General features: G+C 72.9%; 46 protein-coding genes and 4 pseudogenes (1 of these 50 only partly in view). 23 read left to right on the forward strand and 27 right to left on the reverse strand.

What is annotated here, in order from left to right; translation table 11 throughout:
* The first annotated feature begins 51 nt into the window (after window positions 1-51).
* From ACIP67_RS19465 to ACIP67_RS19480, 4 genes are all read left to right on the forward strand, one after another.
* Window positions 52-915 (forward strand): Tat pathway signal sequence domain protein, encoded by an 864-nt coding sequence (locus tag ACIP67_RS19465; RefSeq protein WP_401693114.1) that lies wholly within the window; start codon window positions 52-54, stop codon window positions 913-915.
* Between the two features lie 129 nt (window positions 916-1044).
* The gene (locus ACIP67_RS19470) at window positions 1045-2397 is read left to right on the forward strand and encodes a copper amine oxidase (RefSeq protein WP_401693115.1); all 1353 of its coding nucleotides are present in this window, start codon (window positions 1045-1047) and stop codon (window positions 2395-2397) included.
* 102 nt (window positions 2398-2499) lie between these two features.
* A complete protein-coding gene (locus ACIP67_RS19475; RefSeq protein ID WP_401693117.1) occupies window positions 2500-3738 on the forward strand; it encodes an SAV2148 family HEPN domain-containing protein in 1239 nt (412 codons plus the stop codon).
* Between the two features lie 124 nt (window positions 3739-3862).
* A complete protein-coding gene (locus tag ACIP67_RS19480) occupies window positions 3863-4585 on the forward strand; it encodes a 3'-5' exonuclease (RefSeq protein WP_401693118.1) in 723 nt (240 codons plus the stop codon).
* A gap of 84 nt (window positions 4586-4669) precedes the next feature.
* Here ACIP67_RS19480 and ACIP67_RS19485 read toward each other — a convergent pair whose 3' ends face one another.
* The gene (locus tag ACIP67_RS19485) at window positions 4670-5539 is read right to left on the reverse strand and encodes a phosphotransferase enzyme family protein (RefSeq protein WP_401693119.1); all 870 of its coding nucleotides are present in this window, start codon (window positions 5537-5539) and stop codon (window positions 4670-4672) included.
* A 217-nt stretch (window positions 5540-5756) separates the two neighbouring features.
* Between ACIP67_RS19485 and ACIP67_RS19490 the strand changes: the two genes are divergently transcribed.
* From ACIP67_RS19490 to mgt, 4 genes and pseudogenes are all read left to right on the forward strand, one after another.
* A complete protein-coding gene (locus ACIP67_RS19490) occupies window positions 5757-6695 on the forward strand; it encodes a carbohydrate ABC transporter permease (RefSeq protein WP_401693120.1) in 939 nt (312 codons plus the stop codon).
* Window positions 6692-7525, forward strand: coding sequence for a carbohydrate ABC transporter permease (locus tag ACIP67_RS19495; RefSeq protein WP_401693122.1), 834 nt, complete (start codon window positions 6692-6694; stop codon window positions 7523-7525). The genes ACIP67_RS19490 and ACIP67_RS19495 overlap by 4 nt, the downstream gene beginning before the upstream one ends.
* Entirely contained in the window at window positions 7525-8802 is a 1278-nt protein-coding gene (locus ACIP67_RS19500) for an ABC transporter substrate-binding protein (RefSeq protein WP_401693123.1), read from the forward strand. The genes ACIP67_RS19495 and ACIP67_RS19500 overlap by 1 nt, the downstream gene beginning before the upstream one ends.
* Window positions 8803-8923: 121 nt before the next feature.
* Window positions 8924-10157: pseudogene (mgt, locus tag ACIP67_RS19505) on the forward strand (macrolide-inactivating glycosyltransferase).
* A gap of 128 nt (window positions 10158-10285) precedes the next feature.
* Here the strand turns inward: mgt and ACIP67_RS19510 are convergent.
* The gene (locus ACIP67_RS19510; protein ID WP_401693124.1) at window positions 10286-12562 is read right to left on the reverse strand and encodes an MMPL family transporter; all 2277 of its coding nucleotides are present in this window, start codon (window positions 12560-12562) and stop codon (window positions 10286-10288) included.
* Between the two features lie 469 nt (window positions 12563-13031).
* The gene (locus tag ACIP67_RS19515; protein ID WP_401693126.1) at window positions 13032-14231 is read right to left on the reverse strand and encodes a serine hydrolase domain-containing protein; all 1200 of its coding nucleotides are present in this window, start codon (window positions 14229-14231) and stop codon (window positions 13032-13034) included.
* A gap of 120 nt (window positions 14232-14351) precedes the next feature.
* Between ACIP67_RS19515 and ACIP67_RS19520 the strand changes: the two genes are divergently transcribed.
* From ACIP67_RS19520 to ACIP67_RS19530, 3 genes are all read left to right on the forward strand, one after another.
* Complete coding sequence (locus ACIP67_RS19520) at window positions 14352-15008, forward strand: response regulator transcription factor (protein ID WP_401693127.1); 657 nt, start codon at window positions 14352-14354, stop codon at window positions 15006-15008.
* Between the two features lie 4 nt (window positions 15009-15012).
* Complete coding sequence (locus ACIP67_RS19525) at window positions 15013-16182, forward strand: sensor histidine kinase (RefSeq protein ID WP_401693128.1); 1170 nt, start codon at window positions 15013-15015, stop codon at window positions 16180-16182.
* 210 nt (window positions 16183-16392) lie between these two features.
* Entirely contained in the window at window positions 16393-16941 is a 549-nt protein-coding gene (locus ACIP67_RS19530; RefSeq protein WP_401693130.1) for a DUF1697 domain-containing protein, read from the forward strand.
* A gap of 558 nt (window positions 16942-17499) precedes the next feature.
* On the opposite strand, the gene ACIP67_RS19535 is transcribed toward ACIP67_RS19530, so the two are convergent.
* From ACIP67_RS19535 to ACIP67_RS19605, 15 genes are all read right to left on the reverse strand, one after another.
* Window positions 17500-18240 carry a sirohydrochlorin chelatase gene (locus ACIP67_RS19535; RefSeq protein ID WP_401693132.1) on the reverse strand — a complete coding sequence of 247 codons (741 nt, stop codon included), beginning with the start codon at window positions 18238-18240 and terminating at the stop codon, window positions 17500-17502.
* A gap of 6 nt (window positions 18241-18246) precedes the next feature.
* Entirely contained in the window at window positions 18247-19161 is a 915-nt protein-coding gene (locus ACIP67_RS19540) for an ABC transporter permease (protein WP_401693134.1), read from the reverse strand.
* Window positions 19148-19957 (reverse strand): ABC transporter ATP-binding protein, encoded by an 810-nt coding sequence (locus ACIP67_RS19545; RefSeq protein WP_401693136.1) that lies wholly within the window; start codon window positions 19955-19957, stop codon window positions 19148-19150. Before ACIP67_RS19545 ends, ACIP67_RS19540 begins: the two co-directional genes overlap by 14 nt.
* Window positions 19958-19968: 11 nt before the next feature.
* Window positions 19969-21075 carry an aliphatic sulfonate ABC transporter substrate-binding protein gene (locus ACIP67_RS19550; protein WP_401693137.1) on the reverse strand — a complete coding sequence of 369 codons (1107 nt, stop codon included), beginning with the start codon at window positions 21073-21075 and terminating at the stop codon, window positions 19969-19971.
* A 230-nt stretch (window positions 21076-21305) separates the two neighbouring features.
* Complete coding sequence (locus ACIP67_RS19555; protein WP_401693139.1) at window positions 21306-22640, reverse strand: sulfate adenylyltransferase subunit 1; 1335 nt, start codon at window positions 22638-22640, stop codon at window positions 21306-21308.
* Window positions 22641-22642: 2 nt separating this feature from the next.
* A complete protein-coding gene (cysD, locus tag ACIP67_RS19560) occupies window positions 22643-23587 on the reverse strand; it encodes a sulfate adenylyltransferase subunit CysD (protein WP_401693141.1) in 945 nt (314 codons plus the stop codon).
* Window positions 23584-24144, reverse strand: coding sequence for an adenylyl-sulfate kinase (cysC, locus tag ACIP67_RS19565; protein WP_401693284.1), 561 nt, complete (start codon window positions 24142-24144; stop codon window positions 23584-23586). Before cysC ends, cysD begins: the two co-directional genes overlap by 4 nt.
* A 62-nt stretch (window positions 24145-24206) precedes the next feature.
* On the reverse strand, window positions 24207-24917 hold the full coding sequence (locus ACIP67_RS19570) for a phosphoadenylyl-sulfate reductase (RefSeq protein WP_401693143.1): 711 nt from the start codon (window positions 24915-24917) through the stop codon (window positions 24207-24209).
* The gene (locus ACIP67_RS19575; RefSeq protein ID WP_385066436.1) at window positions 24914-25096 is read right to left on the reverse strand and encodes a hypothetical protein; all 183 of its coding nucleotides are present in this window, start codon (window positions 25094-25096) and stop codon (window positions 24914-24916) included. The genes ACIP67_RS19570 and ACIP67_RS19575 overlap by 4 nt, the downstream gene beginning before the upstream one ends.
* Complete coding sequence (locus ACIP67_RS19580; protein ID WP_401693144.1) at window positions 25093-26790, reverse strand: nitrite/sulfite reductase; 1698 nt, start codon at window positions 26788-26790, stop codon at window positions 25093-25095. The genes ACIP67_RS19575 and ACIP67_RS19580 overlap by 4 nt, the downstream gene beginning before the upstream one ends.
* A gap of 129 nt (window positions 26791-26919) precedes the next feature.
* On the reverse strand, window positions 26920-27003 hold the full coding sequence (locus ACIP67_RS19585; protein ID WP_309486338.1) for a putative leader peptide: 84 nt from the start codon (window positions 27001-27003) through the stop codon (window positions 26920-26922).
* Window positions 27004-27130: 127 nt separating this feature from the next.
* Window positions 27131-27703, reverse strand: a complete 573-nt coding sequence (locus tag ACIP67_RS19590) for a GNAT family N-acetyltransferase (RefSeq protein ID WP_401693145.1) — start codon at window positions 27701-27703, stop codon at window positions 27131-27133.
* Window positions 27704-27749: 46 nt separating this feature from the next.
* Window positions 27750-29042, reverse strand: coding sequence for a hypothetical protein (locus tag ACIP67_RS19595; RefSeq protein ID WP_401693146.1), 1293 nt, complete (start codon window positions 29040-29042; stop codon window positions 27750-27752).
* 561 nt (window positions 29043-29603) lie between these two features.
* Window positions 29604-30887: a GAF domain-containing protein gene (locus ACIP67_RS19600; RefSeq protein WP_401693285.1), complete on the reverse strand. Its 1284-nt coding sequence runs from the start codon at window positions 30885-30887 to the stop codon at window positions 29604-29606.
* A 303-nt stretch (window positions 30888-31190) separates the two neighbouring features.
* Complete coding sequence (locus ACIP67_RS19605) at window positions 31191-32825, reverse strand: acyl-CoA dehydrogenase family protein (RefSeq protein ID WP_401693148.1); 1635 nt, start codon at window positions 32823-32825, stop codon at window positions 31191-31193.
* Between the two features lie 646 nt (window positions 32826-33471).
* Between ACIP67_RS19605 and ACIP67_RS19610 the strand changes: the two genes are divergently transcribed.
* Window positions 33472-34638 carry a YihY/virulence factor BrkB family protein gene (locus tag ACIP67_RS19610; protein ID WP_401693150.1) on the forward strand — a complete coding sequence of 389 codons (1167 nt, stop codon included), beginning with the start codon at window positions 33472-33474 and terminating at the stop codon, window positions 34636-34638.
* A 10-nt stretch (window positions 34639-34648) separates the two neighbouring features.
* On the opposite strand, the pseudogene ACIP67_RS19615 reads toward ACIP67_RS19610, so the two are convergent.
* Window positions 34649-34792, reverse strand: a pseudogene (locus tag ACIP67_RS19615) (NmrA family transcriptional regulator); the annotation flags it as partial.
* A 77-nt stretch (window positions 34793-34869) separates the two neighbouring features.
* Between ACIP67_RS19615 and ACIP67_RS19620 the strand changes: the two are divergent.
* The 3 genes and pseudogenes from ACIP67_RS19620 to ACIP67_RS19630 form a co-directional block, all read left to right on the forward strand.
* Window positions 34870-35211: pseudogene (locus ACIP67_RS19620) on the forward strand (AraC family transcriptional regulator); the annotation flags it as partial.
* Between the two features lie 175 nt (window positions 35212-35386).
* Entirely contained in the window at window positions 35387-37495 is a 2109-nt protein-coding gene (locus ACIP67_RS19625) for a condensation domain-containing protein (protein WP_401693152.1), read from the forward strand.
* 80 nt (window positions 37496-37575) lie between these two features.
* Window positions 37576-39225 (forward strand): carbamoyltransferase C-terminal domain-containing protein, encoded by a 1650-nt coding sequence (locus ACIP67_RS19630; RefSeq protein WP_401693153.1) that lies wholly within the window; start codon window positions 37576-37578, stop codon window positions 39223-39225.
* A 68-nt stretch (window positions 39226-39293) separates the two neighbouring features.
* On the opposite strand, the gene ACIP67_RS19635 is transcribed toward ACIP67_RS19630, so the two are convergent.
* Genes ACIP67_RS19635 through ACIP67_RS19650 form a run of 4 tightly spaced genes read right to left on the reverse strand, consistent with a single transcriptional unit; the run spans window position 39294 to window position 43931 of the window.
* A complete protein-coding gene (locus ACIP67_RS19635; protein WP_401693155.1) occupies window positions 39294-41363 on the reverse strand; it encodes a condensation domain-containing protein in 2070 nt (689 codons plus the stop codon).
* 35 nt (window positions 41364-41398) lie between these two features.
* Entirely contained in the window at window positions 41399-42181 is a 783-nt protein-coding gene (locus ACIP67_RS19640) for an ABC transporter permease (RefSeq protein ID WP_401693157.1), read from the reverse strand.
* Window positions 42182-42213: 32 nt separating this feature from the next.
* A complete protein-coding gene (locus ACIP67_RS19645) occupies window positions 42214-42990 on the reverse strand; it encodes an ABC transporter permease (protein ID WP_401693159.1) in 777 nt (258 codons plus the stop codon).
* A gap of 5 nt (window positions 42991-42995) precedes the next feature.
* Window positions 42996-43931, reverse strand: coding sequence for an ABC transporter ATP-binding protein (locus ACIP67_RS19650; protein WP_401693160.1), 936 nt, complete (start codon window positions 43929-43931; stop codon window positions 42996-42998).
* Between the two features lie 176 nt (window positions 43932-44107).
* Between ACIP67_RS19650 and ACIP67_RS19655 the strand changes: the two genes are divergently transcribed.
* The 3 genes and pseudogenes from ACIP67_RS19655 to ACIP67_RS19665 all read left to right on the forward strand — a co-directional run.
* Window positions 44108-45274 (forward strand): macrolide family glycosyltransferase, encoded by a 1167-nt coding sequence (locus ACIP67_RS19655; RefSeq protein ID WP_401693162.1) that lies wholly within the window; start codon window positions 44108-44110, stop codon window positions 45272-45274.
* Window positions 45275-45302: 28 nt separating this feature from the next.
* Window positions 45303-46037, forward strand: coding sequence for a hypothetical protein (locus tag ACIP67_RS19660; protein ID WP_401693163.1), 735 nt, complete (start codon window positions 45303-45305; stop codon window positions 46035-46037).
* 44 nt (window positions 46038-46081) lie between these two features.
* Window positions 46082-46768: pseudogene (locus ACIP67_RS19665) on the forward strand (helix-turn-helix domain-containing protein); the annotation flags it as partial.
* Here the strand turns inward: ACIP67_RS19665 and ACIP67_RS19670 are convergent.
* The 3 genes from ACIP67_RS19670 to ACIP67_RS19680 form a co-directional block, all read right to left on the reverse strand.
* Window positions 46757-47152, reverse strand: a complete 396-nt coding sequence (locus ACIP67_RS19670) for a VOC family protein (RefSeq protein WP_401693164.1) — start codon at window positions 47150-47152, stop codon at window positions 46757-46759. The pseudogene ACIP67_RS19665 and the gene ACIP67_RS19670 sit on opposite strands and share 12 nt — an antisense overlap.
* Window positions 47153-47238: 86 nt before the next feature.
* Window positions 47239-47871 (reverse strand): VOC family protein, encoded by a 633-nt coding sequence (locus ACIP67_RS19675; protein WP_401693165.1) that lies wholly within the window; start codon window positions 47869-47871, stop codon window positions 47239-47241.
* A 322-nt stretch (window positions 47872-48193) separates the two neighbouring features.
* Window positions 48194-49237 (reverse strand): LacI family DNA-binding transcriptional regulator, encoded by a 1044-nt coding sequence (locus ACIP67_RS19680; protein ID WP_401693167.1) that lies wholly within the window; start codon window positions 49235-49237, stop codon window positions 48194-48196.
* A 543-nt stretch (window positions 49238-49780) separates the two neighbouring features.
* On the opposite strand from ACIP67_RS19680, the gene ACIP67_RS19685 reads away from it, so the two are divergent.
* Complete coding sequence (locus ACIP67_RS19685; RefSeq protein WP_401693168.1) at window positions 49781-51436, forward strand: carboxylesterase/lipase family protein; 1656 nt, start codon at window positions 49781-49783, stop codon at window positions 51434-51436.
* A 294-nt stretch (window positions 51437-51730) separates the two neighbouring features.
* Here the strand turns inward: ACIP67_RS19685 and mmuM are convergent, their stop codons facing one another.
* Window positions 51731-52666, reverse strand: coding sequence for a homocysteine S-methyltransferase (gene mmuM, locus ACIP67_RS19690; protein WP_401693169.1), 936 nt, complete (start codon window positions 52664-52666; stop codon window positions 51731-51733).
* 500 nt (window positions 52667-53166) lie between these two features.
* Here mmuM and ACIP67_RS19695 point away from each other — a divergent pair, with 500 nt between their 5' ends.
* The 4 genes from ACIP67_RS19695 to ACIP67_RS19710 form a co-directional block, all read left to right on the forward strand.
* Complete coding sequence (locus tag ACIP67_RS19695; RefSeq protein ID WP_401693171.1) at window positions 53167-54159, forward strand: helix-turn-helix domain-containing protein; 993 nt, start codon at window positions 53167-53169, stop codon at window positions 54157-54159.
* 218 nt (window positions 54160-54377) lie between these two features.
* Window positions 54378-54809, forward strand: coding sequence for a hypothetical protein (locus ACIP67_RS19700; protein ID WP_401693173.1), 432 nt, complete (start codon window positions 54378-54380; stop codon window positions 54807-54809).
* Between the two features lie 442 nt (window positions 54810-55251).
* Window positions 55252-56259, forward strand: coding sequence for a family 43 glycosylhydrolase (locus ACIP67_RS19705; protein ID WP_401693174.1), 1008 nt, complete (start codon window positions 55252-55254; stop codon window positions 56257-56259).
* Between the two features lies 1 nt (window position 56260).
* Window positions 56261-57671, forward strand: partial view of an RICIN domain-containing protein gene (locus tag ACIP67_RS19710; protein WP_401693176.1) — the 5' portion only. It continues 5 nt past the right edge of the window; 1411 of the gene's 1416 nt are visible here — the first part of the coding sequence; it begins with the start codon at window positions 56261-56263; its stop codon lies off the right edge, out of view.

The following is a 57671-nucleotide window of genomic DNA, read 5'->3' on the forward strand; positions in this document are numbered from 1 at the left end:
GTGGGGCAGAAATCACGTACTCCCGGGGCCATGGGGGAGTAGGGGGAAGATGTGCGCACGACAGTGCGCCGCCACCTGGGCAAGGTGGTGGCAGGCGCGGGCCTCGCGCTGACCGCGACGGCCGCGATGATCGCGATCACCCTGCCGGGACCGGCGGGGGCGGACGGGACCGCAGGGAGCACCGGGCAGGCCGCCGGACAGGCGGCCGCGGAACAGGAGACCGGACAGGGCGCTGGACAGGGTACGGGGCAGGGCGCCGGGCAGCAGGGCGGCTCGGCCGCGGTGGAACCCGGCGTCGTCGAGGCGGCGCCGGCCGAGGGCACCCGGGGGGAGGGCCGCGATCCGCTGACCGACGACGAGAGCGCGCGTGCCGAACGGATCGCGCTCAACCGGCAGTTCCTCGAGGCCGGTGAGGACGTCGACGGCGACCGCGGCCCGCAGCGGCTGGGCGTCGACCTCGCCGAGCCGGCCGCGGCCGAGGCCGACGACCCGGACGCGCCCCGGCGCGCCGAGGTGACGTTCTACGACTACAAGGACGACACCCTCGTCACCCGGACCGTCAACCTCGACACCGGCACCGTCGAGAGCACCGGCACCCAGCAGGGCGTCCAGCCGCCGCTCAACGCGGCCGAGGAGGCCGAGGCGGTCCGGCTGCTCCTCGCCGACCCGCTGGGCGCGGGCCTGAAGGCCGACTACAAGGACGCCACCGGAAGGGAACTCGCCTCCCCGGACCAGCTGGTGCCGTTCGGCATGGTGTACCACGCCTCGCCGGGCGCCCAGCCCGCCGCCTTCGACAGCTGTGGTGTCCACCGCTGCGTACGGCTGCTGCCCAAGGTCAGGAACGGACCGTGGATCGACGCCCGGTCCCTGCTGATCGACCTGAGCGACCGCAAGGTCGGCAGGCTCACCGGCTGAGGCCGCCCGCGGGGCCGCTCGCGAGGCCGGTCGGCAGGCGCACCGGCCGAGCCGCCCGTCCGCCGCTCGGCCGTCGAGTTCCGACACCTTCACAGTCCGCCGCAGGAACGCACAGGAAGTCATCTCCTCATGCGCGTCAAGTCCGTGAACAGCGGCCTCCGGCCGCGGGGCGCCGGCCGTGCCCGCCAGGCCGCGGCCCTCGGCCTGTCCGTGGCCGCGCTGGCCGCCGCCGCGTCGGCCGGCGGCACCGGCCCGGCCGCCGCCCGGCCCGAGGCCGCCCCGGCGGCCGCCGCCGCCGAGTGCAGCGCCGCCTACCGCATCCAGCAGAAGCTCACCTCCGGCACCACCTGGCGCATGTGCTGGCGCCACGAGGCGAAGTCCGGCATCGTCCTGGAGAAGATCTCCTACCAGCCGCCCGGTGAGTCCCGCCCGATCCGCGTCCTCAACAGCGCCCGGATCGCCCAGATCCACGTGCCGTACGACGACGGCAAGAACGAGTACAACGACATCACCGACTTCAACTTCGGCAACGGCATGGTGAACCTCGCCCCCGCCGAGTGCCCCGGCGGCACCGTCAAGACGGTGAAGGTGCCGGAGGCGTACAACTCCGGGACCCCGAACGTCAAAGGCCTGTGCACCACGACCCGCGCGCACGGACACGCCTACCGCATGCAGGCCGACTCGGGCGGGGTCCACCAGGCCCAGGGCAAGGACCTGCTGGTCTACAGCGTCAACAAGGTCGGCTGGTACGAGTACATCACCGAGTGGCGCTTCTCCGACGACGGCACCATCGGCATGAACGTCGGCGCCACCGGCAGCCTCTCCCCCTTCGACTACGACGCCGGGGACGGCCGGGGCTGGCCGCTGGGCAAGGGGGCCAAGGCGTACGCCACCAGCCACAGCCACAACGTGTTCTGGCGGCTCGACTTCGGCCTCGACGGCTCCTCCAAGACGAAGGTCGAGCAGTACGACACGAAGGTCAGCCCGCCCGCCTCCGGACGGCCGGGCCCGGCCGGCAGGACCACCCGCACCGCCGTCACCAAGGAACGCGCGGGCGACGCGGCGAACATGCGCTGGTGGCGCGTGGTGAGCACGGCCGGCAAGAACAAGGACGGCCACCCGCGGTCCTACGAGATCGTCACCGGCGCCGGCACCACCTACCCGGGGCGCGCCTTCACCCGGCACGACGTCTACTTCACCCAGTACGACCCGTGCGAGCAGTACGCCAGCAACAACGTGCGCGACTGCGGCAGCCCCCGGCACGGTACCTCGGTGGACACATGGGTGAACGGCCAGACCCTCACCCACCCCGTGGCCTGGGTCAACGTCGGTTTCCACCATGTCGCCCGGGACGAGGACCAGCAGCCCATGCCGGTCCACTGGCAGGGCTTCTCCCTCGCCCCGCGGGACGTCACGGCTATGAATCCGCTCACTCCGCGCGCCCTCGCGAGCCAGAACGGACGGCCCGACAGCGGAGGTTGAGAAACGACCTGTCCATCCGGCTGCACCGCCGACCGCTCCCGGAGTACCCTTCCTTGATCGTTGGGACGGGGAGTGCTCGGGGGAGCGGAAGGCGGTGCTTGGGTGGGCTCGGGAGGGCTGGAGCTGCCCCCTGGTGACGAGGGTCACGAGGGAGGCTCCTCCACAGACGTCCCGCCCGGCACGGTGTCGCTGGCCCGGCCGATGGAGGGCGCCATCGGGCCGGAGCTGGACTGGGACGCCGACGCCTGGCGCGAGGTACGCACCCGCGCCCAGCGGGCCGGCCGGGCCTACATCTGGCTGAACCTCGTCGAACAGCGGCTGCGCGCCGTCGTGGCCGCCGTGCTGCGGCCCATCTACGAACCCGTCCACGGCGACGACTGGGTGGTCGCCGCGGCCGGCCCCGCCGGACAGGAGTGGGTGCAGCGCGCGGTCGCGGTACGCGAGGTCAGCCGGCGCAAGGGCTACCTGCTCGACCCGGCCGACGACAACGTGATCTCCTTCCTGACGCTGCCGCAGCTGCGCGAGCTGATGGTGCAGCACTGGCCGTGCTTCGAGCCGTACTTCGACGACCGCCGGGACGTCGAACTCGCCCTGGACGAGCTGGAGGTCACCCGCAACGTCGTCTCCCGCAACCGGGCGCTGTCCGAGGCCGTGCTGAACCAGGCCGAACGCGCCTCCGCGCGCCTGCTGGAGATGCTCGGCACGGGCGGTGACGTACCCTCCGCGCGCCGGCTGCCCGTCGACGCCGTCGAGGACCTGGTGGGCGACCGGTACGCGGACGTGGTCGCCGTCCACTCCGACCGGGTGCGGCTGCTGCGCCGGTTCCCCGCAGAGGACATTTTCGACGGCGCCCGCCGCCTCGACGCCATCGGCATCGGGCTCAACCTGCTCGTGCAGAACTTCTCCGGCCGCCGGCTGGTCCGCCTCGCCGAGGCCGGCGCCCGGGTGCGGCTGCTCTTCCTCAACCCGGCCTCCAGCGCGGTCAAGCGCCGCGAGCGCGAGCTCGGCATGAAACGCGGCGAGCTGAGCCGCGCCGTGGAGATGAACATCCTGCACATGCGCCGGGTGCGCTCCCGGCTGCGCGATCCGGGCGCCTTCCAGATCCAGGTCTACGACGAGACGCCCCGCTTCACCGCCTACCTCGTAGACGGCGACGGCTCCGACGGCGTCGCGGTCGTCCAGTCCTATCTGCGGCGCATGCGCGGCATGGAGGCGCCGGTGCTGGTGCTGCGCAACGGCAACCGGGTGGTCAAGTCGGACGAGGTCGATGAAGGCGGACTCTTCGCCGCCTACCGCGAGGAGTTCGAGCTGGCCTGGGTGGATTCGCGGCCGGTGTCCTGAAACGTCCCGCCGCCTGTCCAGGGGTGTGCCCGGCCCGAGAAGCGGAATGAGATCCTCTGATTGTCAGTGGCGCATGGGAAGGTGGAGGCCACTGGGGGAAGCACCACCAAGAAGGGGGGCCACCATGGCCTGGCACCGGGAGCTGCTGATCGGCTTCGACCTGGAGACGACCGGAACGGATCCGCGCGAGGCGCGCATCGTCACGGGGGCCGTGATCGAGGTGAGGGGCGCACAGGTCCTGGGGCGCCGGGAGTGGCTGGCGGACCCGGGCGTGGAGATCCCGGCGGAGGCCGTCGCGGTCCACGGGATCAGCACCGCGCGGGCGGCCGCCGAGGGCGACCCCGCCGACCGGGTCGCGGACGCCATCGCGGACGTCCTGGTGACGTACTGGCGGACCGGCGTCCCCGTCGTCGCCTACAACGCCGCCTTCGACCTGACCCTGCTCTCCGCCGAACTGCGGCGGCACGGGCTGCCGTCCCTGCGCGACCGCCTGGGCGGCCTCGACCCGGCCCCGGTGGTCGACCCGTACACCGTCGACCGCCGGGCCGACCGCTACCGTCGCGGCAAGCGCAACCTCGAAGCGGTCTGCGCCGAGTACGGCGTCCCCCTCGACGCGGCGCACGACGCCTCGGCCGACGCCCTCGCCGCAGCCCGGCTCGCCGGCGCGATAGCCGAGCGCCACCCCAAGATCGCGGCCCTCGGCCCGGCGGAGCTGCACCGCCGCCAGATCGAGTGGTACGCCGAGTGGGCGGCGGACTTCCAGGACTTCCTGCGCCGCAAGGGCGACGCCCAGGCGGTGGTCGACGGGACCTGGCCGGTGCGGGAACTCGCGGACGAAAAGGTCTGAACCCCCGAGGGGACAGGGGGGCTGACCGTCCGATGGGGACAGGGTGCTGACCGTCCGATGGGGACAGGGGCCTGACCGCCCGTCTCAGAAGGGGTACCAGCGCACCGCCGCGTCCCCGTCCCGCAGCGACGCCACCCGTCGTCCGAACTCGGCCAGCGCCCCGGGGTCGGTCGGCGCGTGCTGGGCGACCCAGGCGCAGCTCGCCGTCTCCCGGGCCCCGCGCAGGACCGCGCAGCCCTCCCACTCCCGGACATCCCAGCCGTACGCGTCGGTGAAGGAGTCGTAGGCCTCGGCGGGCAGCCCGTAGCGGTCGCGGGAGAGGGCCATCACGACCAGATCGTGCTCGCGCAGGTCGGCGGAGAAGGTCTCCAGGTCGACCAGGACCGGACCGTCCGGGCCGACGTGGACGTTGCGGGGCAGCGCGTCACCGTGGATCGGGCCGGGCGGCAGATGCGGGGTGAGCGCCGCGGCGGACGCGGCGAAACCGTCGCGGCGCCGGCGCAGGAAGGCGGCGTCCGCCGGGTCGATCGCGTCCCCCGCCAGCCGCAGCCAGCGCTCCACACCGGACAGCAGATCGCGCGGGGGCAGGGCGAGGGAGGGCGAGGGGGCGGGCAGGGCGTGCACGGTCCGCAGCAGTCCGGCCAGATCGCGGGGCCCCGCGGGCCGTACCGGGTCGGGCAGCCGGTGCCACACCGTCACCGGATGGCCCTCGACCAGCAGCGCCTCCGGTTCGGCCGCCCGCACCGCGGGGACGCCCGCCTCGGCGAGCCACACCGCGATGCCCAGTTCGCGCCGGGCCCGGTCCAGGAGTTCGGCGTCCCGGCCGACCTTCACCACCAGGTCCCCGGCGGCGAACACCGCGTTCTCGCCCAGGGCGAGGAGCCGCGCGTCCCGCGCCGGGCCCGGCAGTACCCCCGCAGCGGCCAGTACCTCCCGCGCGCGTGCCTCGTCCATCGTCCGCCTCCGTGTCATGTACGGCTGTGCCGTGTACCGCTGTGCCGTGTGCCGCGGGGGCCGTGTCCGGCCCCGGGGACGGCGCCGGAATCCGGCCGTCCGACGGCCAGTCTCGCATTCGTACAGGTGGGGCCGGTGTGCGGTGCCCTTGACGGCGTACCGACCCTTCACGACCATGGCGGAGCCCGCCGCAGCCGCCGGGAAGGGGGATCGCTTCGTGCCGACGACGACCGAGGAGAGCCGCACGGTGCGCCGCGCGCCCGGCACCGGCCCGCCGGCCCGGCGCACCGGGAGACCCGGCGCCTGGTTCCTCGTCCTGCCCGCGCTGATCCCGGTCCTGGTGCTGAGCGCCGGCCCGCTGCTGTACGGGATCCTGCTGGCGTTCACCGACGCCCAGTCGGGCCGGACCACGCCCACGCAGTGGATCGGCGCGCTCAACTTCCGGGACCTGTGGCACGACACGCTGTTCTGGGAGTCGTTCCGCATCGGGCTGGTGTGGGCGGTCGGGGTGACCGTCCCGCAGTTCCTGCTCGCCCTCGGCCTGGCCCTGCTGCTCGACCAGGAGCTGCGGCTGCGCTGGCTCGCCCGCGCCCTCGCGATCGTCCCCTGGGCGATGCCCGAGGTCGTCGTCGGCATCATGTGGCGGCTCGTCTACAGCCCCGACGCCGGTGTCCTCAACGAGACCCTGCGCGACCTCGGCCTCGGCGACGGGCGGGACTGGCTGAGCGGCCTGTCCACCGCCCTGCCCGCGGTGATCGCCGTCGGCGTCTGGGCGGGCATGCCGCAGACCACCGTCGCCCTGCTCGCCGGACTCCAGAACACCCCGCGCGAACTGCACGAGGCCGCCGCGGTCGACGGCGCGGGCGCCTGGCGCCGCTTCCGCACGGTCACCTGGCCCGCGCTGCGCCCCGTCGCCCTCGCCGTCACGGCCCTGAACTTCATCTGGAACGTCAACTCCTTCGCCCTGGTCTACGTCCTGACCAGCGGCGGCCCCGGCGGACGCACCCGGCTTCCGATGCTCTTCGCCTACGAGGAGGCCTTCCGCTACGGGCAGTTCGGCTACGCGGCGGCGATGGGATGCGTGATGGTCGTGGTGATCTCGGTGCTGCTCGCCCTGTTCCTCGTGGGCCGGCTCGGAGGAGGTGACGCGTCATGAGGACGAGCACCGCGGGCCGGGCCGGCCAGTACCTCGCCCTGCTGGCCTATCTCGTCTTCCTGGCCTTCCCCTTCCTGTGGCTGGTCTCCACCGCCTTCAAGTCGCCCAGGGAGCTGGGCAGTCTGCACCCGTCGTGGATCCCGGCGGACCCCACCCTCGCCAACTTCCGGCAGGCCTTCGAGGAGCAGCCGCTGCTGCGCGCCGCGGGCAACTCCCTGCTGGCCGCCGCCGGGGCCGCGCTGATCGCCGTGCTGCTCGCCACCCCTCTGGCCTACACCGTCGCCCGCCGGCGCACCCCGCTCGCGCGCGCCGCGACGGGCTGGGTGGTGGTCAGCCAGGCGTTCCCGCTCGTGCTGGTGATCGTCCCGCTGTTCCTGGTGCTGAAGAACCTGCGGCTGATCGACTCCCTGGCGGGGCTGGTCATGGTGTACGTGGTGTGGGCGCTGCCGTTCGCGCTGTGGATGCTCGTCGGATACGTGCGCGCGGTGCCCGTCGAACTGGAGGAGGCGGCCGCCGTCGACGGGGCCGGACGGCTGCGCACGCTGGTGTCGGTGACGGCGCCGCTGCTCGCGCCGGGGATCGCGGCGACCGCAATGTTCGCCTTCGTCACCGCGTGGAACGAGTTCTTCTTCGCGCTGGTGCTGCTGAAGTCGCCGGAGAAGCAGACCCTGCCGGTCGTCCTCACCCACTTCATCGGTGCCGAGGGCGTCGCCGACCTCGGGCCGCTGGCGGCCGCCGCCTTCCTCGCCACCCTTCCCTCGCTCGTCGTCTTCGCGGTGATCCAGCGGCGGATCACCGGCGGGATGCTCGCCGGGGCGGTGAAGAGCTGATGCGCGCGGCGGCCGCGGGCGTCCTGGCCCTGGTCCTGCTGCTGGCGGGCTGCGCGGGCGGCGGCGACGGCGACGACGGCCGGGTCACCCTCCGGTTCCAGTCCCTGGCCTGGCAGGAGGAGTCCGTCGAGGCCAACAAGGAGCTGGTGGCGGAGTGGAACACGGCCCACCCGGACGTCCGGGTGGAGTACGTCCAGGGAAGCTGGGACAGCGTCCACGACCAGCTCCTGACCTCCTTCGAGGGCGGCGAGGCACCGGACGTCATCCACGACGCCTCCGACGACCTCGCGGACTTCGCCTACGGCGGCTACCTCGCCGACCTCACCGGCCTGCTGTCGAAGCGGCTGGAGGCCGACATCCCGCCGCGCAGTTGGGAGACGACGACCTTCGGGGACGGCGTCTACGGCGTGCCCTTCCTCCAGGAACCGCGGGTCCTCATCGCCAACGCGACCTGGCTGAGGGAGTCGGGGGTGCGCATCCCGACGCCCGAACGGCCGTGGAGCTGGACGGAGTTCCGGGAGATCACCGAGCGGCTCGGCGGCGACGGCCGGTACGGCGTGGCCTGGCCGCTGAAGGACCCCGTCTCCGCCACCCTCAACCTCTCCCTGTCGGCGGGCGGCCGGCTCTTCCACCGGGGCGCCGACGGAAAGGTCACGGTCCGCTTCGAGGAGGGCGACGAGGTCGTGCCGCGCACCGTTCACGACCAGGTCGGCGTGGACGGCAGCGCCCCGGACTCGCTGCTCGGCAGCGGCGGCTCCGACACCCTGCCCGGCTTCTTCGCCGGCAAGTACGCGATGGTCCCGCTGGGCTTCTCCTACCGCCAGCAGATCGTCCAGCAGGCCCCCGAGGGCTTCGACTGGCAGGTGCTGCCCGCCCCGGCCGGCGCCGACGGGCTCACCCAGGGCGTCAGCCCGCAGACCCTGTCCATCGCCGAGGACAGCCCGCACAAGGAGGAGGCCGCCGCGTTCGTCGACTTCCTCCTCCAGCCGCCGAACATGGTGCGGCTGGCCCTGGGCGACTGGATGCTGCCCACCGGCACCCGGGCCCTCGCCGACCCGGCCCTGCGCACGACCGAGGACGACTGGGCGACCGGCACCGCGCTCGCCGGCCATCTGAGCCCGGCACCCGCCCAGTCCGTCCGCGGCTACCCGGAGTGGAAGGACAAGGTCGCCACCCCCGCCTTCCAGGAGTACTACAGCGGCGCGATCGGCCTGGCCGAGCTGCGGCGACGACTGGAGGAGGACGGGAACCTGGTGCTGGCGCGCTACCAGCGCTGAGGCGTGGTCCGCGCCGGCGCGGGGCGGTGGCGCGGGCCACCTGTCCCGGCCGGCCGTGCGGGGCGCCCGTGCCGGGTGCCGCGCAGGCGGCCCGCACCCGGCGAACGGGTGAGGGACGAGAATTCGATTGCACGAGACGTCTCGTCTCGCTTACGGTCGGCGACATGACCGCTCCCGCCCACATCGCCATGTTCTCCATCGCCGCCCACGGCCATGTGAACCCCAGCCTGGAGGTGATCCGGGAACTCGTCGCGCGCGGGCACCGCGTCACCTACGCCATCCCGCCCGCCCTCGCCGACAAGGCCGCCGGGACCGGCGCCGAGGTGAGACCGTGGCACTCCACCCTGCCCTCGCCCGAGGCCGACCCATCGGCCTGGGGGACCACCCTCCTCGACAACGTGGAACCCTTCCTGGACGACGCGATCCAGGCCCTGCCCCAGCTGACCGAGGCCTACGCCGGGGACGAGCCCGACCTCGTCCTGCACGACATCGCCTCCTACCCCGCCCGCGTCCTCGCCCACCGCTGGGGCGTGCCCGCGATCTCCCTCTCGCCCAGCATGGTCGCCTGGGAGGGCTACGAGGAGGAGGTCGCCGAGCCGATGTGGGCCGAGCCGAGGAAGACCGAACGCGGCCGGGCCTACTACGCCCGCTTCAGCGCCTGGCTGGCGGAGCACGGGATCACCGAGCACCCCGACTCCTTCGCCGGCCGGCCCGCCCGCTCCCTGGTGCTCATCCCCAGGGCGCTCCAGCCCCACGCCGACCGGGTCGACGAACGGGTGTACCGCTTCGTCGGCGCCTGCCAGGGCGACCGCGGTGCCGAGGGCACCTGGACGCGGCCCGACGGGGCCGCCAGGGTCGTCCTCGTCTCGCTGGGCTCGGCCTTCACCAAGCAGCCCGACTTCTACCGGGCCTGCGTGGCGGCCTTCGCGGACCTGCCCGGCTGGCACCTGGTGCTCCAGGTCGGCAGACACGTCGACCCGGCCGAACTGGGCGACGTGCCCGCGCACGTGGAGGTGCGCTCCTGGGTCCCGCAATGGGCGATCCTCCAGCAGGCCGACCTGTTCGTCACCCACGCCGGCGCCGGCGGCAGCCAGGAGGGGCTGGCCACGGCGACCCCGATGATCGCCGTACCGCAGGCCGCGGACCAGTTCGGGAACGCGGACATGCTCCAGGCGCTCGGGGTCGCCCGGCAACTGCCGACGCGGGAGGCGAGCGCCGAGACCCTGCGGGCCCTCGCCCTCGCCCTGGTCGACGACCCCGAGGTCGCCCGGCGGCTGAAGGAGATCCAGGCCGGCATGGCGCGGGAGGGCGGCACGCGCAGGGCGGCCGACCTCATCGAGGCCGAACTGCCCTAGCGGCACGCGCGTGTGGAGCGACCCGCACGTGTGGAGCGGCGCGTACCGCTACGGCGGCGCGCACGCGCGGGGGCCCGTCGACTCCCCTGTGGTCGACGGGCCCCCGGGCCGGAGGAAGGCCGTGCGCGTCAGACCCGTACGGGTTCGCCCTTGTCGTCGTGCGTCACCGGCGCGGCGACGGCGTCCGGCGCCTCGTCGTGGGTGAGGTCGGGCAGCCGGTGCAGCCACTTCGGCAGGTACCAGTTGCGCTCGCCCAGCAGCGCCATCACCGCCGGGAGCAGCACGCCCCGGATCACCGTCGCGTCGATCAGGACCGCCGCCGCGAGACCCACGCCCATCTGCTTCATGGACTGCATGGACAGCGTGCCGAAGATCGCGAAGACGGCGACCATGATGACGGCGGCGCTGGTCACGACACCCGCCGTGGTGACGACGCCGTGGGTGATCGCGTCCCTCGTCGTCCGGCCCCGCAGCCGTGCCTCACGGATCCGGGAGACCACGAACACGTGGTAGTCCATCGACAGCCCGAACAGGATCACGAAGAGGAACAGCGGCAGCCAGGTGACGATGGCACCGACGCCCTCCGCGCCCACCAGGGAGGCGCCCCAGCCGTGCTGGAAGACCGCCACGAGGATGCCGTAGGCCGCTCCCACCGACAGCAGGTTCAGCACGATCGAGGTGAGCGCGACCGTCAGCGAGCGGAACGACAGCAGCATCAGTCCGAAGGCGAAGACCACGACGAAGGCGAAGACCGGGACGACGGCTCCGGCGAGCTGGTCGTTGAAGTCCTTCGAACCGGCCACCTGCCCGGTGATCGGCGCCTCGACGCCGTCGACCTCGCCGAGGGTCGCCGGCCGCACCTCGTCCCGCAGCGTGTCCAGGCTCGCGCCCGCCTTGTCCAGGTCGGAGCCGCCGACGAGCGGCACGTACACGAAGGCGACGTTCTGCGCGTCGTGCAGCTTGATCTCGACGGGCCCGCGCGAGGCGCCCGAATCGACCGCCCGCTCACGGAAGTCGGCGAGCGCCGCCTTCACCTCGGGTGCGTTGATGTCCTTCGCCTTCACGACGACCTCGGCCGGCTCGGAGCCGCCGGGGAACGCCTCGTTGAGCCGGTTGTACGTCTGGACGATGGGCAGCGAGTCGCCGAACTCCTGGTCCAGGGTGAGTTGCTGGGTCTTCATGCCGAGCGCGGGCGCCGCGACGGCGAGCAGGGCGCCGGTCGCGACGACCACGGAGACGACCGGCTTGGCGAGCACGCCCTTCAGGACGGCCGTCCAGAACCGGCTCCCGCCGTTGCCGCCGTTACCGCTGTTGCCGCCGTTACCGCTGTTGCCGCGGCGCCGCAGGAAGGGGATCCGGCCCTTCTCGACCCGCTCGCCCAGCAGCGACAGCAGCGCGGGCAGCACCGTCACGGAGCCGACCATCGCCACGGCCACGACCATCAGCGAGGCCAGGCCCATCGCCTCGAACTCGGCGAGCCCGGTGAACAGCATGCCCGCCATCGCCACGCACACCGTCACACCGGAGACGACGATCGCGCGGCCGCTGGTCGCGGCGGCGATCCGCAGCGCGGTCTGCGCGTCCCGGCCGGCGGCCCGCTCCTCCCGTTCCCGGCGCAGGTAGAACAGGCAGTAGTCGACGCCGACGGCCAGGCCCACCAGCAGCATCACGGAGTTCGCGGTGTCGCTCATCGGCATGACGTGGCTGACGACGCCCATCAGGCCCATCGTCGCCACGATCGCGGTGATCGCCAGCAGCACCGGCAGCAGCGCCGCGACCAGCGCGCCGAAGGCGATGAGCAGAATGCCGAGGGCCACCGGCACCGCGGAGTACTCGGCCTTCTGGAAGTCGTCCCCGAAGGCGTCGTCGAACGTCTTCATCATGCTGGCGCCGCCGATCTCCTCGATCCGCAGCGACGCGTGGTCCTCCTGCACGCCCTCCACGGCCTTCAGCACCGGCTCCACCCGCTCGCCCGCGGTGGCGGAGTCGCCCCTGATGTCGAACTGCACCAGCGCGCTGCGGCCGTCCTCGGAGATCGTCCGCGTGTCGTACGGCGAGGTGACGTCGGTGGCCTCGCCGGTGCCCTCGACGGCCGTGACGACCGCCTCGACGGCCGCGCGGAACTCGGCGTCGGTGGCCTTCAGATCGCCGTCCTTCGCCTGGACGAGGACCGTCTCACCGGCCGGCTCCTCGATCCCGGCGTCCTCGACGATCCGGGCGGCGGTGTGCGTCTCGCCCTTGAGCTGGTCACTGTCGTCGACGTCGACCCGGCCCGCCGCCGACCCGAGCCCCATGGCCAGGACGACGAACAGCACCCAGATGCCGACGGCCGCCCAGCGGTGCCGGGCGCTCCAGCCGCCGGCCCGCGCGGCGATGCCCCGCACCCGTGAATCTCCGTTCCCCATGACGGGCTGCCCCCTTGAGGTGCGGTGGCGGCCCCCTGCCGCCACCTTCCGTTTCGACGGTAGGGGCGGCATAAAGCCATCTCGTCGTGCTGCCCGGTGACGTACCGGCCGCACGGCTCCTCCCCTCGGACCCCGGCGCCTCACCGCACGGGAGGAGGCGGGCCCTTACATCTATGCCGGCGGTCTCGGGGGTGGTGATCAGGGGAGCGGCGCGGCTGTCCGCTCCGTCCGGCAGCTGTCCCCTTCGTCATGACGCGACCTCGTCGAACACCTCACAGCCGTCGGCAGGGGGTGATCGACGAGCCGTCGATCGGCCGGAGTCCAGCGCGCCCCGTCCGTTCCGCCGGACCGGGCCCACGGCCGTCGCGCCCACCCCCACGAGGCGCGACGGCCGCCCGACGGCGTCCTCGAACGTCCCCTCCACCGCAGGGCCGCCGACTGCCGGACCCGGGCGGTGCGCGGGTCGAGGTCACCGGCCGGTGGCGATCAGCTCCCGTGCGAGCCCCGAGACCGACTGGACCACGTCACCGGCGTAGTTGGACAGCACCATGACGCCCCAGCCGGTTTCCGGGTACACCTCGAACGAGGTCGAGATGCCGTTGGAGTTGCCCCCGCCGTGGTTGAACGCCCACTGGCCGGCGACGAGCGCCCCCATCGGGCCGTAGCACTGGAAGAGGGCCTGCGCGGGGACGCCGGTGCCGTCGGCCGGCGCCGTGCCGGCCGGGACCATCGGTACTTTCCCGCTCAGCGTTAGAGCCGTCCAGTCCGGGTCGAGCAGTTTCCCCTGCCCCAGCAGACGCCCGAAGCGATCGAGATCGGCGCAGGTGGTGAACGCGTCACCGGCCGGGGTGCCGACGACGTACCCGAACTGCGTGATCCCGTCGGCCCACTGCCCCTGTGCGTCACGGTGGTAGGGATGCGCGATGTTCCGGCCCGCCTGCCACTCCGGCCTGGTGAGGAAGCGCGTGTCGGTCATCCCGGCCGCGGTGAACACGTACTGCCGCACGTAGTCGTAGTACGACATGCCGGTCACCTTTTCCACGATCGCGCCGAGCAGGTGGTATCCGGCATTGCTGTAGAACCAGCCCGTGCCCGGGGCGAAACTCGGCTCGGCCTCGCGGATGAGGTCCGTGATGCCGTTCATGGTCTGCTCCTGCGTGGTCCAGCCGGCCTCGGCGGCCTCGTAGCCGGGCAACGCCCGGGTGTCGCCGAACCCCGAGGTGTGGGTGAGCAGATGGTGCACGGTCACGCCGTCCGCGACGGATGACGGGAAGCCGTCGAGGTAGCTGCCCAGCGAAGCGCCGTAGGTGACCTTCCGCTGCTGCGCCAGCTGCGCGACGGCGACCGCGGTGAACAGCTTCGTCACCGACGCCAGTGCGAAGAGCGTGCCCGGCCCGTTCGCGACGGAGCGCTGCCGGTCGGCCATGCCGTAGGAGCGGGCCAGCACGGTCCGGCCCCTGCGGGTCAGCAGCATCGAACCGGAGAACTCGTCCGCCGCCGCCTTGTCCGCCACGTACCGGTCGAGTTCGCCGCCGGGCAGGAGACCCTCGGGCACCGGCCCGGAGTTGTCGTCCGCCACTGCCGGGACGGCGGTGCCGGCCACGAGCCCGCCGGCCGACGCCGCGCCGAGCAGGCCCAGTACCGCACGCCGTGAGGAACGAGTCGCCATGGGGGATTGCCTTTCGCCGTCGGGAGGTGATCACCGGCAGGTCTACCGGGCCGCGCGTAAGGGCGACCGTTCGCCCGCCCATACGTGATCCATAGGTCACGGTGGGGATAATCGGCGCCCATGAGGGTGCTCTTGGTGGAGGACGAACAGCCTCTGGCCGGATACATCGCGACCGGGCTGCGCAAGCACGGCTTCGCCGTCGACCTCGCGCCGGACGGCGGGGCGGCACTGGAGAAGAGCGAGCTGCACGCGTACGACGTCGTGGTGCTGGACCGCAATCTGCCGGTGGTGCACGGCGACACCGTGTGCCGGCGGCTGGCGGGCCGGGGGACCGCGCGCATCCTGATGCTGACCGCCTTCGGCGCGGTCGAGGACAGGGTCGACGGGCTCCTCCTCGGCGCCGACGACTACCTCGGCAAACCGTTCGCGTTCTCCGAACTGGTGGCCCGGGTACACGCGTTGGCCCGGCGCAGCGCCCCCGCCCGGCCGCCGGTGCTGCGGGCCGCCGACGTGACCCTCGATCCCGCGCGGTTCACCGCCGAACGCTCGGGACGGCTGCTGTCCCTGGCGCCCAAGGAGTTCGGCGTGCTCACGCAGCTCCTGTCCGCCGACGGCGCCGTGGTCAGCGCGGAGACCCTGCTGGAGAAGGTGTGGGACGAGCACGCCGATCCGTTCACCAACGCGGTCCGGATCACCGTCGGCACGTTGCGCCGCAAGCTCGGCGACCCCCCGCTGATCGAGACCGTGACCGGCGCCGGCTACCGGCTCCGGACGTGACGCGGTGAGGCCCGTCCGCCTGACCGCGCGCAGCCGGCTCACCCTGCTCCACACCGCGTTGGTGCTGACCACGGGCATGCTGCTCAGCTCGTTCACCTACCTGCTGACGCGCCGGAGCCTGACCGCGCGCACCGTCGTCGTCCGCTACACCGAAACCGGCACCGGCGATCCCCTCCCGCCGCCGGATCCGTCGGAGCTGGCACGCCAGGTGCGCGACGACACCCTGGCCGCTCTGGTGCGCCAGGGATGGATCGCCCTGGCCGCGGTCGCCCTCCTGGCCGGGCTGCTCGGCTGGCTGGTGGCCGGCCGGGTGCTCCGGCCGATCCGCACGATCTCCGCCACCGCCCGGCGGCTGTCCGCGGAGAACCTGTCCGACCGGATGCCGGTGAGCCCGGCGCGCGACGAACTCGCGGCTCTGGCCGAGACGGTCAACGACATGCTGGACCGGATCCAGCGCGGCGTCGCCGAACGTGACCGGGCGCTGGAGAGCCAACGGCTGTTCACCGCCAACGCCGCGCACGAACTGCGCACCCCGCTCACCACCATGCGTACGGCGATCGACGTGACCCTGGACGGCGCACCGAGCCGGGAAGAGCTGCTGGCCATGGCCGAGGACGTGCGGGACGCGGTCGACCGCAGCCGCCGCACCCTGGACGGACTGTTCGCGCTGGCCCACAGCCAGGCGGGCACGGGCGAGTCCCGCCCGGTGGACCTCGCCGCGGTCACCGCCGGCGCACTGGCCGCCGCCGCGCTGAGCGCGCAGGGCCTCACGGCGCACCGCGATCTGCGCCCCGCGCCGATGCGCGGCGACCCCGTGCTGCTGGAGCGGATGACGGCCAACCTGATCGGCAACGCCGTCCGGCACAACCGTCCGGGCGGCCGGATCACCGTGTCCACGGGCCGCACGGCGGACGGCGGGTTCCTGCGCGTGGTCAACACCGGCCGGATCGTTCCCACGGAGCGGGTGGACCGGCTGCTGCACCCCTTCGTCCGCGGCGACTGCGGCCCGTCGCCCTCCGACGGCGGCGCCGGGCTCGGCCTGTCCATCGTCCGGGCCGTGGTGCTCGCCCACCACGGCGAGATCACCGCGACCGCCAACCCCGACGGCGGACTGGACGTCCTGGTCCGTTTCGAGGAGGGCCGGCCGCGTACGGCAGCGGGGTCCGCCCGGTGATCGCGGCGAGGTCCGCGCGGTCCGCGTCACCTGCCGCCCGTACCGCGCGGATCCGGCTCACCGGGGACGTCATCGCCCTCGACGCGCGGTGGCCCTGACGCCCGGACACGCCCGGCACGCCCGCGGCGAGGCGCCTTCGCGGAATCCGGCCGGTGCCGGTCGCCGGACAGCCCCGCGGCACGATCGTCAAGAGCCTTCTAGGGTGGCCGGATGACGACGACATACGCGGCGCTGCTGCGCGGCATCAACGTGGGCGGGGCGCGGAAGGTCCCGATGGCCGACCTGCGCACCCTCCTGGAGGGCCTCGGACTCGGCGCCGTCCGCACCCATCTGCAGAGCGGCCAGGCCGTGTTCCGCGCCGACCGCGGCGACGAGGACACCCTCGCCGCGGAGATCGCGGGCGCGATCGAGACACGGTTCGGGTTCGGCGTCGACGTGCTCGTCCGCGACCACGCCTATCTGAAGGCCGTCGCCGAGGCCTGCCCGTTCCCGGCCGCCGACCTGGAGGCCAGACAGCTCCACGTCACCTATTTCTCCGGCCCCGTAGGGCCCGACCGCTTCACCGGCATCGACCGGGCCGCCTTCCTGCCCGAGGAGTTCCGCCTCGGCGACCGCGCCCTGTACCTGTACGCCCCCGACGGCCTGGGCCGCTCGAAGCTCGCCGAACACCTCTCCAAGCGCCGTGTGAACAAGGATCTGATCGCCACCACCCGCAACTGGAACACCGTGGTCAAGCTGGTGGAGATGACCGGGGAATGACCCCCGCCGCGGGGCGGAGCCCCTTCCGGCACGCCTTTCCCGCTCCCCCACAACCTTGTGACGGGTCGCCGGCCCGACTGCGCGAGGCTCGCCTTGTGCGCTACGTCGTCATCGGGGGCCGGGGCGGTCGGCGGCCCGGTCGACGGCGAGGAGCCCGTCGCGCCGTACCGGAGGGTGCGGGCCGAGGGCGAGACCGTGCTGCGGACCGCCGGGATCGCGTACGGGGGCGAGGCGGAGCAGGCGGCGGGCACGGACGGCGGGAGCCGGCTGTGGGAGCAGGCGGCGGGCACGGACGGCGGGAGCCGGCTGTGGGAACGGACGGTGGGCACGGACGGCGGGCACGGACAGCGGGAGCCGGCCGTGGGAATGGACGGTGGGGACGGACGGCGGGAGCCGGCTGTGGGAATGGACGGTGGGGACGGACGGCGGGAGCCGGCTGTGGGAACGGACGGCGGGAGCCGGCTGTGGGAAGCGGCCTCCGGAAACGGACGGCGGACACCGTCGACGGGGTAAGGCGGTGGTGACCGGCGGGGGCAGCAGCCCCCGGGCCCGGTAGGCCTACGCGCCGATGGCCGTCAGCCGTGGCACCCGCGCCGCGTCGTAGCGCTCCAGCAGCACTCGCGCCACCTCGGGCGCCGGGCCCAGCACCTCGGCGAGGACGTCCGCTCCGGCCGCGCCCCGCGCGATACGGTCCGGCAGGAAGCCGGGGGCCAGGACGTAGGGGGCGACCGCCACCGTCGAGCAGCCCAGCTCCCGCAGCTCGCGCACCGCGTCCTCGGTGCGTGGCAGGGAGGCGGAGGCGAACGCGGGCCGCACGGCGCACCAACCGGTGTGCCACCACTCCCGCGCGATATCGGCGATCACCGCGATCGCCTCCGGGTCGGTGGACCCCGCCGAGGCCAGCACGACCCCGGTGGAGGACCTGTCGGCGGGCGACAGCCCCGCCTCGTACAGCCGCCGTTCCAGCGCGGACAGCAGCAGCGGCGACGGTCCGAGGACCTCCGCCTGGCGGATCCGCAGCTGCGGCGGCGCGTCCCGCAGGACCGCCGGGATGTCCGCCTTCGCGTGGAAGGCGCGCGTCAGCAGCAGCGGCAGCGCCACCACGTCACGGACGCCCTCCGCCGCCAGGGACTCCAGCACCCCCTGCACGGACGGGACGGCGAAGTCCAGGAAGCCGGTCTCCACGCGCAGCCCGGGCCGCAGCGACCGCACCCGGCGCACCAGGGCGTGGACGGTCGCCGCGTGCCGCGGATCGCGGCTGCCGTGGGCGATGACGAGGAGGACCGGCTCTCTGCGCATGCGATGTCAGCCCTTCACCAGCAGACCCCGGCCGCGCAGCACCCGCCGCTCCAGCGGACTGAAGATCAGCAGGTCGATCGCGATACCGACGAACAGGATCAGGATGATCGCCTCGAAGACCATCGACATGGAGCTGGCGTTGCGGCCGTTCTCCAGCAGCGCGCCCAGGCCGATGCCCAGGTCGGGGGAGGAGGCGATGATCTCCGCCGCCATCAGCGAACGCCAGGAGAAGGCCCAGCCCTGTTTCAGACCGCCCAGGTAGCCGGGGAGCGCGGCCGGCAGGACGATGTGCCAGGCCCCCTTCAGCCCGGTCGCGCCCATCGTGCGGCCCGCCCGCAGGAACAGCGGCGGCACCTGGTCGATGCCGGAGACCAGGCCGTTGGCGATGGACGGGACCGCGCCGAGCAGGATCACCGCGTACATCATCGAGTTGTTCAGGCCCAGCCAGATGACGGCCGGCGGCACCCAGGCCACCGACGGCAGCGACTGGAGCCCGGACAGGATCGGCCCGATGGCCGCGCGCACGAACTTCACGCGGGCCACCAGCAGACCCAGCGGGGTGCCGATGGCGAGCGCCAGCAGGAAGCCCAGCAGACCGCGCGAGACGCTGGTCCAGATGTACCCGAAGAACCTGCCTTCCAGCCAGGCGTCGCGGAACTCGCCGCCGACGTCGGCGGGCGAGGGCAGCTTGGTCGGATCGTCGACGATCTTGAAGGAGACCAGGGCCTGCCAGACCACCAGGACCACCGCGACGGCGACGATCGGCGGCAGGATCTTGCCGACGAAGGTCTGACGGAAGGACGTACGGCCGGTGACACCGGTCTCCAGGGCGTCCAGGCCCGCCTCGACCGAGGCGGTCTGCCGGTCGTCGTCGGCGCTCCCGGTACGCCCGTCCGTCGTCTTCGTGTCAGTGCTGGCCATGACGGCGGATCTCCCCACGCAGGACTTCTGTGATCTCCAGGGACAGTTCGGCCACGGGGGCGTCCTCGATGCGACGGGGCTGCGGAAGGCCGACCGTCCACTCGCGGGCCACCCGGCCGGGCCGGGAGGAGAGCAGGATGACGCGCTGGGCGAGCCGTACCGCCTCCCGCACGTTGTGCGTGACGAACAGGACCGACAGTCCGGTCTCCGACCAGATGCGGGTCAGTTCGTCGTGCAGCACGTCCCGGGTGATGGCGTCGAGGGCCGCGAACGGCTCGTCCATCAGCAGCAGCCGGGCGTCCTGCGCGAGGGCGCGCGCCATCGCGACACGCTGGCGCATACCGCCGGACAGCTCGTGCACCCGTTTGCCGTACGAGCCCTTCAGACGGACCAGTTCGAGCAGTTCCTCGGCCCGGTCGCGCCGTTCGTTCTTCGCGACCCCGCCCAGCTTCAGGGCGAGCTCGATGTTCTTGCCCGCGGTCAGCCACGGGAACAGGGCGTGCTCCTGGAACATCAGAGCGGGACGCCCGTCGGTGCTGATGCTGCCGGCGGTGGGCCTGTCGAGCCCGGCCACCAGGTTCAGCAGGGTGGACTTGCCGCAGCCGGAGGCACCCAGCAGGGTGACGAACTCGCCCGGCGCGACATCGAGGCTGATGTCGTCCAGGACGAGTTGCTGCCCCGCGGGCCCGGCGAAGGACTTCGAGACGTGCTCGATGCGGGCGGCGTACCCCACCGACTCGGCGCTGTCCGCCTTGACGAGGGTCGTGGCCATGGTGGTCACCTCCTGGGAACTCATGCGACTGGGGTCTACTCGGCGCCGAGGCCGGCGTCGTCGGCGGTGCTCTCGCCCTCGGCCGCGAGGACCTTGTTCAGGAGGGTGAGGTCGTAGATGCCGTCCAGCTCCGGGTCCTCCAGCAGACCGGCCTGCACCGCGTGCTCCGCCTCCGTCTTGAGGGTGGAGGCGAGCGGGTCGTCGGTGAACCGGATGGACTCCCACGCCGGGTCCAGGACGTCCGCGGGCAGTGCCGCGCCGGAGTCCGACTCCAACTGCGCGTTGGCGGCGGTCTTCGCCTCGTCGGGGTGGGCGCCGATGTACGCGTTGGCCTCGACGGACGCCTTCAGCACGGCCTCGACGGCCTTCGGGTGCTCCTCGAGGAAGGTCTGCGACACGATGATGTTCGTGATCACGAACTTCTTGTCGGGCCACAGGTCCGCTTCGTCGAGGAGCACCTCGGCGCCCTCGGCGACCAGCTTGGAGGCGGTGGGCTCGGGCACCCAGGCGCCGTCGATGGAGCCGGACCTGTAGGCGTCGGGGGTGATCTTGTTGTCGGTGCGGACGACGGAGACGTCGCCCTTGCCGCTCTCGGCGTCGACCTTCCAGCCCTGCTCCGCGATCCAGTTGAGGAAGGCGACGTCCTGGGTGTTGCCGAGCTGGGGGGTGGCGATCTTCTTGCCCTTGACGTCCTTCACGGACTTGATCTTGTCCGGGTCGACGACGAGCTTGACGCCGCCGGAGGCCGAGCCGCCGATGATGCGGAGGTTCTTGCCCGAGGACTTGGTGTAGCCGTTGATGGCGGGGGAGGGGCCGATCCAGCCGATGTCGATGGAGCCGGAGTTGAGGGCCTCGATCTCGGACGGCCCCGCGTTGAACACCTGGTACGTGGCCTTGGTGGCACCCAGGGCCTTCTGGAAGTAGCCCTTGTTCACCCCGACGAGCGCGGTTCCGTGGGTCAGGTTGCCGAAGTAGCCGATCTTCACGGAGTCGAGTCCGTCGATCTTCTCCGCCCCGGCGGCGATCTGCTGGGCGGACGACGCGTCCTGGGCCTTCGACCCGTAGCCGCAGGCGGCGAGGGCCAGCAGGGGGAGGACGGCCATCACCGCGAAGGCGCGGCGGAGGCTGGGTGTGGCAGGCACGGGAGGTGTTCCTCTCGTTGGCCCGGCGGTCACGGTGTTGCGGGTCGTGGCCGGGAGTTCGGCAAATCTGTTCGTCTCGTCCGGGACGGTGCTCGGCGGGTGAGGGCGCGCCGACTCGGCGCGGACCTCACCGGGCACCTCGCGCCACCGCGCCCGGCCCGACGCGGAGCGGGCCGCTGCCGACGAGGCCGCCCCCCTTCGGGCAGGTCGCGCGGTGGTCGGTGGTCATCTCAGAAGTCCCACCCGTCGTCCTCGGCCTCGTCCTTGACGGGCTCGGGGGCCGCGAACGACTCGCCGACCATGCCCGCCGTGAGCGTGGTGCCGTCGCTGGGGTCGATCAGGATGAACGAGCCCGTGCGGCGCGAGTCGGCGTAGGAGTCCACCGGCAGCGGCTCCGCGGTGCGGATCTTCACCCGGCCGATGTCGTTGGCGACGAGCTGCCCCGGGTGCGGGTGCAGGGAGAGGTCGTCGAGCGTGAGGCGGGACGGGATGTCCTTGACGATCGCCTTGACCGTGCGGGTGCCGTGCTTGAGCAGCACCCGGTGCCCGACGGTCAGCGGCTGGTCGGCGACGTGGCACACGGTGGCCTCGACGTCCTGCGTGGTGGCCGGCGCGTCCTTGCTCGGCACGATCAGGTCGCCGCGCGAGACGTCGATGTCGTCCGCGAGCAGCAGCGTCACCGACTGCGTCGTCCACGCCACGTCGACGGACTCGCCGAGCAGGTCGATCCCGGCGACCGTCGTCGTCCTCCCGGACGGCAGGACGGTGACCTGCTCGCCCACCCGGAACGTGCCGGCGGCGATCTGGCCCGCGTAGCCCCGGTAGTCCGGGTGCTCGGCGGTCTGCGGCCGGATCACGTACTGCACGGGCAGCCGCGCGTGGCAGTGCGCCAGGTCGTGGCTGACCGGGACGGTCTCCAGGTGCTCCAGGACGGTCGGGCCGCCGTACCAGTCCATGTGGGCGGAGGGCTCCACCACGTTGTCCCCGGCGAGCGCCGAGATCGGGATCGCGGTGACCTCCGGGACGCCCAGCTCGGTCGCGTACGCCGTGAACTCCTCGGCGATCGCGGCGAACACGGACTCCCGGTACTCGACCAGGTCCATCTTGTTCACGGCGAGCACGACGTGCGGGACGCGCAGCAGGGCCGCGATCGCCGCGTGCCGACGGGTCTGCTCGACGACGCCGTTGCGCGCGTCGACCAGGATCACCGTCAGCTCGGCCGTGGAGGCACCGGTGACCATGTTGCGGGTGTACTGCACGTGGCCGGGCGTGTCGGCGAGGATGAACCGGCGGCGCGGGGTCGCGAAGTAGCGGTACGCGACGTCGATGGTGATGCCCTGCTCGCGCTCGGCGCGCAGGCCGTCCGTGAGCAGCGCGAGGTCCGGGCCCTCCGCGCCACGGCTCGCCGAGGCGCGCTCCACGGCCTCCAGCTGGTCCGTGAGGATCGACTTGGAGTCGTGCAGCAGCCGGCCGACGAGGGTGGACTTGCCGTCGTCGACGGAGCCGGCGGTGGCGAACCGCAGCAGGGTCGTGGCCGAGAGTTCCTCGGTCGTGGTCGTGCTCATGCTTAGAAGTACCCCTCGCGCTTACGGTCTTCCATCGCGGCCTCGGAGAGCTTGTCGTCGGCGCGGGTGGCGCCGCGCTCCGTCAGCCGCGACGCGGCGATCTCGGCGATGACCTGCTCCAGCGTCACCGCGTCGGAGTCGACGGCGCCCGTGCAGGACATGTCGCCGACGGTCCGGTAGCGGACGAGCCGCTTCTCGACGGTCTCGCCGTCCTTGGGGCCGCCCCACTCGCCGCCGGTCAGCCACATGCCGCCGCGCGCGAACACCTCACGCTCGTGCGCGAAGTAGATCTGGGGCAGCTCGATCTCCTCGCGGGCGATGTACTGCCAGACGTCCAGCTCCGTCCAGTTGGACAGCGGGAACACGCGGACGTGCTCGCCGGGGGCGTGACGCCCGTTGTACAGGTTCCACAGCTCGGGGCGCTGACGGCGGGGGTCCCACTGGGAGAACTCGTCCCGCAGGGAGAACACCCGCTCCTTGGCGCGGGCCTTCTCCTCGTCGCGGCGACCGCCGCCGAAGACCGCGTCGAACTTCTCCGACTGGATCTTCTCCGTCAGCGGCAGGGTCTGCAACGGGTTGCGGGTGCCGTCCGCCCGCTCCTTCAGCACACCCCGGTCGATGTAGTCCTGCACCGAGGCGACGTGCAGCCGCAGGTTGTGCCGGTCGACCGTGCGGTCGCGGTACTCGATGACCTCCGGGAAGTTGTGCCCGGTGTCCACGTGCAGCAGCGAGAACGGCACCGGCGCCGGCGTGAACGCCTTGAGCGCCAGGTGCAGCATGACGATCGAGTCCTTGCCGCCGGAGAACAGGATCACCGGGTTCTCGAACTCGCCCGCCACCTCGCGGAAGATGTGCACCGCCTCCGACTCCAGCGAGTCGAGGTGGCTGAGGGCGTACGGGCTGTCGGTGCCCTCTTCGCCCCCCTTGGTCTTGGTGACGGCGGTCACACCAGTCCCCTCTCGCTGAGCAGCGCGTGGACCGACGCCGCGGACTCCTGCACGGTCTGGTTCTGCGACTCGATCCGCAGATCCGGTGACGCGGGCACCTCGTACGGGTCGTCGACGCCGGTGAGGCCGGACAGCTCGCCCGCCGCCTGCTTGGCGTACAGGCCCTTGACGTCACGCTCGCTGCACACCTCGACCGGCGTCGCCACGTGCACCTCCACGTAGGCCGTGCCGCTCGCCTCGTGCCGCTTGCGGACCGCGTCACGGCTGTCGGCGTACGGCGCGATCACCGGCACCAGCGCCTTGACGCCGTTGCGGGCGAGCAGATCGGCGAGGAAGCCGATGCGCTGCACGTTGGTGTGCCGGTCCTCGCGGCTGAAGCCGAGGCCCGCCGAGATGAACTCGCGGATCTCGTCGCCGTCGAGCACCTCGACGAGGTGGCCTTCCTCGCGCAGCCGGCCGGCCAGCTCGTACGCGATGGTGGTCTTGCCGGCACTCGGCAGACCCGTGAGCCAGACGGTGGCTCCGGTCGTCACGTGATTCTCCTGGGTCGCAGTGATCGCTTCTGTAACAGCAGTAGCAACAGGAGCTGTGGGAGTCGTATGAATGACCTTGGTGCCCGTCATCCGTGCAGCCCGCACTCGGTCTTGGCGCGGCCCGCCCAGCGGCCGGCGCGCGCGTCCTCGCCCTCCAGGACCCGGCGGGTGCAGGGGGCGCAGCCGACGGAGGTGTAGCCGTCCATCAGCAGCGGGTTGGTCAGGACACCGTGTTCGGCGACATAGGCGTCGACGTCGTCCTGGGTCCAGCGGGCGATGGGGGAGATCTTGACCTTGCGGCGCTTGTCGTCCCAGCCGACGACCGGGGTGTTCGCCCGGGTCGGGGACTCGTCGCGGCGCAGCCCGGTCGCCCAGGCCCGGTACCCTCGCAGGCCCTCCTCCAGCGGCTGGACCTTGCGGAGCTTGCAGCACAGGTCCGGGTCGCGGTCGTGGAGCTTGGGACCGTACTCGGCGTCCTGCTCGGCGACCGTCTGCCGCGGGGTGAGGGTGATGACGTTCACGTCCATCACGGCCTCGACCGCGTCCCGGGTGCCGATGGTCTCGGGGAAGTGGTAGCCGGTGTCGAGGAACACCACGTCGACGCCCTTGCGGACGCGGGACGCCAGATGGGCCACCACGGCGTCCTCCATGGAGGACGTCACACAGAACTGCTCGCCGAAGGTGTCCACGGCCCACTGGAGGACCTCCAGTGCGGAGGCGTCCTCCAGGTCGCGTCCCGCCTGCTCGGCCAGTGCCTTCAACTCCTCTTCGACACGGGCTTCCTGAGCCGTCGTCATATCCGGTCATCCCCTCCGTTGTCGGCTCGCTGAACGCCACGGGCGAGGAGCCCGAGGTACTTCAGCTGGAATGCGCGGTTGCACGCCGCGCATTCCCAGGCTCCGTGGCCCTGCTCGCTCGGACGCAGGTCCTCGTCGCCGCAGTAGGGGCAGTAGAAGGGGGCCGCCCGCTCGCTCATGACAGGGCCTCCTCGGAGGCGCGTGCGGCCCAGGTGGCGAACCGCTCGCCGTCCGTACGCTCGGCCTGGTAGCGCGTCAGCACGCGCTCGATGTAGTCCGGCAGTTCCTCGGAGGTCACCTTCAGTCCGCGGACCTTCCGGCCGAAGCCGGCCTCGAGGCCGAGCGCGCCGCCGAGGTGCACCTGGTAGCCCTCGACCTGCTCGCCGCGGTCGTCGAGCATCAGCTGGCCCTTGAGGCCGATGTCCGCCACCTGGATACGGGCGCAGGCGTTCGGGCAGCCGTTGAGGTTGATGGTGAGCGGCTCGTCGAAGTCCGGCAGGCGGCGCTCCAGCTCGTCGATGAGCGCGGAGCCCCGCGCCTTGGTCTCGACGATGGCCAGCTTGCAGAACTCGATGCCGGTGCAGGCCATGGTGCCGCGCCGGAAGGTGGACGGCCTGGCGGTGAGGTCCAGCGCCTCCAGGGACTCGACCAGCGAGTCGACCTGGCCCTCCTCGACGTCGAGGACGATCATCTTCTGCTCGACCGTGGTGCGCACCCGGCCCGAGCCGTGCGCCTCCGCCAGGTCGGCGATCTTCGTCAGGACGGTGCCGTCGACCCGGCCGACGCGGGGGGCGAAGCCGACGTAGTAGCGGCCGTCCTTCTGCCGGTGCACGCCGACGTGGTCCCGCCAGCGGGCCACGGGCTCCTCGGGCGCGGGGCCGTCGGTCAGCTTGCGCTGGAGGTACTCGTCCTCCAGCACCTGGCGGAACTTCTCCGCGCCCCAGTCGGCGACCAGGAACTTCAGCCGGGCGCGGTTGCGCAGCCGGCGGTAGCCGTAGTCGCGGAAGATCGACAGGACGCCCTCGTAGACGTCCGGGACCTCGTCCAGCGGCACCCAGGCGCCCAGCCGCACGCCCAGCTTGGGGTTGGTGGACAGACCGCCGCCGACCCACACGTCGAAGCCGGGGCCGTGCTCGGGGTGGCGGACGCCGACGAACGCCACGTCGTTGATCTCGTGGACCACGTCCAGCACCGGCGAGCCGGAGATGGCGGTCTTGAACTTCCGGGGGAGGTTCGAGTACGCCTGGTTGTTCAGGACGCGGCGCTTCATCTCCTCCAGCGCCGGCGTGCCGTCGATGATCTCGTCCTCGGCGATGCCCGCGACCGGGGAGCCGATCATCACACGGGGCGTGTCACCGCAGGCGGTGACCGTGGACAGACCGACCGCCTCCAGGCGGTTCCAGATCTCCGGCACGTCCTCGATGCGGATCCAGTGGTACTGGACGTTCTGCCGGTCGGTGATGTCCGCGGTGCCGCGCGCGAACTCCTGCGAGATCTCGCCGATCACGCGCAGCTGCTGGGTGGTGAGCCGGCCGCCGTCGATACGGACCCGCAGCATGAAGTACTTGTCGTCCAGCTCCTCCGGCTCCAGGATCGCGGTCTTGCCGCCGTCGATCCCGGGCTTGCGCTGGGTGTAGAGCCCCCACCAGCGCATCCGGCCGCGCAGGTCGTTGGGGTCGATCGAGTCGAAGCCCCGCTTGGAGTAGACCGTCTCAATGCGCGTCCGCACGTTGAGACCGTCGTCGTCCTTCTTGAACTGTTCGTTGCCGTTGAGCGGGGTGAAGTGACCCACGGCCCACTGCCCCTCACCGCGGTGACGGCTCACCTTGCGGCGGGGCGCGGAGGCGGCAGGGTTCTGCGGGGTGGCGGCCATGGTGAATACGTCCTTCGGGACAGGCGGAATGCGACGCTGACCTGCGCGTACGGGCGCATGGGCATACCTGCGCGCCATTGCGCGGGCGGGAAGTGCTGGAAGGGTGCGTGTCGGCGGTGCTGCGGCTCGTCAGCTCGCCGGACAGATGGCGCTGGACATGCGGCCGAGGTCGACGTGCCGCCGACTCACCAAGGCAATTCCAGTTCCAGACATGAAGAAAGCGTGTCACGGCGATCTGGACACAGTCCAGCTTCGTCCGTCATGCGGACACCCTTGTCCCGAAGAGTGAGACAAGGGTGGCATCGGTCACATGTGCTGCACGGTGTCTTGTCCGCGCAGGTCAAGCTGGGTATGCGCCCGGCCAGGGGCCCGGGGAGGCGACCTCGGCCTCCTCCTCGACCTTGGTGTCGAAGAGCCGGAAGCCGCGCCGCAGGTAGTTGTCCATGGCGTACTCGCCGTCCTTGCTGCACGTGTGCAGCCACACCCGCTTGGTCGGCGGCAGCGTGGGCCAGCGGTCCCCCAGGTCCCAGGCGCGGGCCGTGCCGTACGACAGCAGGTGCCCGCCGATCCGCCGGCCGCGGAAGGCGGGGATCAGACCGAAGTAGCCGATCTCCACCACCGCGTCGTCCCCGGGTTCGAGCTCCACGTACCCGGCCGGCGTGCCGCGGTCGTAGGCCACCCAGGTCTCCAGGCCCGGCCGCTCGAGGTGTTCCTGCCAGCGCGCGTGGCTCCAGCCCAGCCGGTCGGTCCAGCGGATGTCGCCGCCGACGGAGGCGTACAGGAAGCGGCTGAACTCGGGCGAGGGGACCTCGGAGCGGACGATCCGGACGTCGCCCTCGGGCGCGGCGGCCGGCAGCAGGTCACTCGACGCGGTCTGCTCCAGGGACCAGGTGGTCACGGGAATGTTGGTCATGCCGGTCAGGGAATCATCCGTTCCGCCGGTCTGTCGATCGCGCCCGTCACTTCGCCGACCGGTCGACGGAGGCCAGGGGCAGCGCGAACAGCACCCGGCCGGACTGCGTCCAGACCTCGCCGGTCTGCGCCGAGTAGGACAGGGACTCGGTCCGGGTGCTCCAGCAGGTGTGGCTGCCGTCGGCGCCGCACGTGGCGCCCCGTGCCCCGTCGGTGTCCTGCCGCCACAGCGTCCCGTGCCTGCGGTCCGCGGCGGCCGCCCGGGTCAGGTACCAGGCCGAGCCGTGCGCCAGCACGCCCCGCACCCCGGTCGCCTTCGTGCGGTACGCCTCGGTCACCCGGACCCGTCCGGCCGCGTCGGAGGCGAGCAGCCCGGTCCGGCCGGGCGCCGGGTCGAGGGCGTACCGCCACAGCCGGGCGCCCCGGTCGCTGTCGTCGAGGGTCCACTCCCCGGCGACCAGGGTGTCGGGGGAGGTGCTGCGGTCGAGGGAGACGGTGGTCGGACGCGGGGCGTCCGCGCCGCCGTCCAGCCGGTAGGAGGCGACGGCGGGCAGGACGTAGCGGTGGCCGTACGCCGACCAGCCGCCGGGTACCCGCCCGATCGCCGCACCGCCGACGGTGGCGCGCTGGACGCGGTTCAGGTCGTAGACGTACAGCGCGGTGCCGTCCTCCTCGTCGGCGGTGACGAGCAGTTTGTCCTCGGACCAGGCCATGCCCGATACATGGGAGACCAGCCCCCGGTAGTCGCGGCCGCCCTCGACCGGTACGGCGAGCAGCGCCCAGGTGTAGGCGAGGCGGTCCGGTTCGCCCGCGTCGACGAAGGCGACCCGGGCCAGGCCCCGGTCGGTGCTCGGGCCGGCGCTGCGCGACCAGCCGGAGAGGATCACCCGGTGCGCGCCCCACAGCCCGTCGTCGTCGGCCTCGCCGGAGGTGGTCACCGCGCCCGGCTGCCAGCCCCGGGTGTCCTCGGCGTCCCAGCAGTAGGCGTGCGTGGCGGAGGGGGAGACGGGCAGCGCCCGCCGCTCCGCGTCCGTACAGCCGGCCGCGTCGCGCAGGGTGCGGTCGGCGTCGTCGAGGACCGCACCGACGCCGACCGGCGGACCCATCTCCGCGGCGAGCCGGTCCAGGGAGGCCTGCGGCACCAGGTTCTCCGTCAGCCGCAGGGCCTCGGTGTCGGTGGAGGCGGTGAGCGGCTCCAGGGCCCCGGGGCCGTCCGTGACCGTCGCCTGGGAGGCGCTGATCATGGTGGCGGCGGCGGTGAGCGCCAGCGCCGTTCCGGTCAGGAACGCACGCAGTGCCCTGCCCCGCCTGTGCCGGCGATGTCGGCCACGATGTTTCATTCGTCCTCCCGAGGCGGGGCCAACTGCGCCTGGTGATCCTTACGTTGACCGAGGAGCAGGTGGGGTGAACCGTAGGGGATGCTACGGCAGTGGGCGCCCGCCCGGGCCCGGACCTCGCACATGTGCGGAAGTCGCCGCGACACACGTGGGCGTACGGCACGAAAAGGGAGGCGTGAGCGCCCCACGGTACGAAATCCGCATCCGCCCCGAACACGACACGAAAGCCGTGGCCAGGGCGGGTGAGGTGCGCCGGGGGCGCCGGGGGCGCCGGGGGCGCCGGGGGCGCCGGGGCCGGGTCGCGGGCGTCGTGGCCGGGATGCGGGCGCCGTGGCCGTCCCGGAACTGACGGCCGACGTGAGGAAGTTCGAGAGGCCGGCGATCCCGGGGAGCGGGATGCCGGGGAACGGGATGTCGGCGAGCGGGATGCCAGGCAACGGGTTGTCGGGGAACGGGAAGTCGGGCAACGGGATGCCGGGGAACGGGAAGTCGGGCAACGCGTTGTCGGGGAACGGGGCGGTCCGGGGACGTCGGGGAGTCGTGGGCGTGACATGGCGGCCGTCGTCAGGACACGGGGTCCGTCGCCCGCGCCTCGGCCACCGCGGGCGCCATGGAGTGCGGCAGGAGGTCCTTCGGGTCGTCCGGCAGGAGCACCGCCACCTCCGCGTCCTCGGAGAACCGGTAGGGCCGGTGCTCCAGGAGTCCCCCGAGATACCGCCGCACCCGGGACAACTCGGCCCGGACGGTCACCGTCCGCCCCGGATCACCGAACACGTCCGCCGCCAGCCCCGCCGCACTGCGCCCGCCCCGGTGCACCGCCAGCAGGTACAGCAACTCGGCGTGCCGGGGACTGAGTTCGTGTGACCACGACCCCGCCCCGCCGGTCACCGCCACCGACCACCGGCGCGGCCGCGTCACATCCAGCTCGATCCGGGTGGTGCCGCGCGGCAGCGGCTCCGCGGCGTCCTCCAGCGCGCGCACCAGCCAGCCCCCCGCCAGCGGCTCCACCGAGCACAGCCCCAGCACCGGCAGCCACCGGCGGCCCGGCGAGACCGACCTGGGCAGGGTGATCCGGGCCGCGTACGGCATCCCGCTCACGGCCGCGGTCCAGCCGCCCCGGTCCACCACCGCCGCCCGGCCGCCGAGCCGGGCCAGCACCGGCGCCGCCACCGCCCGCAGCCGCTCCAGTGCCCCCAGGTGCAGCTCGCGCAGCTTCGCCTCGGCGAGCTTGGCCACCGCGTCGACCCAGGCGAGCGTGGCCGGATGCATCGTCTCCAGCGGCCCGCTCACGTCCACCACGCCCAGCAGCCGGCCGTCCCGGGGATCGGTGATCGGGGCGCCGGCGCAGGTCCACGCCGTGTGCGAGCGCACGAAGTGCTCGGCCGCGAACACCTGGACGGGCCGGCGCACCACCGCGGGCGTTCCGATCCCATTGGTCCCGACGACGTCCTCCCGCCAGTCCGCGCCCACCTCGAAACCCAGCCCGTCGGCCCTGCGCAGCACCGGGGAACAGCCCTCCCGCCACAGCACCCGGCCCTCGTCGTCGGCGACGACCATGATGTGGTGGGCCGCGTCCGCCACCGACAGCAGCCCCTCCCGCAGCACCGGCAGCACCTCCCGCAGCGGTGACTCCTCACGGCGCCGGCGCACCTCCTCCCGACTGAGCAGCCCGGCTCTGAAGTCGTGCTCGGGGTCCACGCCGCTGCGCAGCATCCGCTCCCAGGACTGCTCGATCACCGGCCGGGGCGCGATCCTCGCCCGCCGGCCGGAGAGCTTGGCGTCGCGCACCTCGTTGAGCATCCGCGCCGCTCGTGCGGCATCGACGGCCGCGAGCTGCGGCCCGGTCATCGGCGACTTCGCCACTGGAGCCTCCCGGTGGACACACAGGCACAGGACCGGGTGTCAAGCTCCTGCGCCGACTGTTTCCGGTCTCACTCGGAGTCCCATCTTGCCGTCCGCACATCACGGAGGGGCACAGTCCGGACAGCGAGTCCGACACGTTGCAACCCTCTGCAACCCTGGCCAACATCCACTTGCTGTCCAAAACTTGTGGCGCGCCGTCCCGAGCGGCGTCACCGGCCTCGCAGGGCCGTGCGGCGGGGGTGGTGCCGTGTCGGCGCAGCACCACCCCCGCATCTGCCCCGTCCCAGGTCAGACGAGCGGCCGGGCCCGCTCCACCAGCGCCGCCAGGTCCAGGCTGTGGGGCAGGGTGCCGAAGGCCGACCCGCCGTCCCCGCCGAGCCGCGACGCGCAGAACGCGTCGGCGACCTCCGGCGGCGCGAACCGTACGAGCAGCGCACCCTGGAGCACCCGTGCGAACCGCTCCGCCAGCCGCCGCGCCCGCGCCTCGGCTCCCTCCAGGTCGGCCAGCTCGGTCAGCAGGTCCTTGATCGCCGCGTCCAGCCGGTGGTCGGCACCCCGCGCCCGTCCCACCTCCCGCAGATACGCGTCCAGCGCCTGCGGCTCCCTGCGCAACGCCCGCAGCAGGTCCAGCGCCTGGACGTTGCCCGCGCCCTCCCAGACGGAGTTCAGCGGCGACTCGCGCACCAGCCGCGGCATCCCCGACTCCTCCACGTACCCGTTGCCGCCCAGGCACTCCGCCGCCTCCACCGTCACCGGCGTACAGCGCTTGGTCACCCAGTACTTCGCGGCCGGCACCGCGATCCGCAGCAGCGCCCGCTCCTGCTCACCGCCGTCGTCGTAGGCCGCCGCCAGACGCAGCCCGAGCGTCGTGGCCGCCTCCGACTCCACCGCGAGATCGGCCAGAACATTGCGCATCAGCGGCTTGTCGAGGAGTTTCCCGCCGAACGCCTCGCGGTACGCGCAGTGGTGCACCGCCTGCGCCACGGCCGCCCGCATCAGGCCCGCAGAGCCGAGCACGCAGTCCAGCCGGGTCGCCGCGACCATCCCGATGATGGTCCGCACCCCGTGCCCCTCCTCGCCGACCCGGCGCGCCCACGTCCCGTCGAACTCGACCTCGGCGGACGCGTTCGACCGGTTGCCCAGCTTGTCCTTCAGCCGCTGGAGCAGGAACGGGTTGCGGGTGCCGTCCTCCAGCACCCGGGGGACGAGGAAGCAGGTCAGCCCCTCCGGCGCCCGGGCCAGTACCAGGAAGCCGTCGGACATCGGCGCCGAGCAGAACCACTTGTGCCCGGTCAGCTCGTACGTCCCGTCCTCGGCGAGCGGCCGCGCCGACGTCGTGTTCGCCCGGACGTCGCTGCCGCCCTGCTTCTCCGTCATCCCCATGCCGAACAGGGCGCCCGCCTTCAGACGGGCGGGCCGCAGTTCGCGCTCGTACAGCGTCGACGTCAGCCGCGGCTCCCACTCGGCGGCCAGCTCCGGGTCGGTCCGCAGGGCGGGCACGGCCGCGTGGGTCATCGACAGCGGGCACCCGTTGCCCGCCTCGACCTGCGTCCACACCAGGAATCCTGCCGCCCGCCGTACGTGCCCGCCCGGCCGGGCCCACGCCGACGTGAGCCCGGCGCTCACGCCCTTGCCGAGCAGCCGGTGCCAGGCCGGATGGAACTCGACCTCGTCGATCCGGTGACCGTGACGGTCGTGGGTCCGCAGGGTGGGCGGGTTCTCGTTCGCCTGGATCGCCCACTCGTGAAGCTGCGCCGACCCGGCGGCCCGGCCCAGGGCCGACAGATCTCCCCGGGCCTCGTCGAGCAGCTCCGGATCGAGATGCCGTTCCACGGCGTCCACCAGGGCCCGGTCGGCGCCGTAGACGTCGTACCCGAGCAGCGGCGGGGGCTGGTTGGTCACGGTGTGCGTGCTGCCTGCCATACGGCGAACCTACCCCCGGCCGGACCGCTCATGACCACGGGACACCGACGGCCTCACACGCACGTGCCCGGCACGACGACGGCCGGGCACCACCGCGCGGTGCCATGCCTACGGCGAGGCAGGGACCCAGGTGTGGTGCCATGCCCGCGGTGGGGCTGGGACCCGGGTGCGGTGGCACGCCCGCGGTGGGGCTGGGACCCGGGTGCGGTGGCACGCCCGCGGTGGGGCTGGGACCCGGGTGTGGTGGCACGCCCGCGGTGGGGCTGGGACCCGGGTGTGGTGGCACGCCCGCGGTGGGGCTGGGACCCGGGTGCGGTGGCACGCCCGCGGTGGGGCAGGGACCCGGGTGCGGTGGCACGCCCCGAGGGGGCCGACACCCGCGCGAGGTGCCACCCCCACGGCGAGGACGGGGTGCACACGCGTGCCAAGCCCCCGGCAGGGCCGGCCGCGGGTGCCTGCCGCGGCGGCCACGGTGGGTCCGGGCGCACGTGCGTGTCGCGCCCGTGGCGGGTCCGGGCACCGAACCCGTGCGTGTCGCGCCCGTGGCGGGTCCGGGCACCAGACCCGCGTGCCCCGCGCCGGCGGCGACCGCGGCCGGTTCCCACCGGAGGTGAGCGCAGCCCCGTACGGCGGATACCTTTAAGGCGTGCAGCCAGCAAGTCAGCCTTCCGAGCAGCCCGAGGTCCCCTTCGGGCGTCTCCACCGCGCGCGTGCCCTCTACCGCAACGTCTCCAAGCGCAGGACCGCCTGGCTGCTGCTCAAGGACACCGTCAACTCCTGCATCGAGTACCGCATCCTCGGCCTCGCCGCGGAGGCCGCCTTCTTCACCCTGCTGTCCGTGCCGCCGCTGCTGCTGAGCCTCATCGGCCTGCTCGGTTACGTCGACGACTGGACCGGCACCGACACCATCAGCAGCCTGGAGAGCAACCTCCTCGACGCCTCCCGCACCGTCCTGTCCGACAAGGGCGTCACGCAGATCGCCCAGCCGATCCTCGACGACGTGATGGCGGGCGGCCGGCCCGACGTCATCTCCATCGGGTTCCTGTTCGCCCTGTGGTCGGGTTCCCGCGCGGTGAACGTCTTCATAGACACCATCACCGTCATGTACGGCCTGGACGGCGTCCGCGGCATCGTCAAGACCCGCCTGGTGGCGTTCCTGCTGTTCATCGCCGCCCTGCTGATCGGGTCGGTCGCGCTGCCGCTGATGGTCGCCGGGCCCGACGCCGTCGTCCGGATCGTGCCGTGGTCGACGACGGTCGTGCAGGTCCTGTACTGGCCGGTCGTGATCGTGCTGTCGATCGCCTTCCTGACCACGCTCTACCACGTCTCCGTACCGGTGCGCTCCCCGTGGATCGAGGACGTGCCCGGCGCCCTGGTGGCCCTCGCGATGTGGGTGCTGGGCAGCTTCCTCCTGCGCATCTACCTCCAGAGCACCATCGAGGGCGCCACCATCTACGGCTCTCTCGCCGCCGCCGTCGCCGTCCTGCTGTGGATCGGCGTGTCCGCCTTCGCCGTGCTCGTCGGCGCCGCCGTGAACGCCGCCATCGACCGGGTCTGGCCGGCCGCCGCGACCGCCGCGGCGCGCGCCGCCAACGAGCGGCTGCGCGAGGAGGAGGCCGCGGAGTACGTCGCCCGCATGGCCGCCGCCCGCTCGCACGACGACCCCGACGACCCCGACATGCCGTCCGAGTTCCCCGAGCGGTGGTCGCGGTTCCTGCCGCCGGAGGACGTGACCGGCCGGCTGCGCACGCACGCGAAGACCTTCCCCAAGGGGAACGGGAACGGGGAGGAGCCCCCGCCCCCCGAGAAGTGAACGCCCGGCGTCACGCCCGGGTGCCCGCCGCCGCGGCCTCCTTCGCGAACTCCGCGAAGTCGCGCGGCTCCCGGCCCAGCACCTGCCGCACCCCGTCCGTGAGGTGCGCGTCGTGGCCGTCGGGCATCTCCTCGAACAGCTCGACGAGGAAGTCGGCGCAGCGCCTCCCGGTCGGCCGTGCCCGCTCCTCGCCCCGGGCCGACAGCAGCACCAGATGCCGTACGCCAGTGGCCGCTCACTCCGCTGCTGACGGAGGAGACCGGCCGGGACGAACCCGGCCAGGGGGCTGTCCTGGACCGTCTGCTCGACCTGCTCGACCTGCTTGACCTGCTCGTCATAGCCGCCCTGCGGGCCTGGTTCTCCCGGCCCGAGGCGGCAGCGCCGGCCTGGTACCGGGCGAGGGCCGACCCCGTCGTGGGCCGTGTGCTGCGGCTCGTCCAGAACGACCCGGCCCACCCCTGGACGGTGGCCTCCCTCGCCGTCACGGCGGGCGTCTCCCGGGTCGCCCCGGCCCGCCGCTTCACCGGACTGGTCGGGGAACCGCCGATGACGTACCTCACCGGCCGACGCCTTAGAAAGCGCTTGTGGCCCTTACCTTCGTGTGCCAGGCTACGTGGCGGCCGATCTTGCGGTAGCGCGTCGACCCGCCGGGCACCCGGTCCGCCGGACCGGGCGTCCACCGTTCCCGCGACGAGCCCGCCGCGCCGGCCAGGCGGTACAGGCCGCGCGACCGGGCAGGGAGGCGACGATGACCGACCGGCCCGTCCGGAGCGGACCCCTTCAGTACGGCATCGCCCAGCAGGAGTGGCTCTACCACAGGAAACACGGGCGGCCGCGCCACCCGCGCCAGTGCCTCTGGCTGGACCTGCCCGCCGGTCTGTCCCACGAGGAAGCCGCCGCCGCCGTCGCCGTCATGGTGGAGCGGCACGAGGTGCTGCGGACCACCTTCCCCGCCGACCACAGGGGAGACCCCCGGCAGACGGTCTGGCCCCCGGCCCCCGTCTCCTTGCACCGGTTCGACCTCTCCGGCCCCGACGCCGCGGCCGGCACCGCCTCTCCTGCCGGTACCGCCTCTCCTGCCGGCACCGCCTCTCCCGCCGGTACGGAGGGACTCGCCGGTTCCGAGGAACCCACCGGAACCGAGCAACCCACCGGAACCGAGCAACTCGACTCCTTCTGCGACGCCCCGCTCGACGTGTTCACCACGACACCACTGCGGGCCGCCGTCGTACGGTACGCCGCCGGACACCGCCGGCTCCTGCTGGTGATCGCCCACATAGCGATCGACTACCTGGGACAGCAGGTCCTGCGCGAAGAACTCACCGAGGTCCTCCGAGCGGCGGCAGCGGGCCGCCCGCCGGCGCTCCCGCCCGTCACCTGCCAGCCGCTCGACCACGCCCTCGCGGAGGCGGACGCCGACGACGGCACCCCCCTCGCGCACTGGCGGAGTGTCCTCTCCGCCGCACCGGCCGGCATCTTCCCCACCGCCGTCGTTCCGGAACGCGTCCGCTACACGCGCGTCCGCCTGGACTCACCCGCCCTCGGACCGGCCCTCCGCCTCATCCACCAAAAGCACCGCCTGCCTCTGGGACCGGTCTTCCTCACCGCGCTGGCCACCGCCCTCTCGGTCGTCTGCCGGCAACCCGTCGTCCCGCTCTCCTACACCTGGCCCGCGCGCGAGCCCGATCGGACGAAGAGGCTCGTCGCCTCGGTCATGCGGGACATCATCCTGAACATCGACCTCTCGGACGCGCCCGACTTCGTCACGGCCGTGCACCGCGTCCAGGAGTCCGTGCTCCGCTGCGCCCGCCACAGCCAGTACGACGTCTACGGCCTCCTCCAGGCCGACTCCCTCATCAACCGCGGGCGCGGCGCCTGGCGCCGGTCCGCCGTCTTCGTGAACCTCGGCCCCGACCCGGACACGGAGTGGGGCACGGAGCGCGAGGCCGGGCCCGAGGTCGACACGACCGCACCGGGCCCCCTGCCCGACGGCGGCTCCCTGCCCGACGGCGGCTCGCTGACCGCCGAGACGGGACCCGAGGAGCACTATGACGACTTCAACCTGTACACCTCCCTGGCGCGCGGCGAGCACGGCCGCGCGGAGCTCTTCCTCGCGGCCAACCAGGCGGTCCTGACTCCTGCCGAGGCCACCGGGATCGCCCGTGGCGTCGAGGCGGTCCTCGTCGGACTCGCCTCGGCCGGTGACCTGACCGCCGCCGAGGCACGGCGCCTGAGCGCCCTGACGCCACGGCAGGTCGAGGAGGGCTGGATCTCGGTGCGGGGGGCGTGGTTCCACCTCGGGCTCGCCGAGGAGATCCTGCGCGGGCACGACGGGGTCGTCTCGGCGAGCGCGCGCCGGGAACCGGACGGGACGACGTCCGCCCACGTCGTCGTCCGCCCCGACGGCCCCTCCCCCCTGGAACTGCGCGAACTCCTCCTGGCGCACCTGGACTTCCGGCACGCGCTGCTCGTGCCCGACCACCTCCACGTCACAACGGGCCCCGCCACGGAACCACCCGTGGCCGGGACCGTCACGGAGCCTCGAGCCACCGCGCCCTCCGCCACCTCGTCCCCCGCCCCCGCGCCCGGGGAACCGACGCCGCCGGAAGCGGGTGAGCGGAACGCCCGGCAACGGGTCCTGCGAGCAGCCGTGGAGGCGGCGAACGAACTCGACGACGTGGACATGTCCCTCACCTACGTGGAGGCCGGCGGCCTGCTCAGGCGCGTCCCCGTCGTTCTCGCCCGCCTGCGCGACCAGGGTGTGGACGGCTACGTCGCCGGGGACTTCCTGCGCCCGTGCAGCCTGCGCGCGCTCGCGCTGCACCGCCCGTCCCGCCCGGTGGCCGCCCCACACTGAGCGAGGGCTCCCGCCGCCCGCGATCACCGCCTCCGTCCCACTCCGACGAGCCATGGGAGAACGACATGTGGATCCTTGGCGTGAACGCCCCACCCGCCGGCTGGCACGACGCCTCCGCCTGCCTGGTCGACGGCAGCGGAAACGTCATCGCCTATTCCGAGCAGGAGCGCCACAACAGAGTCCGCCATGCGATCGGGGACGGCTTCAACAAACCCACGGGTGCGGCACGGTTCTGCCTCGAACAGGCCGGCATCACCGTCGACGACCTCGACACGATCGCCATCGGCTGGGACATCGACCAGATGTTCCCCGGGTTCTTCGCCGACGAGCGTGAACTGGCCATGCACGCCACCGGTTTCGACTTCCCCGGACGCCTCCCCGAGATCGTCCTCGTCCCCCACCACCGGGCGCACGCCGCGTCGGCCTTCTACGCCTCACCGTTCTCCGAGGCGGGCGTCCTCGTCGTCGACGGCAACGGCGAGAACGAGTCGACCACGATCTGGTCCTTCTCCTACGACCGCGAGCCCGAACGCAAGTACGCCCGGCCGCGCACCACCTCCCTGGGCTACGCGTACGACGGGGCCTCCGAATGGCTCGGCTTCCACCACCTCGACGCGGGCAGGACCATGGGGCTGGCCGCTCACGGACGGGCCCGCGGGCTCGTCGTGGAGACACTGGTCGACACCGACGGCGACGGCCTCCGGCTGGCGGTACCCCCGCTGCCGGAGAACGACGGGCACGCCACGATCGACGAGATCGGATCCCACTACGGAGCCACGGTGACCGCCTGGCGCGAGCTCTACGCCAAACTCGCCGGCGCCGACCGGCCCTCCGTCCCGGCGGACCGGCTGAACGAGGACCCCGCGGCCGTGCTCGTCGCGTACACGGCACAGCGCCTGATCGAGGACGCGGTGACCTCCCTCGCCGCCACGGCCCGGCGCCTCGCGGGCGTGGCGGAACTCTGTCTGGCCGGCGGCGTGGCACTCAACTGCAGCGCCAACGGACTGCTGCCGGGGCCCCTGTTCGTCCCGCCCGTCCCGCACGACGCCGGAGTGGCGCTGGGGGCCGCGTGGAGCGTACGCCCGCCGCAACGGCCGGGCGGTGCGATCAGCCCCTATCTGGGCGAGGACGTCCGGGCGGACGGCGTCGGACCCACCGCGGTACAGGGGCTGCTGCGCACCGGCTTCGACCCCGACCAGGTGACCGACCTGCTGCTCGACGGGCAGGTGGGAGCGGTCGCCCAGGGCAGGGCCGAGGTCGGCCCACGCGCCCTGTGCCACCGCTCCATCCTCGCGGTGCCGGACACGACGGCGGTGCACGAGCGGGTCAACCGGATCAAGCACCGGGAGCAGTGGCGCCCGTTCGCCGGCGTCACCTCACCGCAGTACGCCGGCACCCTGTGGGAGCGGCAGGAACACCTCAGCCGCTACATGCTCGGCGCGGCCCGTGTCACCGACGAGGCCCGCCGTGTCGCGCCGGGCGTCGTGCACGTCGACGGCACCACCCGCCCGCAGGTCCTGGCTCCCGGTACGGCGCCGGCGGTCGAGGCGGTCCTGGCGGCGCTCGCCGGCCGCGGCGCGCCGCCCGTCCTCCTCAACACGTCCTTCAACGACCGGGGCGAGCCCCTGGTGAACAGCGCCGCGGACGCGCTCGCGGCGTTCCGCTCCATGGACCTCGACTTCCTCGTCCTGGACGACGCGCTGTACCGCAGGACGCCCGGGGGGTGCTGACGGACGGGAAGCCGTGCGGCCGTGCGGTGCCGGGCTCCCGGTCGGAGGGCACGCGCCGAACGCCGCTCCTACTCCCGCGGAGATCCGTCACAAGCGTCCTGGCCGCGCAGACGGGAGGCCAGCGTGGACAGATCGCACGGCAGCCGGAAGTCGTTGAACCGCAGTCCGGTGAGCCCGTCCCGCGCGAGCAGGCGTAACACCTCCGCCACGCGCGTCAGGCGCCCGCCCGCCTCCACATAGCCGTCGTGCAGGGGTACCGACTCCAGCCCGTTGGCCCGGACCACGGCGTCGTGCAGGGCCTGTTCCCGGCCCGAGGCCGGACGGCCGCTGCCGGACCCGCTGCCGGACCCGGTGTCGGACCCGCTGCCGGACCCGGTGTCGGACCCGGTGTCGGACCCGGTGTCGGACCCGGTGTCGGACCCGCTGTCGGACCCGGTGTCGGACCCGCTGCCGGACCCGGTGTCGGACCCTGTGCCGGCCCCGGCTGCCGAGCCCGCCCCGGCTGCCGAGCCCGCCCCGGCCGCCGCATCGGCTCCGGCTCCGGCCCCGGCCCCGGCGCAGGCGTCGCCGGGCTCCCGGTCGATCAGGAAGCGGTCCGGGACGACCAGGGCGGACCGTGGCCCCACCCTGTTGAGCAGGAACCTGCGCAGCGCGACGGCACCGACGTCCGGCCCCGTGACCGTGACCTCCGCACGGAGCTCACCGTCCTCGACGAAGGCCCGCGCGCCGGTGACCCCCGGATGCTCCCGCAAGGCCCGCTGGACCAGACGGAGGTCGGTCCACGACCCGTCGACCGTCACCCACCCGTCGCCCGGCGGCCGCGGCCGCGGCAGGAACTCCGTGCAGACGAGCTCGGGATCCTCGGCGAACCGGGCCAGGACACCCTCGACGCGCATCAGCAGGGCGACGGCGCCCTCCCGGTCCAACACCGCCTCGTTGGCGGACAGGAAGAGCCGCGCACACCCCTCGGGACCGGCGGACACCGCCAGGTACAGCAGATGCGGACCGTCCTCGAACGGCAGCTCGGGAGCGCGCGTGTACGTGGTGGTGCCGTGGGCGAGCAGCGACGACGGACCGGGGGCGGGGGAGCCGCCGGGGTCCGCGGACCCCTCGTCCGCCGTGTAGTGGAAGTTGACGAAGATCCCCGGATGGGTGCGCGCCCCGCGGCGGCGGCCGGCCCGCGCCTCGGCCTCCCACAGGGCCAGGACGTCGACGTCGCTGCGTCGCGCGGCCCGCAGAGCGGCGCGCACGGCGGCCTCGGCCAGTTCGTCGAACCGGCTCTCCCGCCGGACGTCGACGGCCAGGACGACGTCCCTCATGACCGATCCCACCATCCGCCGCGAGGGCGGGCTCTCCCGGGACGACCACGTGGTGGCGAGCGCCACGCGGTCCTGGCCGGACGCCGCGGACACGGCCAGCGCCACCGCCGCGAGGAACACGGAGGCCGCCGGCCACCGCCGCCCGACGAGGGAGAGCGCCGGCCCGAGCGCCGCGGAGTCCCGTACGACGTGATGGCACCCGACGGGTGAGGGGATCTCCGCAACGGCGAACGGACCGCCCGGCAGGTGGCGGAACTCCTCCTCCCAGAAACGCAGGTTGCGGTCCCGGACGGCCCGGCCGCGCTCCGAGTGTTCGAGGCGGGCCCGGTCGACGGGATGGTGGTCCGCGGCGGGCAGTTCCGGCGGCGTACCGCGCGCGGCCGCGTCCAGGAGCACCTCCGTCTCCCGGGTCAGGATGCCCATCGACCAGGCGTCGACGGCGATATGGGCGAACACCAGCGTCAACTGCCGCTGCCCGTCGTCCCGTCGGGTGAGGGCCGCCCGGACGGGCCACTCCTCGCCGATGCGGAACGGCGCCTCGAGCGGCGCGTCCGGCCGGCGCAGCGGCACCCGCTCCGGACGCCACACGTGCTGCACCACCCGGCCCTGCTCGTCCTCGGCGAGGGTGGTGCGCAGCACCTCGTGGCGGGCGACGAGGAGAGCGACGGCGTCCTCGACCTGCCGCTCACCGAGGGAGCCGGGCACGTCCACGTCGACCCGGGGACAGCCGAACGGCTCCCGTCCCTCGCACACGATGTGGATCCACTCCGCCTGGCAGAGCCCCGACTGCAAAGGGCCCGTACGTTCCAGCACACGCATGACGCCTCCCCTGGTTTCCCGGTTCCTCGCGGCGGTCAACGGGTCAGCAGCCGGCTCAGCCGGTGCCGGGCCACCGCGAAGCCCGCCACGGACATGGCCAGCAGATAGCAGACATGGGCCGCCGTTCCTGCGGTGAGACGGCCGACGGACAGGTCCCGCAGCAGTGCCACTCCCTGGTGAAGAGGGGTGAGCCGGACGATCGCCTGCCCCCAGCCCGGATACGCCTCCACGGGGAAGACCGTCCCGGAGCACATGGTCATCAGGAACATCCAGATGCTCACCTGCTCGAAGTCCTCCCACCGGCGCATGAACGTGGTCGCGGCCATGCTGACCGCCGCGAACGCCAGGCTGATCAGCGTGGCACCGGGCAGCGCCAGGAGCATCCACCACGACGGGGCCAGGCCGAGAGCGGCCATGGACACCAGGAACGCGGACGAGTAGATCCCCCCGCACAGCAGCGCCCACGCGGTCTCGCCCACGGCCAGTTCGCCGATGGTCAGGGGAGTCGACAGATAGCCCTCGTACAGGCGCTGGGTGAGCTTGGCGTAGAAGGAGTACGTGGTCTCGTTCACCACCCCGGACACCGCGGCGGTGGCCAGCATCGCCGGGGCGACGAACTCCTCGTAGCTCATGGTCCGGCCCTCGACGGTGATCTCGCCGATCAGGGCGCCCATCCCCAGGCCGAGGGCGACGAGCAGGATCACCGGCTCCAGGAGCGTGGAGACGAAGTTCGGCCAGGCGCGGCGGTTCAGCAGCACCCCCCGGGACACGAACGTGCCGGCGCGGTGCAGCTTCGCGGCTGTCGGGGAGCGGGACATGGAAGGCGACCTCGCGTTCTGGACGGAGTCGGTCAGTCGGACAGGCGGCGCTCGAACACCCGCAGGGTCAGGACGAAACCGGCCGCGGCCCACAACAGAAGAACCCCCAGGTGGCCGGCGAGGGACAGCGGCTCCGGACCGGCGCCGGCCGCGAACCGGCCGGAGACCGCCCGGCACACCTCGACCCCGTGCCACAGGGGGGAGACCCGCACCAGCGGCTGCACGAGCGCCGGGAGGTCCCCCGCCGGGAAGAACACCCCGGAGAACATCGACAGCGGCAGCACCACCAGCCGGGACACGGTCATCAGGTTGGCCGAGCTGGTGAGCCGTCCGGTGAAGGCGAACAGCGGCGCCGCCGCCGACAGCGCCAGCAGCATGGCGACCGGCACCAGCAGCAGGCACCACAGACTGTCGAACACGCCGAGCAGCACGGCCACCGCGCAGAAGGCGACCGCCGACACGGCCGCGCGGACGGCGATGAAGAGCAGGTGACCCGCCAGCACCTGCCCCACGCCGAGGGGCGCCGTGAGCAGCCGCTGGTACCGGCCGGTCAGCCGGAGGGCGGAGTAGAGGGGGAAGCCCGCCTCCTCCGCCGCCGTCTGGAAGGCGACGACGGCCAGCAGGCCCGGCGCCAGGAACGCCACGAAGGCGAGGCCCTCGACGTCGTGCTCCACGTATCCGCCCGCGCCGATGCCGACCACACCCAGGTACAGCAGCGGCATGAGGAACCCGGTGAAGACGCCGGTCCGCCAGGTCCGGCGGTAGAGCGTCAGATGGAAGCGGGTGACGCGCAGTGTCCCGTTCCCCATCGCCGCTACTCCGCGAGCGCGCGCCCGGTCAGGCGCAGGAAGACGTCCTCCAGGGTGCACCGGCGCTCCAGCGTCCCGCTCGGCCGCAGCCCGGCCCGGTGGACCGCGGCCGACGCCTCCGCGGCACTCTTCACATAGAGCAGCACCCGGGCCCCCAGCACCTCCACCCGCTCCGCCAGCGACCGGAGCACGGCCGGCCCGGGGAGGTCACCGCCCTCGTCGAAACGCAGCTCGACGATCTCCGGCGAACCATGGGCGCGCAGCAACTCCGGGGGTGTGCCCGAGGCCACGATCCGCCCTCCGTCCACGATCACGATGCGGTCGCTCAACTGCTCGGCCTCGTCCATGTAATGGGTGGTGAGGACCACGGTCGCGCCGTCCCGCCTCAGCTCCCGCAGCCGGTCCCACAGCAGATGGCGGGCCTGTGGGTCCAGTCCGGTGGTCGGCTCGTCCAGCAGGACGATGTCCGGCTCGTTCACCAGCGCCCGCGCGATGGCCAGCCGGCGCATCATGCCGCCCGACAGGGCGTCGATGAGGTCCCCGGCACGGTCCGAGAGCCGTACGAACTCCAGGAGTTCCACGGAACGCAGCCGGGCGGCTTTCCGGCCCAGCCCGAAGAGCCGGGCGTATGTCGTCAGATTCTCCAGAACCGTCAGCTCGCGGTCCAGATTGTCCTTCTGCGGCACCACCCCCAACCGGGCCCGGACAGCGGGACCGTCCGACACGGGGTCCATGCCGAGGATGCGCAGGCTTCCGCCGCTCGGCGCGGACGTACCACTGAGCATACGCATCGTGGAACTCTTTCCGGCGCCGTTGGGTCCCAACAGCGAGAACACCTCACCGGCCCGCACCTCGAAGTCGATGCCGGCCACCGCCACCGTGTCTCCATAGCGCTTCACCAGGCCCCGAGCGGATATCAGCGCACCCTGGTCGTCGCTCATGCATCGCCCCCGAATCCCGATGTCATTCGGCGATGCTAACAGCAGCCCACCCGGCCCGCCGCTGTCGAATTTATTCGACGATCCGCGACGGCTTTGTGGTCTTGTCACCGTCGCGAACCACTCTTTAGCATGTCGCCATGTTTTTATCGCGGTGGGGAAGGGCGCCTCGCATTGCCATGTTCAATGCGGCGGCACCCGGCCATATTTATACGAGCCTGGAAGTCATCAGGGAGCTCGCCACCCGCGGACACCGGGTCACCTACGCCATACCTGAGAAATACGCGGATGTCGCTGCCTCGGCAGGAGCGGAACCCAGAACCTACAGATGTGAATTGGGGATGGACTCCGGCGACTGGCTGAAAAAGGGACCCGTCGGCTGTATGGAGGCCGGTCTGGCCGACAGCATGCAGGCTCTCCCGCAACTCGCCGCCGCCTACGCGGACGATCCGCCCGACCTCGTCCTCTACGACTGGCTCACCCCCTACGCGCGCATCCTGGCCCGCCGGTGGGGCGTACCCGCCGTGATGCTCGCCCAGATGTCCGACTGGGACCCCACGGAGGAGGAGCGGGCCGAAGCCGCCCGCGACGCCCGGCCCGACCCCCGCCACGAAGCCCACGAACGACGCTACCGGGACTGGCTCGACCGGCACGGCTTCGCCGACATGGACGTCTACACCTTCGCCAACCGGCCGGACCGTTCCCTCGGGCTCATCCCCAGGTTCCTCCAGCCGCACGCCGACCGCATCGATCCCGCCGTCCACACGTTCGTCGGGGCCTGCCTGGGAGACCGCTCCCACCAGGGGCGGTACGAGCGTCCCCCCGGCACGGACCCGGCCGACCGGCTCCTGCTCGTCACCCTCGGCACCTCCTACGCGGACGAACCCGGCTTCTTCGAGAGCTGCGTCGAGGCGTTCGGCGGCCTGCCCGGATGGCACGTGGTGCTGCACGTCTGGCGGGAGGCCGACCGGGCCGCCCTGGGTCCCCTGCCGCCCAACCTCGAGGTCCACGGCAGGATCCCCCAACTGGCCGTACTGCGCCGGGCCGACGCCTTCATCAGCCGCGGCGGCATGGGCGCCGTCCTGGAGGCGCTGAGCTGCGAGGTGCCCATGGTCACCATCCCCCGGGGCGCCGACCAGTTCCTCAACACGCAGACACTGCGCGCACTCGGCGTGGCCCGCGAGGTCCCCGCCGGCGAGATCACGCCCGAGGCGCTGCGCACGGCCGTGACCGCACTGGTCGAGGACCCCGACGTCGCCGGCCGGCTGCGGGACCTCAGGAAGCGGATGGACCAGGACGGCGGACCGTCCGCGGCCGCCGACCTGATCGAGGCCGAACTGCGCTGACACGGCAAGCGGAGCCGGGAGGCCACCAGTGAGCACGCCGAAAGCCGACGTCACCGTCGTCCTGCCCTGCGCGGGCCTCGGCGTGCGCTTCGGCGCCCCGTACTCCAAGGAACTCCACTGCCTGGAGCCGGGCGTCTCCGTGATCGACAAAAGCCTGGAGGCGGTCGTGGAACTCGCCAGGTCCGGGCTCGGAGTCCGCGTGGTGGTCGTCTTCAGGGCCGACAAGCTGGATGTCGTCGCCCACCTCGCGCACTACACCCGGGACATCCAGATGATCTTCGTGTACCAGGACGATTCCTTCGGGGACGACCTCAGCGGGGCCATCCGCACCGCCCTGCCGCTCGCCGAGGGGCCCGTCGTGCTGGTCCTGCCGGACATCACGCTCCAGGGCCCGGGCAGCGAAGGCAGCCTCGTGGAGGCCGTGCGCAGGACACCGGCGTCCGGCTGGTGCGTCGTGGCCGCCAGAACCGGCCCGGACGCCCTGACCGAACTGGGCGCACTGCGGCTGGGCGGACACGGGGACGCCACCAGGGTCCTCGCGGCGGAGGAGAAACCCGCACGCCCCGACGGCTACAACGCCGCGTGGGCCATGGTCGTCGCGAGCCCCGAGGAAGCCCACCGGCTCCCGGACATCGCCCGCAAGGACGCGGACAGCCCCCTGGTCGGCGCGCAGGCCGTCGAGGTGGCCGGATTCACCAACTTCAACTCGGCTCTCGCCGCCGGCCCGCACCTTCCGGCCGGGACCGCCGGCGGCACCGCCTGAGCGGCCGGTTCCCGAGCAGCGCCGGCCGCCGTAGCCTGGGACCCGTGTACGCGGAACGGCCCTCCCGGCTGCCCGGCGCCGTCGTGTGGACGAACACCCCGGCGAGCGGCGGTGCGCACCCCGTCCTGCCCGACGGCTGCATGGACCTGCTCTGGAACGGCGGCGCACTCCTGGTCGCCGGCCCCGACACCGGCGCCCACGTCCCCGACGGCCCGCCCGCGAGCTGGGCCGGCCTGCGGTTCTACCCCGGTACGGCGCCCGGCCTCCTCGGCGTGCCCGCCCACGAGCTGCGCGACCGGCGCGTGGACCTGGCCGACCTGTGGCCGGCCGCCCGGGTACGGCGGCTGCGCGCCCGCGTCGAGGCCGCCGCGCACCCGGCGACGGCACTCGAACGCCTCGCGCTGGAACTGGCGGGACCGGACGGGGCGGCCGGGCCCGACCCCGCACTGCGCCGCCTGGTCACCGGCCTGGCGGCGGGCCGTCCCGTCGCCGCGCTCGCCGACGAACTCGGCCTCGGCGCACGCCGGTTGCACCGCCGTTCACTGACCGCCTTCGGCTACGGGCCCAAGACCCTGGCCCGGGTCCTGCGCCTCCAGCGGGCCCTCGCGCTGGCCCGCGGCGGCCTCCCGTACGCCGCCACCGCCGCCCGCGTCGGCTACGCCGACCAGGCCCATCTGGCCCGCGAGGTACGGCGGTTGACCGGTACGACGCTGACCGGGCTACTGCGGCAGCGGCGCGAACAGGTCGACCCCGTTGCCGTCGGGATCGTGCACGACGGCGTACCGCTGGCCCCAGAAGGCGTCCCACGGCGTGAGCTCCCCGTGGTACCCGGCGTCCACCAGGTCCTCGTAGACGGCGTCCACCTCGGCCGGTCCCTCGCACCGCAGGGCGAGTGAGGACCGGCCGCCGCCGGCCGGCGCCCGCCAGGCGGGGTGGAAGGACCGCACGGTCTCCTCGGTGTCCAGCAGCAACCGCACCCCGCCCGGCGGTCCGGCCTCGGCATGCGGCTCCCGCTCGGCGCCGTCGGGGAACGCGAACCCGAGCCGGCGGTAGAAGGCGACGGAGGCGGCCATGTCGGCGACGACCAGGCCGACGGCATCGAATCGTGGAGTCATGGGGCCACCCTAGGCAGCGGGCGGATGCCCGGTCTTGAACGGAACGGACACCTGCCGGCCGCTCGCGCGGGGATGTGCCCCCTCCGTCAGGTGAAGGTCACCGGCCCGCGCGGTGTGTCCAGCGTGAAGGAGAGCCCCACCGGACCCTCGGCGATCTCGAGGCCGGTGCCGAGCGCGGTCAGCAGGGGGCGGATCCCGTCGGGGTCGGGGGCGGTGGCCGACACCTCCAGCAGCGGGGTCCCGGGCAGGCCCGAGGCGGTGGGGTGGACCGTGGAGCCCCAGTCGATCAGGAAGGGGACCAGGCCGGACGGGTGGGGGTCGCCGCCCTCGGTCAGCCGCCACTCCAGCAGCGTGCCGTCGGGCCGGCGCCGGCTCATCGCCCGTACGTCGCCGGGGTCGTAGCCCCGCGCGCGGGCGGCCTCGACGGTGCCGTCCAGGTCGGGCACGGCGATCGCCCAGGTGACGGTCCGCGGGGTGCCGAGCCCGTCGACGCCGAAGGGGCGGGGGCCGGGCGGATCGGGCTGCCGCGGGTCCGGCCCGATGATCTCCAGGTAGGCGCGACCGCCCAGGCCCACCAGGTGGTTGCGGGTGCCGAGCCCGACGTGCGCGCCACCGGGGGCGGGCGCCACCCCGGTGCGCCGGGTGAACTCGGCGACCGTCGCCGCCAGATCGGGGGTGGCGAGGACGAGGTGGTCGAGCCGCGGAGGAATGGTGTTCATCCCGCCCGAGACTACGCGCCCCACCGCGGCGAGGGGCATGTCCGCGGAACGCCCGTGCGGCAGGACGGCCGCCTGACGCGTACGGTACGGCCCGGCCGACGGCGCGGGCGGCGGCCTCCGTGCGCCCGGCGGCCTCCGTGCTTCCGGCGGCCTCCGTGCTTCCGGCGGCCTCCGCACTTCCGGCGGCTTTCGTGCTCTCGGCGGCCTCCGTGCTCCCGGCGTTCTCCGCGCTGCTGACCGGCTGCGGGGCGGGGGAGGGGGGCGGCCTGCCGCCGGAAGGGGAGGAGCGCCCGGCGGCGACGGCGGCGGGCGGGTCGGCGCCTCACCCGGCCGGGGCCGCCGTGCTCGCCCGCTCCACCAGCCGCGTCGACAGCTCCGTACGGGTCCCTTCCGGGCGCTCCCCGTCCATCATCCGCACCAGCAGCCGCAGGGCGGTCGCCGCCATCTCCGCCAGCGGCTGACGCACGGTGGTCAGCGCCGGTGTGGTCCAGCGGGACTCGGGGAGGTCGTCGAAGCCGACCACGCTGACATCACGCGGCACCCTCGCCCCCCGTTCCGCCAGGGCCTCGTAGACACCGAGCGCCATGTGGTCGGAGCAGACGAAGACGGCCGTCGGCGGCTCGGGCAGATCGAGGAGTTCATGCGTTCGGAGGCGGGCCACGGACTGGTCGAAGCCGCAGTGGCGGAGGTACTCGGGGCGGTGGGCGACGCCCGCCGAGGCCAGCGCGGAGCGGTACCCGGCCACCCGCGCGTTGCTGCACATCCTGCGCCGCGGACCGGCGATCACGGCGATCCGCTCGTGCCCGAGGGCCAGCAGGTGCTCGGTCGCGGTCACCCCGCCGTGCCAGTTCGCCGCGCCCACCGACACCACGCCCGGCGGAGGCTCGACCAGCGGATCGATCATCACGTACGGGATGCGGTGCTGCTCCAGCCACAGGTACTGGGAGTCCGTCAGCTCGGCGAGGTTGAACAGCACCCCCGCCGAGCCGCGCGCGGCGAGCTTGTCCAGCCAGCCGCGCTGCGGACGGCCCGCCCGGGTGCGGGAGAGCGCGGCGGAGACGACGACGTCCAGACCGGCGTCGTGCGCCGCCTCCTCCACGCCGTGCAGCACCGCGCCGGACAGGGAACTCTCCAGCGAGTCCACGACCAGGTCCACCAGCCGGGGCGGCTTCGTGGCGTCGAAGCGCGGTCGGCGCACGTAACCGAGCCGGTCCAGGGCCTCGGTGACGCGGCGTCGGGTCTCCGGTGCCACGTCCTCGCGGCCGTTGACCACCTTGGAGGCCGTCGGCACGGAGACGCCCGCCTCCCGGGCCACGACCGCCAGCGTCGGTCCGGCCGTCATGCTCGCACTGCCCGTGCGGACCATCGGGAACCACCTCTCCGGCCCGCCCGAGGGCCAGCGAAAGATCGACCACCGCCCTTTCGGAGCCGCGATCCTGTCCGGCGGCTCGCAGAAAGCGCTTGCTATCCTAGGTGCGCCTCAGCGTGTCGGGAAGACACCGGGAACCGGAACGGTTCGGATCGGGTTCGGTATCGAAAACGGGAACGGGCCTGCCGCCGGTCGGCAGGCACCCGGGGGGAACGGGCCGGAAACCCGTCGCTGACCGGGCGGCGGCAGCCGGGACGGTGCCGACGCCCGGGTCCCGGTGGCGCGCCGTCGGCTCCCGCCTGGCTCCCGCCTGGCTCCCGCGTGGCTCCCGCGGGGCGGGCGCGTCGCCCGGACGGCCCATGGCGCGTGCTCCCGGCCGGCGCGGGGCGACGGCGCCGTCGGCAGCGGCCGCCCAGGCCGGTTCCGACGCCCCCGGGCACGCCGGACGGCCTCCGGGAGGCTCACGCACCGGAATACCGGGCGTTGCTGTGGTGCTCTGGTGTAACCGGCGAAGGAGCGCGGCGAAGGGCTGGTGGGCTCATGACGGCAGGCCGGACGAACCCCGTGGCGGCGGACTCGGCGGACCCGGCGGACCCGGCGGACCCGGCGGACCCGGTGGTCCGCACCCCGTACGGAGCCGTGCGCGGCCGCCACGAGGACGGCGTCGCCGTCTTCCGCGGCATCCCCTATGCCGCGCCCCCCTTCGGGCCCCGCCGGTTCCGGCCGCCCGAGCCGCCCGAACCCTGGGACGGTGTGCGCGACGCGGGCGCCTTCGGGCCGACGGCGCCGAAACCGCCGTACTCCGAGGCCTTCGCGCGGTACCTGTCCGACCCGGTGGTGGACGGGGACGACTGCCTCAACCTCAACGTGTGGACGCCCGAGCCCGGTCCCGGCGCCCGGCTGCCGGTCGTGGTGTGGCTGCACGGCGGCGCACTGACCAGGGGTTCCTCGGCGGTGCCCGTGTACGACGGGCGGCACTTCGCGCGGGACGGCGTCGTGTTCGTCTCCGTCAACTACCGGCTCGGTGTGGAGGGGTACGGCCTGTTCCCGGACGCCCCCGCCAACCCCGGCCTGCGCGACCAGCTCGCCGCGCTGCGCTGGGTGCACGAGTCGATCGACGCCTTCGGCGGCGACCCCGCACGGGTCACCCTGGCCGGGCAGTCCGCGGGCGCCATCAGCACCGGCGCCCTGATCGCCGCGCCCCCGGCCCAGGGCCTGTTCCGGCGGGCCGTCCTCCAGAGCGGCGCACCGGAGGCCTTCGAGCGGGACAAGGTGCGGCGCATGGTCCGCCGCATGGCCAACCGGCTGCGGGTCCCGGCCACCGCGGAGGCGTTCGCCGCCGTCGACCGCGACCAGCTGCTGCGCGCCCAGGCCGACATCAGCCGGCTCAGCAGCCCGGTGCTCGGCGGGCCCGCCTTCGGCATCGTCATCGACGGCGACCTCGTGCCCCGCGACCCCCTGAAGGCCCTCGTCGACGGCGACGCGGCGCGTGGCGCCGACCTGCTGCTGGGCTGGACCCGCGACGAGTACCGGCTGTGGCTGGTCCCGGGCGGCCTGCTGGAACGCGTCGACCGCCTCGGCGCCGTCGTTCTGGCCGGCGCCATGGCCCGCTGCCACTGCGGTCACGACGTGCCGCGCGGCTACCGCGCCCTGCACCCGGAGGCCGGGACCGCCGAGACCGTCGGCCAGATGGTCACCGACCACCTGCTGCGCCTGCCCCTGCACCGCCTGGCCGACTCCCGCCCCGGCTCGTCGTACGTGTACGAGTTCGCCTGGCCGTCCCTGCGGCCCGGCCTCGGCTCCTGCCACGCCCTGGAGCTGGGCTTCGTCTTCGACACCGGGGACGTGCCCGAGTCCGCGCAGCTCGCGGGCGAGGGCGCCCCCCAGTCACTGGCCGACGCGATGCACCGGGCCTGGGTGCGGTTCGCGGAGATCGGCGACCCGGGCTGGCAGGCCTGGGACGCGACGCACCCCGTGTGCGTCTTCGGCGACGGCGACGGCGACGGCGACCGTGTCGCGCACACCGTCCACGGTCCGCGCGACCGGGAACTGGCCCTGTGGGCGAGCGACCCCACGGCCTCGCCGGACGCGGCTCCGGCCTCGCCGGACGCGTTGATCGCCCGCCCCCTGCGCGCGACCGAACTCCGGTCGGCGGTCCGCCGTCTGCGCCGCGTCGGCGGGGTCCGTGGCCAGTGACCGCCCGGCGGCCGTCCTGGGCACCGGCCGTTACGTGCACCGGCCGTCTCGTGCGTCGGCCGTCTCGTGCGTCGGCCGTCTCGTGCGTCGGTCGTCCGGTGCGCCGGCCGTTTCGTGCGTCGGCCGTCCGGTGCGTCGGTTGTCCCGGGCGTCGGTCGTCTCGTGCGTCGTGGACGCCGGACGCCATCCGCCGGCTGTCCGGGGCGCCGTACGTCCCGACCGCCCGCTCACGTGCTCGCCGTCCGCCCCGCCCCCGGCGCCGACCGCGCCGGCCGGCCGTGAGCGCCGCCGCGCCTACCCCGCCGCCAGCGTCCGCGCGATCGACGCGATCGCCTCCGGGCCCACCCGGCAGCAGCCGCCGATCAGCCGGGCGCCGGTGTCCCGCCACCCGAGGACCTCTTCCGGGGCGAAGGTGGAGCGGCCGTTCCAGGCGCGGGCCCGGGCGTCCCAGCTCTCGCCGCTGTTGGGGTAGACGACGACCGGCTTGCCGGTCACCCGGGCGGCGGTCTCGATCGCGCCGTCGACATCCTCGGGCGCGCAGCAGTTCACGCCGACGGCGATGACCTCCTCCGCGTCCGCGGCCAGGGCGAACGCCTCTTCCAGGGGCTGCCCGGCGCGGGTGCGGTCGCCCGCGACGGAGTACGACAGCCAGGCCGGCACGTCGAGTCCGCGCACCGCCCGCAGCAGCGCCTCGGCCTCGTCGGTGTCCGGGATCGTCTCCAGGGCCAGCACGTCGGGTCCGACGGCGGCCAGCACCTCCAGGCGGGGCCGGTGGAAGGCCTCCAGCTCCGCGACGCTCAGCCCGTACCCGCCCCGGTACTCGGAGCCGTCCGCCAGCATCGCGCCGTACGGCCCGACCGAGGCCGCCACGTACAGCGGCCGTCGCACGCCCCGCGCCCACGCCTCCCGCGTGGCGTCCCGTGCCAGCTCGACGCTCAGGGCGATGAGCTCGGCCGCCTTCTCGCGCTTGATCCCGCGCCTGGCGAAGCCTTCGAAGGTTGCCTGGTAGCTGGCGGTGATCGCCACGTCCGCGCCGGCGAGGAAGTACGCGAGGTGCGCCTCGGTGATCGCCTCGGGCCGTTCCGCCAGCAGCCGCGCCGACCACAGCTCGTCGCTCAGGTCGTGTCCCGCGGAGGCCAGCTGATTGGACAGGCCGCCGTCCAGGATGACCGGCCCGGCTGCGAGGGCCTCGGTGAGGGGGGCGGAGTATTCGGGGATGTCGCTGGTCATGTGACGACGCTAGCCGACGCGGCCGGGCGCGACCTGCGGCGTCCGTTGTGTGAACAGGACGCCCACCATACGGACAGGGCCGTTCGGAGGTGCGGGTGTCCGTTGCGCAGCGGCGACAAGTTCTTCTGTTCAGTCCCGCAGGCTGCTGCTGAGCCCCATGAACGGGGCGGGGTCGGGCCGCCCCGGTGTCCGGACGGCCGGGACGGCGCCGTCTTCCATGAGTTCCGGTCGTGCTCAACTGCCGCGCACGGGATTGCCCCTCGGCTCTTCACCTGACCTCGATTTCGCCGACGGGTTCCGGTCGCTGATCGGCTCGGCTGCTTGCCTGTCCGCCCGGCCGCCGTGAGCCACGGGAAACCGCCACACCCTCGCGTTTTCCGTCCTCCGGCCCCGGCCGCCGATCGGCGAGAACCGGTGGCGGGACCACGTTCGTGTTCAATCTCCTTGTGATGCCGCGCTCCGGGCCGCGACAGGGGCGGCGTGGCAGGGGGAGGAAAGCAATGCTTGAGACGGTGTTCCGGACCGAGGACATGCCCCTGGCGGACCGGTTCGACGCCTGGCGTGAATATGTCATCAAGACCCATGTGCCCATGGAGCTTTCGAGCGAGGACGCGTCCGATTTACGTGTTACCGATCGCGTCCTGAACCTCGGGAGCGTGGCGGTCAGGTCAGTGCGCGTCCCATCGGTAACCGTGCGGCGGACACCGAAGCTCGTCCGGCAGTCCGATCCCGAGGCGTACCAAGTGTCGCTCGTGCGCCAGGGCAGCGTGGACCTCGTCCAGCAGGGCCGGGCCGATCGCCTGACCACGCACCGCCCCTACGATCTCACTCTCCTGGACACCTCGCGGCCCAACGAGATGCGGATCAGGACACAAGAGGGTCAGCAGAGCCTGACCGGGCTGGCGCTCCTCGTTCCCAAAGCGCTGTTGTCCGTGCCGACCGACAGCGTCGACAGCCTCCTCGCGCAGCGCATACCCGGCGGCGAGGGAATCGTCGCCCTGCTCATCGGGTTCATCGCCCAGCTGACCTCGGACACCGCATCCTTCGGACCGGGCGACGGCCCCAGGCTGGGGACCGTCGTGGTGGATCTGCTGTCGGCGTCCCTCGCCCAGGTGCTGGAGAGGGAGAACAGCCTCACTCCGGAAACCCGTGGACGGACGCTGACACTGCGCATCGACGCCTTCATCCAGCAGAACCTGCGCGACCCTCGGCTCACGCCGGAAGTGGTAGCGGCCGCGCACCACATATCCGTCAGCCGTCTGCACCGCCTCTTCCAGGAACGGGACACCTCGGTGGCCGCGTCGATCCGCCGTCGGCGCCTACAGCACTCCTGCGCCGACCTGGCCGACCCCGCGATGGCCACCGTGCCCGTCCACACCATCGCCTCCCGGTGGGGTTTCACGGACACCGCCCACTTCAGCCGGACATTCCGCCGTGAATACGCGATGACGCCGCTGGAGTACCGCAGGAAGGAATGCCCCGCCATCGTGTAGACGCAATGGCGACAGGAGTGTGCACGCGCTGGCGATGACTCGTCCCCGAACGGTCCCGCACCCTGACAAGGCCGCACATCGGCGAAGGACGGACGCGGGCACGGTACCTCTGCGGCCCTGTCCCGCTGACTCCGACCAGCGGCTGCGTGACAGCCGCGGCTGGAGACGGACCAACGGTCCACATCAATGCGTTCGGCCACGAAGAGGAGCCACACGAAGTGAAAATCCAGACCAAGAGACTCGGTGCCGTGCTCGCAACGGCGATGGCCGCCGTCGGCATCACCACTGCGGTGACCGCTCCCGCGCAAGCGGCCGGAACGGCGACGTACTACGCGGTTGCCTACGATCCCACCTACCCGTCGCTCAAGATCGCGGACGCGCTCTTCACCAGCTCCAACGACACGTTCAACGTCTGGGACGACATGCTTGACGGCCATGGGACCGTGCTGCACATCAACCTCAGCGACGATGCGGGTGCGACCTACCACCGATGGAAGAACCTTTACATCGACACCGACCTCGCCTACGAGGACTGGAATTTCGACGACGAGTTCAGCGAGGGGCGTTACTTCGCGTTCCGGGTCTGCCGCCAGGACGGCATCAACCAAGAGGCATACCACTGCGGTGACTGGGTGAAGGGAACCGCGTGACCTGACCGGTCCGACGCCTCACAGGTGCCCGCCTGCTCCGCTGAGCCGGCGGGCGCCTCACGTGGACGCGCGATGCCGACCCGAAGGCACGGGTCAAAGATCGGCGCGCCCTCGGCGGAGCGCTGGTCCCGGTCGCCGGTCTTGCCGACCGGCTCCACGGGGCACGGGCAGCCGCTCCCGCGGCTCCCGCCCACCGCCCTCGGCGCCCGGGAGCCGGACCACCGTCCCGCACCCACTACCCGCTACCCGCCTTCGTCCGGCGCCCCGCACCCGCTCCAGTGGCGCCCCGCGCCCGCCTTCGTCCGGCTCCCCGCACACCCGCTCCCGCGGCGCCCCGCACCCGCTCCCCGCACCCGCCCGGCCCATCGCTCGCACACGGCCCCGTCGTACCCGTTGACCCGCTCCCACCCCGCCCTTACGTTTTCGGCGTTCGTCATCCCACATGCCGTTCGCGGTACCGAACGGCACTCCGGCGAGAGGCCACCTCGTGCACCCCAACCCCCTCGTCCCGCACCGCGCCGACCCGCAGGTCCACCGCCACACCGACGGCCACTACTACTTCACGGCGACCCACCCGGACTACGACCGCATCGTCCTGCGCCGCTCCCGCACCCTGGCCGGTCTCGCCACCGCCGCCGAATCCGTGATCTGGCGGGCCCACCCCGCCGGCGACATGGGCGCGCACATCTGGGCGCCGGAGCTCCACCACATCGACGGAGCCTGGTACGTCTACTTCGCCGCCGCGCCCGCCGACGACGAGTGGGCGATCCGCATCTGGGTGCTGGAGAACACCGCCGCCGACCCGTTCGAGGGCACCTGGACGGAGAAGGGCCGCATCGGGACGGCCTGGGACACCTTCTCCCTGGACGCCACCACCTTCACCCACCGCGGCACCCGGTACCTGGCGTGGGCCCAGCAGGACCCCTCCCTCGGCGGCCACAACACCGTGATCCTCCTCTCGGCGATGGCCGACCCCTGGACGCTCACCGGACCCCAGGTGCGCCTGTCCGCGCCGGAGTACGACTGGGAGTGCCGGGGCCACCGGGTCAACGAGGGCCCGTACGTACTGAAGCGTCACGGCCGGGTCTTCCTCACCTACTCGGCGAGCGCCACCGACCACCGCTACTGCCTAGGCCTGCTCACCGCCGACGCCGACAGTGACCTCCTCGACCCCGCAGCCTGGACCAAGTCCCCGGTCCCGGTGTTCACCACCAGCGAGGCGGGCGGCGTCTACGGCCCCGGCCACAACGCGTTCACGGTCGCCGAGGACGGCGAGACCGACGTCCTGATCTACCACGCCCGCTCCTACCGGGAGATCGACGGCGAACCCCTGGACGACCCCAACCGCCACACCCGGTTCCAGGCGCTCGGCTGGAACCCGGACGGCACCCCCCGTTTCGGCGTCCCCGTGGCGGACACGGCCGCCGACACCGTGAAGGAGAGTGCGTGACATGAGAAGACGTGCGTACGCGATCCTGCTCGCCCTCTGTCTGGCGCTGGCCGGCGCCCTCGCCACCGCCGGACCGGCCCAGGCCGCACCGCAGACGATCGCCAACGGCACGCAGTTCACCGACACGACCGGCAGCCCCGTGCACGCCCACGGCGGCGGCGTCCTCAAGGCCGGCTCGTACTACTACTGGTTCGGCGAGCACCGTAACGCCGACAACACCTTCCGGTACGTGGACGCCTACCGGTCCACCGACCTGAAGACCTGGGAGTTCCGCAACCACGTCCTGACCCAGGCGAGCGACCCGGAGCTGGCCACCGCCAACATCGAGCGCCCGAAGGTCGTGTACAACGCCGCCACCGGCAAGTACGTGATGTGGATGCACAAGGAGAACGGCACCGACTACAGCGAGGCCCGCGCCGCCGTCGCCGTCTCCGACACCGTCGACGGGAACTACACCTACCAGGGCAGCTTCCGGCCGTTCGACACCTACATGTCCCGTGACATCACGACGTTCGTCGACACGGACGGCACCGGCTACATGGTCTCGGCGGCCAACGAGAACTACGACCTGCACCTCTACAAGCTGACCGCCGACTACCTCGGCATCGACAGCCTGGTCGCCAACCCCTGGGCGGGTGGCCACCGGGAGGCCCCGGCCCTCTTCAAGCGGGGCGGTGTCTACTTCATGCTGACCTCGGGCGCCACCGGCTGGAGCGCCAACCAGCAGCAGTACGCCACCGCCACCTCCCTCGCCGGCCCGTGGAGCTCGATGGCGAACGTCGGCGACTCGACGGCGTACGGATCGCAGACCGCGTACGTCCTGCCCGTGACGGGATCCTCGGGCACCTCCTACCTCTACCTGGGCGACCGCTGGGGCAACTCCTTCGGCGGCACCGTCGACGACTCCCGGTACGTGTGGCTGCCGCTGGCCTTCCCGACCACGACGACGATGTCGATGTCCTGGTACCCGGAGGTCACGGTCGACGCCACGGCCGGGACGATCAGCGGGACGAGCGCCACGTACCACACGCTGATCGCCCGGAACAGCTCCAAGTGCGCGGACGTGCCGAACCAGTCCCTGTGGCAGGCCGCCGCGATCAGCCAGTACACCTGCAACGGCGGCACCAACCAGAAGTGGTGGTTCAAGGACCTCGGCACCGGCTACTACCAGCTGGTCGGCCGCGGCAGTTCGCTGTGCCTCCAGGAGAACTCCACCGACGTCACCCAGGAGAACTGCTCCGCCGGCGCCACCACCCAGCAGTGGAGCCTGACCGCCTCCGGCAGCTACTGGCTGGTCAAGGCCCGCACCACCGGCGAGTGCCTGGACGTGAACGGCGCGTCCACCGCCAACTCCGCCGCGCTCATCACCTACACCTGCAACGGAGCGGCCAACCAGCAGTGGACGCGCGGTA

Source organism: Streptomyces sp. NPDC088812 (assembly GCF_044750285.1).
Classification (GTDB): domain Bacteria; phylum Actinomycetota; class Actinomycetes; order Streptomycetales; family Streptomycetaceae; genus Streptomyces.

Coding starts and splice junctions, on each gene's coding strand:
- ACIP67_RS19585 (WP_309486338.1), bottom strand. CDS start 27,003: ATGTCTGGAACTGGAATTGCCTTGGTGAGTCGGCGGCACGTCGACCTC.
- ACIP67_RS19520 (WP_401693127.1), top strand. CDS start 14,352: ATGAGGGTGCTCTTGGTGGAGGACGAACAGCCTCTGGCCGGATACATC.
- ACIP67_RS19595 (WP_401693146.1), bottom strand. CDS start 29,042: ATGAAACATCGTGGCCGACATCGCCGGCACAGGCGGGGCAGGGCACTG.
- ACIP67_RS19540 (WP_401693134.1), bottom strand. CDS start 19,161: ATGGCCAGCACTGACACGAAGACGACGGACGGGCGTACCGGGAGCGCC.
- ACIP67_RS19575 (WP_385066436.1), bottom strand. CDS start 25,096: ATGAGCGAGCGGGCGGCCCCCTTCTACTGCCCCTACTGCGGCGACGAG.
- ACIP67_RS19635 (WP_401693155.1), bottom strand. CDS start 41,363: ATGCGTGTGCTGGAACGTACGGGCCCTTTGCAGTCGGGGCTCTGCCAG.
- ACIP67_RS19655 (WP_401693162.1), top strand. CDS start 44,108: ATGTTCAATGCGGCGGCACCCGGCCATATTTATACGAGCCTGGAAGTC.
- ACIP67_RS19485 (WP_401693119.1), bottom strand. CDS start 5,539: ATGGACGAGGCACGCGCGCGGGAGGTACTGGCCGCTGCGGGGGTACTG.
- ACIP67_RS19670 (WP_401693164.1), bottom strand. CDS start 47,152: ATGACTCCACGATTCGATGCCGTCGGCCTGGTCGTCGCCGACATGGCC.
- ACIP67_RS19470 (WP_401693115.1), top strand. CDS start 1,045: ATGCGCGTCAAGTCCGTGAACAGCGGCCTCCGGCCGCGGGGCGCCGGC.
- ACIP67_RS19590 (WP_401693145.1), bottom strand. CDS start 27,703: ATGACCAACATTCCCGTGACCACCTGGTCCCTGGAGCAGACCGCGTCG.
- ACIP67_RS19530 (WP_401693130.1), top strand. CDS start 16,393: ATGACGACGACATACGCGGCGCTGCTGCGCGGCATCAACGTGGGCGGG.
- ACIP67_RS19680 (WP_401693167.1), bottom strand. CDS start 49,237: ATGGTCCGCACGGGCAGTGCGAGCATGACGGCCGGACCGACGCTGGCG.
- ACIP67_RS19625 (WP_401693152.1), top strand. CDS start 35,387: ATGACCGACCGGCCCGTCCGGAGCGGACCCCTTCAGTACGGCATCGCC.
- ACIP67_RS19535 (WP_401693132.1), bottom strand. CDS start 18,240: ATGCGCAGAGAGCCGGTCCTCCTCGTCATCGCCCACGGCAGCCGCGAT.
- ACIP67_RS19605 (WP_401693148.1), bottom strand. CDS start 32,825: ATGGCAGGCAGCACGCACACCGTGACCAACCAGCCCCCGCCGCTGCTC.
- ACIP67_RS19515 (WP_401693126.1), bottom strand. CDS start 14,231: ATGGCGACTCGTTCCTCACGGCGTGCGGTACTGGGCCTGCTCGGCGCG.
- ACIP67_RS19500 (WP_401693123.1), top strand. CDS start 7,525: ATGCGCGCGGCGGCCGCGGGCGTCCTGGCCCTGGTCCTGCTGCTGGCG.
- ACIP67_RS19570 (WP_401693143.1), bottom strand. CDS start 24,917: ATGACGACGGCTCAGGAAGCCCGTGTCGAAGAGGAGTTGAAGGCACTG.
- ACIP67_RS19640 (WP_401693157.1), bottom strand. CDS start 42,181: ATGTCCCGCTCCCCGACAGCCGCGAAGCTGCACCGCGCCGGCACGTTC.
- ACIP67_RS19645 (WP_401693159.1), bottom strand. CDS start 42,990: ATGGGGAACGGGACACTGCGCGTCACCCGCTTCCATCTGACGCTCTAC.
- mmuM (WP_401693169.1), bottom strand. CDS start 52,666: ATGACCAGCGACATCCCCGAATACTCCGCCCCCCTCACCGAGGCCCTC.
- ACIP67_RS19650 (WP_401693160.1), bottom strand. CDS start 43,931: ATGAGCGACGACCAGGGTGCGCTGATATCCGCTCGGGGCCTGGTGAAG.
- ACIP67_RS19480 (WP_401693118.1), top strand. CDS start 3,863: ATGGCCTGGCACCGGGAGCTGCTGATCGGCTTCGACCTGGAGACGACC.
- ACIP67_RS19510 (WP_401693124.1), bottom strand. CDS start 12,562: ATGGGGAACGGAGATTCACGGGTGCGGGGCATCGCCGCGCGGGCCGGC.
- ACIP67_RS19555 (WP_401693139.1), bottom strand. CDS start 22,640: ATGAGCACGACCACGACCGAGGAACTCTCGGCCACGACCCTGCTGCGG.
- ACIP67_RS19685 (WP_401693168.1), top strand. CDS start 49,781: ATGACGGCAGGCCGGACGAACCCCGTGGCGGCGGACTCGGCGGACCCG.
- ACIP67_RS19705 (WP_401693174.1), top strand. CDS start 55,252: ATGCCGTTCGCGGTACCGAACGGCACTCCGGCGAGAGGCCACCTCGTG.
- ACIP67_RS19495 (WP_401693122.1), top strand. CDS start 6,692: ATGAGGACGAGCACCGCGGGCCGGGCCGGCCAGTACCTCGCCCTGCTG.
- ACIP67_RS19545 (WP_401693136.1), bottom strand. CDS start 19,957: ATGAGTTCCCAGGAGGTGACCACCATGGCCACGACCCTCGTCAAGGCG.
- ACIP67_RS19600 (WP_401693285.1), bottom strand. CDS start 30,887: ATGACCGGGCCGCAGCTCGCGGCCGTCGATGCCGCACGAGCGGCGCGG.
- ACIP67_RS19580 (WP_401693144.1), bottom strand. CDS start 26,790: ATGGCCGCCACCCCGCAGAACCCTGCCGCCTCCGCGCCCCGCCGCAAG.
- ACIP67_RS19695 (WP_401693171.1), top strand. CDS start 53,167: ATGCTTGAGACGGTGTTCCGGACCGAGGACATGCCCCTGGCGGACCGG.
- ACIP67_RS19675 (WP_401693165.1), bottom strand. CDS start 47,871: ATGAACACCATTCCTCCGCGGCTCGACCACCTCGTCCTCGCCACCCCC.